This window comes from Cupriavidus sp. 2SB, assembly GCF_005503625.1.
Classification (GTDB): domain Bacteria; phylum Pseudomonadota; class Gammaproteobacteria; order Burkholderiales; family Burkholderiaceae; genus Cupriavidus.
The window spans coordinates 1-45,758 of the sequence record NZ_SCMX01000056.1 but is presented as its reverse complement, the minus strand read 5'-3'; the positions used below and the strand labels follow the sequence as shown (position 1 = coordinate 45,758).

At 63.7% G+C, this 45,758-nt stretch carries 40 protein-coding genes and 1 tRNA gene; 31 read left to right on the top strand and 10 right to left on the bottom strand.

Translation table 11 applies throughout. The features are described 5' to 3' along the window. Positions 1-572, bottom strand: a 572-nt coding sequence (locus FFS21_RS22725; RefSeq protein WP_137926992.1) for a 5-formyltetrahydrofolate cyclo-ligase, incomplete at its 3' end; no start/stop codon positions are given. A 103-nt stretch (positions 573-675) separates the two neighbouring features. On the opposite strand from FFS21_RS22725, the gene FFS21_RS22720 reads away from it, so the two are divergent. The 4 genes from FFS21_RS22720 (at position 676) to FFS21_RS22705 (ending at position 5,907) form a co-directional block, all read left to right on the top strand. Next, positions 676-2,643, top strand: coding sequence for a lytic transglycosylase domain-containing protein (locus FFS21_RS22720; RefSeq protein ID WP_137926991.1), 1,968 nt, complete (start codon positions 676-678; stop codon positions 2,641-2,643). Between the two features lie 155 nt (positions 2,644-2,798). Further along, positions 2,799-3,821 carry a complex I NDUFA9 subunit family protein gene (locus tag FFS21_RS22715; RefSeq protein ID WP_137926990.1) on the top strand — a complete coding sequence of 341 codons (1,023 nt, stop codon included), beginning with the start codon at positions 2,799-2,801 and terminating at the stop codon, positions 3,819-3,821. A 151-nt stretch (positions 3,822-3,972) separates the two neighbouring features. Next, complete coding sequence (locus FFS21_RS22710; protein ID WP_137926989.1) at positions 3,973-4,662, top strand: glutathione S-transferase family protein; 690 nt, start codon at positions 3,973-3,975, stop codon at positions 4,660-4,662. Between the two features lie 3 nt (positions 4,663-4,665). Continuing rightward, positions 4,666-5,907: a multifunctional CCA addition/repair protein gene (locus FFS21_RS22705; protein ID WP_137926988.1), complete on the top strand. Its 1,242-nt coding sequence runs from the start codon at positions 4,666-4,668 to the stop codon at positions 5,905-5,907. A gap of 87 nt (positions 5,908-5,994) precedes the next feature. Here the strand turns inward: FFS21_RS22705 and FFS21_RS22700 are convergent, their stop codons facing one another. Both FFS21_RS22700 and FFS21_RS22695 read right to left on the bottom strand, forming a co-directional pair. Then, complete coding sequence (locus tag FFS21_RS22700; protein WP_137926987.1) at positions 5,995-6,189, bottom strand: DUF2905 domain-containing protein; 195 nt, start codon at positions 6,187-6,189, stop codon at positions 5,995-5,997. A 13-nt stretch (positions 6,190-6,202) separates the two neighbouring features. Beyond that, positions 6,203-7,381, bottom strand: a complete 1,179-nt coding sequence (locus FFS21_RS22695) for a class I SAM-dependent methyltransferase (protein ID WP_137926986.1) — start codon at positions 7,379-7,381, stop codon at positions 6,203-6,205. 16 nt (positions 7,382-7,397) lie between these two features. Between FFS21_RS22695 and FFS21_RS22690 the strand changes: the two genes are divergently transcribed. From FFS21_RS22690 to ttcA, 3 genes are all read left to right on the top strand, one after another. Then, complete coding sequence (locus FFS21_RS22690) at positions 7,398-8,216, top strand: SDR family oxidoreductase (RefSeq protein ID WP_137926985.1); 819 nt, start codon at positions 7,398-7,400, stop codon at positions 8,214-8,216. Positions 8,217-8,237: 21 nt separating this feature from the next. After that, the gene (locus tag FFS21_RS22685; protein ID WP_137926984.1) at positions 8,238-8,636 is read left to right on the top strand and encodes a dihydroneopterin aldolase; all 399 of its coding nucleotides are present in this window, start codon (positions 8,238-8,240) and stop codon (positions 8,634-8,636) included. A 115-nt stretch (positions 8,637-8,751) separates the two neighbouring features. Then, positions 8,752-9,675, top strand: a complete 924-nt coding sequence (gene ttcA, locus FFS21_RS22680; protein WP_137926983.1) for a tRNA 2-thiocytidine(32) synthetase TtcA — start codon at positions 8,752-8,754, stop codon at positions 9,673-9,675. A gap of 44 nt (positions 9,676-9,719) precedes the next feature. On the opposite strand, the gene FFS21_RS22675 is transcribed toward ttcA, so the two are convergent. Next, complete coding sequence (locus FFS21_RS22675) at positions 9,720-10,520, bottom strand: DUF6279 family lipoprotein (RefSeq protein WP_137926982.1); 801 nt, start codon at positions 10,518-10,520, stop codon at positions 9,720-9,722. A 266-nt stretch (positions 10,521-10,786) separates the two neighbouring features. Here FFS21_RS22675 and glmU point away from each other — a divergent pair, with 266 nt between their 5' ends. The 8 genes from glmU to FFS21_RS22635 all read left to right on the top strand — a co-directional run bounded on the left by glmU (position 10,787) and on the right by FFS21_RS22635 (position 18,213). Next, entirely contained in the window at positions 10,787-12,151 is a 1,365-nt protein-coding gene (gene glmU, locus FFS21_RS22670; protein ID WP_137926981.1) for a bifunctional UDP-N-acetylglucosamine diphosphorylase/glucosamine-1-phosphate N-acetyltransferase GlmU, read from the top strand. 11 nt (positions 12,152-12,162) lie between these two features. Continuing rightward, entirely contained in the window at positions 12,163-14,001 is a 1,839-nt protein-coding gene (gene glmS / locus FFS21_RS22665; protein ID WP_137926980.1) for a glutamine--fructose-6-phosphate transaminase (isomerizing), read from the top strand. Between the two features lie 284 nt (positions 14,002-14,285). Continuing rightward, a complete protein-coding gene (gene ribA / locus FFS21_RS22660) occupies positions 14,286-14,882 on the top strand; it encodes a GTP cyclohydrolase II (RefSeq protein ID WP_137926979.1) in 597 nt (198 codons plus the stop codon). 187 nt (positions 14,883-15,069) lie between these two features. Beyond that, positions 15,070-15,525 (top strand): PA2169 family four-helix-bundle protein, encoded by a 456-nt coding sequence (locus tag FFS21_RS22655; RefSeq protein ID WP_137926978.1) that lies wholly within the window; start codon positions 15,070-15,072, stop codon positions 15,523-15,525. A gap of 214 nt (positions 15,526-15,739) precedes the next feature. Beyond that, on the top strand, positions 15,740-16,219 hold the full coding sequence (gene bfr / locus FFS21_RS22650; RefSeq protein ID WP_137926977.1) for a bacterioferritin: 480 nt from the start codon (positions 15,740-15,742) through the stop codon (positions 16,217-16,219). 122 nt (positions 16,220-16,341) lie between these two features. After that, positions 16,342-16,416 (top strand) — tRNA-Cys (locus tag FFS21_RS22645). A gap of 295 nt (positions 16,417-16,711) precedes the next feature. Beyond that, positions 16,712-17,155 carry a GNAT family N-acetyltransferase gene (locus FFS21_RS22640; RefSeq protein WP_137926976.1) on the top strand — a complete coding sequence of 148 codons (444 nt, stop codon included), beginning with the start codon at positions 16,712-16,714 and terminating at the stop codon, positions 17,153-17,155. 74 nt (positions 17,156-17,229) lie between these two features. Next, positions 17,230-18,213 carry a quinone oxidoreductase family protein gene (locus FFS21_RS22635; RefSeq protein WP_137926975.1) on the top strand — a complete coding sequence of 328 codons (984 nt, stop codon included), beginning with the start codon at positions 17,230-17,232 and terminating at the stop codon, positions 18,211-18,213. A gap of 203 nt (positions 18,214-18,416) precedes the next feature. Here FFS21_RS22635 and dmeF read toward each other — a convergent pair whose 3' ends face one another. Then, the gene (gene dmeF / locus FFS21_RS22630) at positions 18,417-19,385 is read right to left on the bottom strand and encodes a CDF family Co(II)/Ni(II) efflux transporter DmeF (protein ID WP_137926974.1); all 969 of its coding nucleotides are present in this window, start codon (positions 19,383-19,385) and stop codon (positions 18,417-18,419) included. 227 nt (positions 19,386-19,612) lie between these two features. On the opposite strand from dmeF, the gene FFS21_RS22625 reads away from it, so the two are divergent. Both FFS21_RS22625 and FFS21_RS22620 read left to right on the top strand, forming a co-directional pair. Next, complete coding sequence (locus FFS21_RS22625; RefSeq protein WP_137926973.1) at positions 19,613-20,500, top strand: alpha/beta fold hydrolase; 888 nt, start codon at positions 19,613-19,615, stop codon at positions 20,498-20,500. A gap of 532 nt (positions 20,501-21,032) precedes the next feature. Beyond that, positions 21,033-21,620: an acyloxyacyl hydrolase gene (locus FFS21_RS22620; protein ID WP_249359564.1), complete on the top strand. Its 588-nt coding sequence runs from the start codon at positions 21,033-21,035 to the stop codon at positions 21,618-21,620. 24 nt (positions 21,621-21,644) lie between these two features. Here the strand turns inward: FFS21_RS22620 and FFS21_RS22615 are convergent, their stop codons facing one another. After that, positions 21,645-23,093 (bottom strand): aminotransferase-like domain-containing protein, encoded by a 1,449-nt coding sequence (locus FFS21_RS22615; RefSeq protein ID WP_137926971.1) that lies wholly within the window; start codon positions 23,091-23,093, stop codon positions 21,645-21,647. A gap of 298 nt (positions 23,094-23,391) precedes the next feature. Between FFS21_RS22615 and aptA the strand changes: the two genes are divergently transcribed. From aptA to FFS21_RS22600, 3 genes are all read left to right on the top strand, one after another. Continuing rightward, positions 23,392-24,723: an omega-aminotransferase AptA gene (gene aptA, locus FFS21_RS22610; protein ID WP_137926970.1), complete on the top strand. Its 1,332-nt coding sequence runs from the start codon at positions 23,392-23,394 to the stop codon at positions 24,721-24,723. A 50-nt stretch (positions 24,724-24,773) separates the two neighbouring features. Next, the gene (locus FFS21_RS22605; protein WP_137926969.1) at positions 24,774-26,291 is read left to right on the top strand and encodes a CoA-acylating methylmalonate-semialdehyde dehydrogenase; all 1,518 of its coding nucleotides are present in this window, start codon (positions 24,774-24,776) and stop codon (positions 26,289-26,291) included. Positions 26,292-26,573: 282 nt separating this feature from the next. After that, positions 26,574-27,416, top strand: a complete 843-nt coding sequence (locus FFS21_RS22600) for a hypothetical protein (protein WP_137926968.1) — start codon at positions 26,574-26,576, stop codon at positions 27,414-27,416. Between the two features lie 41 nt (positions 27,417-27,457). Here FFS21_RS22600 and FFS21_RS22595 read toward each other — a convergent pair whose 3' ends face one another. Next, a complete protein-coding gene (locus FFS21_RS22595; RefSeq protein WP_137926967.1) occupies positions 27,458-28,858 on the bottom strand; it encodes an aminotransferase-like domain-containing protein in 1,401 nt (466 codons plus the stop codon). Positions 28,859-29,043: 185 nt separating this feature from the next. Here FFS21_RS22595 and FFS21_RS22590 point away from each other — a divergent pair, with 185 nt between their 5' ends. The 4 genes from FFS21_RS22590 (at position 29,044) to FFS21_RS22575 (ending at position 34,453) form a co-directional block, all read left to right on the top strand. After that, positions 29,044-29,382, top strand: coding sequence for a DUF2917 domain-containing protein (locus FFS21_RS22590; RefSeq protein WP_137926966.1), 339 nt, complete (start codon positions 29,044-29,046; stop codon positions 29,380-29,382). Positions 29,383-29,721: 339 nt separating this feature from the next. Next, entirely contained in the window at positions 29,722-33,009 is a 3,288-nt protein-coding gene (icmF, locus tag FFS21_RS22585) for a fused isobutyryl-CoA mutase/GTPase IcmF (RefSeq protein ID WP_137926965.1), read from the top strand. Positions 33,010-33,109: 100 nt separating this feature from the next. Further along, a complete protein-coding gene (locus FFS21_RS22580) occupies positions 33,110-33,547 on the top strand; it encodes an HIT family protein (protein WP_137926964.1) in 438 nt (145 codons plus the stop codon). Between the two features lie 51 nt (positions 33,548-33,598). After that, complete coding sequence (locus FFS21_RS22575) at positions 33,599-34,453, top strand: 3-hydroxybutyryl-CoA dehydrogenase (protein ID WP_137926963.1); 855 nt, start codon at positions 33,599-33,601, stop codon at positions 34,451-34,453. Between the two features lie 180 nt (positions 34,454-34,633). Here the strand turns inward: FFS21_RS22575 and FFS21_RS22570 are convergent, their stop codons facing one another. Next, positions 34,634-35,314 (bottom strand): Crp/Fnr family transcriptional regulator, encoded by a 681-nt coding sequence (locus tag FFS21_RS22570; protein WP_137926962.1) that lies wholly within the window; start codon positions 35,312-35,314, stop codon positions 34,634-34,636. A gap of 237 nt (positions 35,315-35,551) precedes the next feature. Here FFS21_RS22570 and FFS21_RS22565 point away from each other — a divergent pair, with 237 nt between their 5' ends. The 7 genes from FFS21_RS22565 (at position 35,552) to FFS21_RS22535 (ending at position 44,168) form a co-directional block, all read left to right on the top strand. Continuing rightward, positions 35,552-37,516: an AMP-dependent synthetase/ligase gene (locus FFS21_RS22565; RefSeq protein WP_137926961.1), complete on the top strand. Its 1,965-nt coding sequence runs from the start codon at positions 35,552-35,554 to the stop codon at positions 37,514-37,516. Positions 37,517-37,532: 16 nt separating this feature from the next. Then, complete coding sequence (locus FFS21_RS22560) at positions 37,533-38,480, top strand: ABC transporter ATP-binding protein (protein ID WP_137926960.1); 948 nt, start codon at positions 37,533-37,535, stop codon at positions 38,478-38,480. Positions 38,481-38,508: 28 nt separating this feature from the next. Next, entirely contained in the window at positions 38,509-39,423 is a 915-nt protein-coding gene (locus tag FFS21_RS22555; protein ID WP_137926959.1) for a branched-chain amino acid ABC transporter permease, read from the top strand. A gap of 12 nt (positions 39,424-39,435) precedes the next feature. Beyond that, the gene (locus FFS21_RS22550) at positions 39,436-40,512 is read left to right on the top strand and encodes a branched-chain amino acid ABC transporter permease (protein WP_137926958.1); all 1,077 of its coding nucleotides are present in this window, start codon (positions 39,436-39,438) and stop codon (positions 40,510-40,512) included. A 52-nt stretch (positions 40,513-40,564) separates the two neighbouring features. Further along, positions 40,565-41,899 (top strand): ABC transporter substrate-binding protein, encoded by a 1,335-nt coding sequence (locus FFS21_RS22545; RefSeq protein ID WP_137926957.1) that lies wholly within the window; start codon positions 40,565-40,567, stop codon positions 41,897-41,899. Positions 41,900-42,054: 155 nt separating this feature from the next. Continuing rightward, positions 42,055-42,870, top strand: a complete 816-nt coding sequence (locus FFS21_RS22540; RefSeq protein ID WP_137926956.1) for an ABC transporter ATP-binding protein — start codon at positions 42,055-42,057, stop codon at positions 42,868-42,870. Positions 42,871-42,917: 47 nt separating this feature from the next. Next, a complete protein-coding gene (locus FFS21_RS22535; RefSeq protein ID WP_171020472.1) occupies positions 42,918-44,168 on the top strand; it encodes a phenylacetate--CoA ligase family protein in 1,251 nt (416 codons plus the stop codon). On the opposite strand, the gene FFS21_RS22530 is transcribed toward FFS21_RS22535, so the two are convergent. Both FFS21_RS22530 and FFS21_RS22525 read right to left on the bottom strand, forming a co-directional pair. Next, positions 44,159-44,653: a YbaN family protein gene (locus FFS21_RS22530; RefSeq protein ID WP_237380011.1), complete on the bottom strand. Its 495-nt coding sequence runs from the start codon at positions 44,651-44,653 to the stop codon at positions 44,159-44,161. The genes FFS21_RS22535 and FFS21_RS22530 overlap by 10 nt on opposite strands. 36 nt (positions 44,654-44,689) lie before the next feature. Next, the gene (locus FFS21_RS22525; protein WP_137926954.1) at positions 44,690-45,667 is read right to left on the bottom strand and encodes an NAD(P)H-dependent flavin oxidoreductase; all 978 of its coding nucleotides are present in this window, start codon (positions 45,665-45,667) and stop codon (positions 44,690-44,692) included. Positions 45,668-45,758: the final 91 nt, after the last annotated feature.

Sequence of the window (45,758 nt, the reverse complement as noted above, 5' to 3'; positions counted from 1 at the left end):
GGCAAATCGTGTGGTTCCGCAGCCAGCGCAACCCGGCACGCTTCATAGCCAATCCCGATCGCCACCGGTGTGGCGCCAGCACCGGCCATTGCGGCCAGCGTGCGATCGTAGAACCCACCGCCGTAACCTAGCCGGAACTTATCGGCGCTGAAACCGACACAGGGTATGAGCAGCGCGTCGGGCGTCACGGCCTCGGTGCCATCGGGCACGGGTATGCCGTAGTGGCCGGCGCGCATTGTCGTGTCTGGCGTCCAGAGATGGAAGTCGAGCGGCGCACCGGGGCGGCTGACCACGGGCAGGGCGGCGGTGCGGCCCGGCATGGCGGCCAGCCAGTGCGCGATAGCGCCGCGTGCGTCGAATTCCTGCTGGATCGGCCAGTAGAAGCCGACCTTTCGTACGCCAAGCCGTTCCAGCAACGTGCCGAGCGCCGCTTCGATGCGGGCATCGGCCTCGGTGCGGCCAGGCAGGTTGGCGCGCAATTCGAGCAGCCGGCGGCGCATGGTGCGCCGGTCTTCCGCGGCGTTGAATTGGCGGTCGTCCGGGCCTCTGTCCGGTACTTGGGTGGGTGACATGGCGTGCAATAATGGCCGGCAATCAGACCGATTCCGTCAAACGAACATTTGCGTGCGTGCCGTCGAAAAAGGGCATGCACGACCACATAAGGGATAGCAAAGAATGCCCAAGGGAGTATATCTGCGCCGCGCAGGCCGCATCGCATGGCTGGCGTTCGCGGGCGCGCTGCTGGCCACGCCGGCTTTTGCCCAGAAGAAACCCGCGCCGCAAGCGCGACCCGCACCTCAGCAACCCGCCGCGCAAACCATCCCGTCCAATCCGGACGATGCGTTCGTTGCCCTGCGCGAAGCCGCACGCAAGAACGACGTCGATCGCGCCGCGGCCATCTCGGCCACGCTGGTCGATTATCCGATTCCCTCGTACGTCGAGTATTTCCGCATCAAGCCGCAGATGTTCGACAGCGGCGGCCAGGCGCGCATCGACACGCCGGACGCCGAAATTGCCGCCTTCCTGCAGCGTTATCAGGGCGAAGCCATTGCCGACCGCATGCGCAATGACTGGCTGCTGGTGCTGGGCAAGAAGCGCGACTGGGCCAATTTCGATATCCAGTATCCGCAGTTCGTGCTGAAGGACGACACGCAGGTGGAGTGCTACGCGCTGCTGTCGAAGGCGCTCAAGGGCCAGAACGTGTCGGCCGATTCGCGTGCGCTGCTTGTGGACCCACGTTACTTTGGCGAAGCGTGCGTGGACCTGATCGGCTACATGGCGCAGGCGCAGCAGATCCAGCGCAGCGATGTGGCGTTCTATGCGCGTCAGGCGCTGGAACAGAACTATACGACGCTGGCCGCGAAGATTGCTGGCACGCTGCCCGATGTGCGCGTGGACAGCGATGCGCTGGCCACCGTGGTCAAGATGGCACGTAGCGATCCCGCGCAGGCCGCAGCGTACCTGAGCACCATCGTCGGCAACCTGTCGCGCGATGAACAAGGCGCGGCGTGGGGCGTGATCGGTCAGTACGCCGCCAAGAAACTGATGCCCGAGGCCGCCGGTTACTATCGCCGCCAGCTCGACATGGGCGGCAACCAGTGGCTGTCCGATGAAACGCAGGAGTGGCGTGTACGCGCCGCGCTGCGCCAGGGCGACTGGAAGCAGGTGCGGCAGTCCATCGAACTGATGCGTCCGGAACTGCGCGGCAAGGACCCGGCATGGACGTATTGGTATGGCCGCGCGCTGAAGGCCGATGGCCGCACCAGCGATGCCGAGCAGCAGTTCCAGTCGATTGCCAGCCAGTTCAACTTCTATGGCCAGCTGGCCAGCGAGGAACTGGGGCGCCGCATCACGGTGCCGCAGCGCACGGCGGTGACCGATGGCGAGGCCATGGCGATGCGTTCGCGTCCGGGCTTTGTCCGCGCGCAGAAGTTCTACAGCCTGAATCTGCGTTTCGAAGGCAACCGCGAGTGGAACTGGGAACTGCGCGGCATGAACGACCGCGAACTGCTGGCTGCGGCCGAGTATGCGCGCAAGATCTCGCTGCTGGATCGCACGGTCAATACGTCGGATCGTACGAAGACCGAACACGATTTCGCACAGCGCTTCCCGATGCCCTACCAGGACATCATGCAGCGGAACACCGAAGCCGTGGGCCTGGACATGGCGTGGGCGTATGGGCTGATCCGACAGGAATCGCGCTTCATCATGGACGCACGCTCATCGGCGGGCGCGCACGGGCTGATGCAGGTCATGCCGGCCACCGCGCGTTTCGTGGCCAAGAAGATCGGCATGACCGACTTCTCGCCGTCGATGATGAGCGACCCGAACATCAACATCATGCTCGGTACAAATTACATGAGCATGGTGCTGACCGACCTCGACAGTTCATGGACGCTGGCTTCCGCTGGCTATAACGCAGGCCCGGGACGCCCCAAGAACTGGCGTTCGAGCCTGTCGCGGCCGGTGGAAGGCGCGATCTTTGCAGAGACCATCCCGTTCACGGAAACGCGCGTCTACGTCAAGAATGTGCTTTCCAACGCCACGTACTATTCTGCATTGATGAGTGGCCGCCCCCAGTCGCTGAAAGACCGGCTGGGTGTGGTCGCGCCGTCCAGCGTCACGACGACCAGCTTGCCCTAAGCCTGGCTGCCCCAAAGCGGGGCAGGGTCTTCGTGATGCCGGCGCACGCATCGATGCGTGTGTAATGGAATCGCAATGCGCGAATCGCAATGCGAAGACCGTGCTGCGGCTACCCTCGCCGGGTAGTGCGCGGCGCGGCCGTCACGGAGCCCACCATGCAGACCAGCAATGTTCTTGTCATCGGGGGTGCCGGCTTCATCGGCAGCCACCTCGTCTCCCGCCTTGCCGGCGCAGCTTCAGCGTCCGGCGCGCCGCTCGATCCGGCCGCCAATCCCGATAGTCCCATCGCACCTGACCGCATCGTGGTCGGCACGCGCCATGTCGAGCATGCGCAGCACCTGCTACTCCTGCCGCGCGTGGAAACGGTGGAGCTTGGGCTGGCCGATACGGCAGTGCTCGACGATGCCATCGGATCGCTCGGCGTGGATGGCATCGTCGTCAACCTCGTTGGTGTGCTGCACGGCGACCGGGCCGATCCGTATGGTCCGCAGTTCGCCTCGGCGCACGTAGACCTGCCGCGCCAGTTGGTCGATGCGTGCCAGCGCACCGGCGTTCGCCGCCTGATCCACATGAGCGCGCTCGGCGCCGATCCGCAGGGGCCGTCGATGTACCTGCGCAGCAAGGGCGAGGGCGAGCGCATCGTGCGCGAAAGCGGTCTCGCCTGGACTGTCCTGCGGCCGTCCGTGGTGTTCGGCCCGGACGATCATTTCCTGAACCTGTTCGCCCAGTTGCAGCAGATGGCACCGGTGGTGCCGCTGGCCTGCGCGCATGCGCGCTTCCAGCCGGTGTTCGTGATGGATGTGGTGCAGGCGTTCGTCAACGCGATGGCGAATCCGTCGACCATCGGCCAGTCGTATGAACTGGGCGGACCCCAGGTCTATACGCTGGAGGAACTGGTCAAGTTCGCGGGCCGCGCGTCGGGGCATCCGCGCCCGGTGATCGCATTGCCCGATGCACTGGCGCGCATGCAGGCGGCGGTGCTCGAACATATGCCCGGCGGTACGGTGTTGTCGCGCGACAATCTCGATTCGATGCGGCTCGACAATGTGCTGGCGCAACCGATGGCCGCAGAACTCGGCGTGCATCCGGTCAGCCTTGAAGCCGTGATGACGGATGTGCTGGCCGGTCGTGGCCGCGATTCGGTGATGCAGGGGCTGCGCGGCAGCGTGCATCGCTGAGCCCGTCCGTTGTGACTGGCGCTCACAGGCTTGCGAGCGTATTTCGTTTGGAGCTGCCGCGTCCGGGTCGATAGAATGTCCGGTCCACGGTGCCCGGCGAAATACGCCGCGCGCCAACGTCTTCCCGATCTTCGCCCCCAAGGAATTTGCGATGAAGCTCGTCATCGGCAACAAGAACTACTCCTCCTGGTCGCTGCGTCCCTGGCTGCTGTTGCGCCACGCCGGCATTGCCTTCGAGGAAATCCCGCTGCGCCTGTTCACGAAGGCATTCGATGAAGAGATCATGCAGTACTCGCCGGCCGGCAAGGTGCCGGCGCTGATCGATGGCGACGTGACCGTATGGGATTCCTTGTCGATCTCCGAGTACGTGGCCGAGAAATTCCCCGAGAAGCAACTCTGGCCGACCGATCCCGCCGCGCGCGCCGTGGCGCGTTCGATCTGCGCGGAGATGCATTCGGGCTTCGGCAACGTGCGTAGCCAGATGCCGATGAACATCACGGCCGTGCTGCCCGGCATCGGGTGGAGCGTGGCCGTGCAACGCGATATCGACCGCATTGCAGCCATCTGGACCGGCCTGCGCGCGCAGCATGGCGAGAAGGGTCCGTTCCTGTTCGGTACGTTCACCGTAGCCGATGCGTTTTACGCGCCCGTGGTGAGCCGCTTCGCCACGTACGGCGTGCATCTGCCGGAGGCTGCCAAGGCTTACGCGGATTTCATCCTGACGGTGCCGGCCATGCAGGAGTGGGTGGCCGCGGCGCGCGAGGAGCGTGATTTCGTCGTGGCCGACGAGCCGTACCGTTTGCAACCCGATCGCCCGGACGCGATCATCGTCACGGGCTGATTCATGCAGGTCTATGCCGTCGGCGGGGCGATCCGCGACCAACTGCTCGGCAAGCCGAGCCAGGACCGCGACTACGTGGTGGTGGGCGCCACGCCGGAGGAAATGGAAGCCGCCGGCTACAAGCCGGTGGGCAAGGATTTTCCGGTCTTCCTGCATCCGGTGACCAAGGCCGAATACGCGCTGGCTCGCACGGAGCGCAAGACGGCGGTGGGCTACAAGGGGTTTGCGTTCTACACCGGACCGGAAGTCACGCTCGAGGAAGACCTCGTGCGTCGGGACCTGACTGTCAACGCCATGGCGCAGGCCGTGGATGCGGACGACAACCTCGTCGGCCCGATCATCGATCCGTACGGCGGCCAGCGGGATCTCGCCGCGCGACAGTTCCGGCATGTGTCCGATGCGTTTGCGGAAGACCCGGTGCGCATCCTGCGCGCGGCGCGCTTTGCCGCGCGCTTCCACGATTTCTCGGTGGCGCCTGAAACCGTCGCGCTGATGCGCCGCATGGTGGAGATGGGCGAGGTCGATGCGCTGGTGCCAGAGCGCGTGTGGCAGGAACTCGCACGTGGCTTGATGGAGGCGCGTCCGTCGCGCATGTTCGACGTGCTGCGTGAATGCGGTGCGTTGGCGCGGCTGATGCCCGAACTCGACCGGCTGTGGGGTGTGCCGCAACGTGCCGATTACCATCCGGAAGTCGATACCGGCATCCACGTGATGATGGTGGTGGACTATGCGGCCAGCGTCGGCGCCTCGCTGCCGGTGCGATTCGCCGCGCTGACGCATGACCTGGGCAAAGGCACCACGCCCCAGGACGTGCTGCCACGCCATATCGGACACGAGCAGCGCAGCGTGGGTCTGCTTGAAGCGGTTTGCAAGCGGCTGCGCGTTCCGAACGATTGTCGCGAACTGGCGGTGCTGGTGGCACGCGAACACGGCAACATCCATCGCTCGATGGAGTTCGGCGCAGCGGCTTTGACACGGCTTGTGGAGCGTTGTGATGCGTTGCGCAAACCGGATCGCTTTGCCGAAGCACTGCAGGCGTGCGAAGCCGATGCACGCGGCCGGCTGGGTTTCGAGGATCGGGAGTATCCGCAGACGACACGCCTGATGGCGGCGCGCGATGCGGCGGCGTCGGTGGATGCGGGTGCGATCGCCAAGGCTTGCGAGGATCGCGTGGACCAGATCAAGGATCGGGTGCACAAGGCAAGGGTGAAGGCGGTGGCGGAGCGGTTGGGGGTTAAGGAATAGCGTTGAGTTTCCTTTCCCGCTTGGTTTTCTCCCCTCTCCCGCTTGCGGGAGAGGGGAGCAAAACCTGGTGGGATGGCATACCCCCCCCTACAACAACCTCCCAATCACCAGTGCCACCAGCGACAGCAATATCGTCGACGCAAACGGCAGCACATACTCCTTCCCGAAAAGCCGAAACCGCAGATCGCCGGGCAAGCGTCCGAGGCCGATCTTCTGCAGCCACGGCAGCGAGGCCGACAGCACGATCACGCAGAGGAAGATGGTGAAAGTCCAACGCAACATGGCGTGATCCGGGTCAGAGAGCGAAGGTACGGTCGCCGCGTGCGAAGCCGGCCAGCGGCAGCGCATCGTCGAGATCGCGGGTCAGGGCGATGACCTTGAACAGCTCGCCCATCTCCGCTTCAGACAGCAGCTTCTGCACGGCGTTGGCCTGCGGCAGGAAGGCGCGGGCATCCGATGGATCGAGCGACATCATCAGTTCGGTAATGCCGGCATTCATCAGGAAGCGTGCCTGCGAGGCGAAGCCCGCCACAGTCAGGCCCGCATCCACCGCGACTTCGGCGATGCCGGTGAAGTTCACGTGTGCGGTGATGTCCTGCAGGCCCGGATACAGGAAAGGATCGGGGTGGGCGTGATGGCGGTAGTGGCACATCAGCGTGCCGCCCACGCGCTGCGGGTGGTAGTACTCGGCGGCCGGAAAACCATAGTCGATGAAAAACGCCGCGCCGCGCGAGAGCATCGTCGCGACGGCACGCGTGAAGCCTTCGGCTTCGGCGTGGGTTTCGGTGACCACGTCGTGATCGCCCGGAAAATCCTTCAACGCGGCGGGCACGGCTGAAGATTCCATCAGCCGATCCTGATAGGCGAAACCATTCCCATCGTGTGACACGCCACGTTCGTGCCACTTGCCGCCGATTCGGGCGAACAGGCTCACAGGCATCGCATCGAGCACTTCATTGCCGACGATCACGCCTTCGAAGCGGTCGGGCAGGGTATCGAGCCACGTCACACGCGACGCCAGATGGGGCGCACGCTCGGCAAGCGTCTGTTGCTGGCGCGCACGCAGTTCGCCGGAAAGCTCGACGATCCGGTACGTATCGGGCAACGCGCCTTCGGTTTCGAGCGCGAGCAGCAGATCCGCTGCCAGCCGGCCCGTACCGGCGCCGAATTCCATCACTTGCGGCAGGTTCATGCCGATCAGCGGTGCGAACTGGCGAGCCAGTGTGCGCGCGAAGAAGGGACTCAGTTCTGGAGCGGTGATGAAGTCGCTGCCGTCGCCGGCGTCGCGCCCGAACTTGGCGGCGCCCCCGCTGTAGTAACCCAGGCGCGGCGCATAGAGCGCCAGCGACATGAAGCGGTCGAAGCCGATCCAGCCGCCCGCAGCCTTGATGGCATCGGCGATGACGGTGGAAAGAGCCGTGGAGGCGCCGAGCGCGTCGGCGGAGGGAAGGGGTAGACTAGCGACTTTCTGCATACCGCGAATTGTAGCAATGCCAGATTTCAATACTGAGGGCGCTGCCGCCGCCCGAACCACACCCTCGCGTGGGGTGGCGCTGGTGACCGGCGGCGCACGCCGCCTGGGCCGCGCCATCGGGCTCGAGCTTGCCGCGCAGGGTTGGGACGTAGCCGTCCACTGCAACCGCTCGCGCGACGAGGCCGAAGCGCTTGCCACGCAGATCCGCAGTCTCGGTCGCCGCGCTGCCGTGCTGCAGGCCGACCTGTCCGACGAAAGTGCCACGAGCAAGCTGATCGCCGCCTGCAAGGATGCGCTCGGCGTGCCGTCGTGCCTGGTCAACAATGCCTCGCTGTTCCAGTACGACGTGGCCACGAGCTTCTCGTACGCTTCGCTCGATACGCATATGCGCACGAACGTGGCCGCACCGCTGCTGCTGGCGCGCGAGATGCACAAGGCGCTGGGTGCCGACGGCAACGAGACCGAACAGCGTGGCGTGGTGATCAACCTGCTCGACCAGAAGCTGAACAACCTGAATCCGGACTTTTTGTCGTACACGCTGTCGAAGTCCGCGCTGCAGACCGCCACGGTGCAACTGGCCCAGGCACTGGCCCCGCGCCTGCGCGTGGTGGGCGTGGCGCCGGGTATCACGCTGGTGTCCGGCGACCAGTCCGATCCGGGCTTCGTGCGTGCACACGGCATGACGCCGCTCGGCAAATCGAGCACGCCGGACGATATTGCGCAGGCCGTGGCCTACCTCGCCATCGCCCGCGCCGTGACCGGTTCCACGCTCTACGTCGATGGCGGCCAGCACCTGATGCCGCTGGCCCGCGACGTGATGTTCCTGACTGAATAAGTTTTAACGATAGTTCCCGCCATGACTTTTGCCGCCCTGTCCCATCCCAGCCTGCAAGACTGCCGCCGCATGTTCCTGCGCAATTACGAAGTGCAGATCAACATTGGCGTGCATGAATTCGAGAAGAAGGGCGAGCAGCGCGTGCTGGTCAATATCGACCTGTTCGTCTCGCTGGCCGAAACCACGCCCCAGGCGGACAAGCTGGACGAAGTGGTGGACTACGATTTCATGCGCAACACCGTGGCCGAGCGCATGGCGCAAGGCCATATCCACCTGCAGGAAACGCTGTGCGACGACGTGGCGCGCGCCATGCTGAAGCACCCCAAGGTGCGGGCCGTGCGTGTCTCCACCGAGAAGCCCGATGTGTATCCGGATTGCGAATCGGTGGGCGTCGAAGTCTTCCACATCAAGCCGGCCTGAGGCACGCAGAGCGGTGGGGCGGCGGGTCCAGTAGAATATCGCCCCGTCAATCCGGCATGTTCTTCGGGGGTGTCAGGCCATTGTTCAGCGCCCGCCCCCGCTTCAGGTACGTCTTATGAGTCACTCCGCTAATTTCTACCGCCTGGAAACCCGTCTGCAGTCGCAGACCGGGAAGGCCATCGGCGACTTCGGCATGATCGAGGACGGCGACACCGTGCTGGTCTGCATGAGCGGCGGCAAGGACTCGTACACGATGTTGTCGGTGCTGATGGCGCTGCAGAAGCGCGCGCCCATCAAGTTCAAGCTCATCGCGATGAACCTGGACCAGAAGCAGCCCGGCTTTCCCGAGGAAATCCTGCCGGCCTACCTGAAATCGGTGGGCGTGGAATACCTGATCGTCGAAGCAGACACGTATTCGATCGTCAAGGAGAAGGTGCCCGAGGGCAAGACCACGTGCTCGCTGTGTTCGCGACTGCGCCGGGGCGTAATCTATCGCACGGCCAAGGAGCTGGGCGCCAACAAGATTGCGCTGGGCCATCACCGCGACGACATCGTCAACACGTTCTTCCTGAACATGTTCTTCGGCGGCAAGATGAAAGCCATGCCGCCGAAGCTGGCCACCGATGACGGCCAGCACATTGTCATTCGTCCGCTGGCGTACTGCGCGGAGAAGGACATCGCGTCCTACGCGCGCGCCATGCAATTCCCGATTATTCCTTGCAATCTCTGCGGCTCGCAGGAAAACCTGCAACGCAAGAAGGTGAGCGAGATGGTGCAGGCATGGGAGCGCGAATTCCCGGGCCGCATCGACAACATCTTCGCGGCACTGCGTAATGTGGTGCCGTCCCACCTGGCGGATACCGAGCTGTTCCCGTTCAACGGGCTGGCGACTGGACTGGCGAAGGTCGACGAGGCATCGCTGTTCGGGGAAACCACGTTCACGCAGCAGGCGCTGACGTTCACGGGCAACGTGGGAGCGAACCGGATGGAGTTTGTGCGGTTCGACAAGATCGAGAAGGCGGAAGAGCCTGCGGCCTGATGGGTTTGCTCCCCTCTCCCACTGCGCGGGAGAGGGGAGTTTCATTACTTCGCTGCCTGCGAAGCCCCCTCCCGCATCAGCGACCTCGTATCGTCGATCCACTTCTGGAACCGATCCACCGCGTGCGCCTTCTGCTCAGGCGTAGTGAGATTGGCGATCTTCACAGACAGATCCACGCCTGCCTCGTTGCTGCGCTGCTGGCCGCTGGCCGGGCGCTGCCAGTGATCGGCGTACTTGCGCAGCATGTCCTCGACCTGCGCCTTCGGCGGATGTGAGGTCGAGACCTCTCGCGCCAGCGTCAGCCATTCCTGTTGCCGCTTCACCCGCTCCGCGTAGCGCGCCTCGGCACCTTCCATATACGGGCCCATCGCGTCACGGATCGTGCGTTCCTGCTCGCCCGAGAAGCCGCCGTAGATCAGCTTTGCGTAGTCCATGATCTTGTCGAAGCGGGCGTCCGTGCGCGCCTTGGGGTCGGATTTGAGAAACTCCTTCCGGTACTTGGCGTTGCTTTCCGCGAACTTGCCTTCCATACGCTTGATCTGTTCGGGCGTCAGCGTCAGCATCAGGTCGGCCACGTCGGGGACGGCGTTCTCGAAGGCGCGGCGGCCCAGGCGGTTCGTGTCCTGCTGCACCTGCCGGACCATCGAGGCTTCGATGGGGCCGGCGACTTCACCCTTCACCCGGGTCAGGACCGTGGCGATTTCGGGAAGCTGCGCCTGCCGGTGCCAGGAGAAGAACCGGGCGATGGCGTCCTTGGTGGGCGGCTCCTGCAGGTCAGAAACGTCCACATACCGATCCACCCACCAGTAGGCCAGACGGTCACCCTGCTGGTAGCCGAGCTTCATGGCGTTGCATCCACCCAACGCCGCCAGGACGGTAAATGCTGCAAACCATGCAAAAACGCGTCGTGTCCAAATGTGAACAACCGTAACGTGAAGTGATCGGCCCGATGTGGTCCGGGGGTGCATGCTAGAATCGGCGCGCATGTTTCCAGGGGCGGTTGATCGCCCGCCAGCCCAGTCGTGGCAACGGTTTTGCCCTACTGACTGCAGTGCTCCACGGCACGGATTCTTCAGAATATTCTCAGACACACTCACTTAGGACCCTCCTTGTGAATATCGTCATTCTTGCCGCCGGCATGGGCAAGCGCATGAATTCCGCGTTGCCCAAGGTGCTGCACCCGGTTGCCGGCCGCCCCATGCTCGCCCACGTACTCGATACCGCCCGCACGCTCTCGCCGTCGCGGCTCGTCGTCGTGGTGGGCCATGGCGCCGAGCACGTGCGCGCAGCGGTTGCCGCAGAAGATGTCGCCTTCGCCGAGCAGGCCCAGCAACTGGGCACTGGCCACGCCGTCATGCAGGCACTGCCGCTGCTCGACGACGGCCAGCCCACGCTGGTCCTGTATGGCGACGTACCGCTGACGTCGGCGTCCACGCTTCAGCACCTCGTACAGGCCGCTGGCGCCGAGCGCCTGGGCGTGCTGACCGTTGAAATGCCCGATCCCACCGGCTATGGCCGCATCGTACGCGACGCTGCCGGCAATATCGTCCGCATCGTCGAGCAGAAGGATGCCAGCGAGGAAATCCGCGCGATCCGCGAGATCAATACCGGCATCCTCGTCTGCCCGACGGGTCACCTGCGCCGCTGGCTCTCCACGCTGCGCAACGACAACGCGCAAGGTGAGTACTACCTTACCGACACCATCGAACGCGCCGCCACTGACGGCGTGGAGATCGTGTCGTCCCAGCCGGCTGCACTGTGGGAGACGCTCGGCGTCAACAGCAAGGTGCAACTGGCCGAGATCGAGCGCATCCATCAGCGCAACATTGCCCAACGTCTGCTTGAAGCGGGCGTCACGTTGCTGGACCCGGCGCGTATCGACGTGCGCGGCGAACTGACCTGCGGACGCGACGTGACCATCGACGTAGGCTGCGTGTTCGAAGGCCGCGTGCATCTGGAGGATGGCGTGCACATCGGTGCGCACTGCGTGATCCGCAACACCTCCGTAGGGGCTGGCGCACGCGTGCAACCGTTCTGCCACTTTGAGGAAGCAAAGATCGGGCCGGACGGGCGCATCGGTCCGTACGCGCGTTTGCGGCCGGGTGCGGAACTGGGCAAGGATGTGCACATCGGCAATTTCGTCGAAGTCAAGAACAGTCAGATTGCCGACCACAGCAAGGCCAACCATCTGGCCTACGTCGGCGACACCACCGTGGGCCAGCGCGTGAACATCGGCGCAGGCACCATCACGTGCAATTACGATGGCGTGAACAAGCATCGCACCATCATCGAGGACGATGTGTTCATCGGCTCCGATACGCAACTGGTGGCGCCGGTAACGGTGCGCCGTGGCGCGACGATTGGCGCTGGCACGACGCTGACCAAGGAAGCACCGGCCGACAAGCTCACGCTGTCGCGTTCCAAGCAGATGACGATCGACGCATGGCAGCGTCCGGTCAAGCAACCGAAAAAATAAGGGGTTAGAGCATGTGTGGCATCGTTGGCGCGGTTTCGCACCGCAATATCGTTCCGGTCCTGGTCGAAGGTCTGCGTCGCCTGGAATATCGCGGCTATGACTCGTGCGGCGTCGCCGTGGTGCGCGACGCCATTCTCGAACGCGCACGCACGGTGTCGCGCGTGGCCGAACTGGACGCGCAGACGCAATCGTCGGGTCTCGGCGGCAATCTGGGCATCGCCCACACGCGCTGGGCCACGCACGGCAAGCCCGACACGGTCAACGCGCACCCGCACTTCTCGGACGAGACCATCGCACTCGTCCACAACGGCATCATCGAGAACTACGAGCCGCTGCGCGAAGAACTGCGCGCCGTGGGCTACGGTTTCGAGTCGCAGACCGATACCGAAGTGGTGGCCCACCTGATCCATCAGGCCTACACGTATCCGAGCAGCGCCACGCGTGGCGACCTGTTTGCGTCGGTGCGTGTGGTGACCAAGCGCCTGCACGGCGCCTACGCCATTGCCGTGGTGGCGCGTGACAATCCTGACGTGGTGGTCGGCGCGCGCGCCGGTTCGCCGCTGGTCGTGGCCCTCGGCAACGACGAAACGTTCCTGGCATCGGACGCGCTGGCCGTGGCCGGCACTGCCAATCGCATCATCTATCTGGAAGAAGGCGATGTGGTGGAACTGACGCGCGCTGGCGTCACGATCCGCGATGTCAACGATATCGAGGTAGTGCGCGAGGATCGCGTGGTGGAGGCACACGCCGCCGCCGTGGAACTGGGTCCGTTCCGCCATTTCATGCAGAAGGAAATCTTCGAGCAGCCGCGCGCCCTGGGCGATACGCTCGAAGGCATCGCCGCCATCACGCCCGACCTGTTCGGCGACAACGCGGAGCAGGTGTTTGCCAACATCGACAGCATCCTGATCCTGGCTTGCGGCACGAGCTACTACTCGGGCTGCACGGCCAAGTACTGGCTGGAATCGATCGCCAAGATCCCGACGCAGGTCGAGGTCGCCAGCGAATACCGCTACCGCGACACCGTGCCGAATCCGCGCGCACTGGTGGTGGTGATTTCGCAATCCGGCGAAACGGCCGACACGATGGCCGCACTGCGCCACGCCCGCTCGCTGGGCCACACGCACACGCTGGCCGTCTGCAACGTGGCCACGAGCGCGATGGTGCGCGAGACCGAACTGCGCTTCCTGACCCGCGCAGGCACCGAGATCGGCGTGGCATCGACCAAGGCGTTCACCACGCAACTGGCCGCGCTGTACATGCTGACGCTGGCGCTGGGCAAGGTGCGCGGCTACCTGAACGACGAACAGGAAGCCGAGGCGCTGACGAACCTGCGCCACCTGCCCGCCGCGCTGCATGGCGTGCTGGCGCTGGAGCCGCAGATCATCGCGTGGTCGGAGGACTTCGCCCGCCGCGAGAACGCGCTGTTCCTGGGTCGTGGCCTGCACTATCCGATCGCTCTGGAAGGCGCGCTCAAGCTCAAGGAAATCTCGTACATCCACGCTGAAGCCTACCCGGCCGGCGAGCTGAAGCACGGCCCGCTGGCACTGGTGACGGAAGCCATGCCCGTGGTGACCGTGGCACCGAACGACGCGCTGCTGGAAAAGCTGAAGTCCAACATCCAGGAAGTGCGCGCACGCGGCGGCCGTCTCTACGTGTTCGCCGATGCCGACACGCACATCCAGTCGTCGGACGGTATCCAGGTGATCCGCATGCCGGAGCACTACGGCGCGCTCTCGCCGATCCTGCACGTGGTACCGCTGCAACTGCTGGCGTACCACACCGCCTGCGCACGCGGCACCGACGTGGACAAGCCACGCAATCTGGCGAAGTCGGTGACGGTGGAGTAAGGCTGTTGCGGACCGGGCAACTGGTTCGCAAGGTGACGTTGTCTCAGCGAGAAGGGCCGCTCATCCGGGTGGCCCTTCTTGCTTTCTGCGCGGGGGAAACGTCTACAACCAGGCATGTGCCTACCGCCCGGTAACCCCACACCCGATAGCAGAATGCATTTCGGGGTATCCTTGCCGGCATGCTGCGTCTGCGCCTCTCCCAATCGGCGCGGCGCGGTGCGCCTGCCCCGCCCCTGCATCATGCCGTGCGGGCACCATGGCGCCTCCAGCCCTTGCACATCAATATGAAAGACCTAGAAAGTGAGCTGATCGGCTCTGCCCGCCTGCCGACCAGTTACGGAGAATTCACCGCTCATGCCTTCCAGGGCATGGATACGGGAACCGAGCACCTGGCCCTGTCGATGGGCGATATTTCGGGCGAGAACGTGCTCGTTCGTTTGCATTCGGAATGCCTGACCGGCGATGTGTTTGGCTCGTGCCGCTGCGATTGCGGCGAGCAGCTCGATCTCGCCATGCGCAAGATTGCGGAGGAAGGGCGTGGCATCCTGCTGTATCTGCGTGGCCATGAAGGCCGTGGCATCGGGCTGTCGAACAAGATTCGTGCGTACGCGCTGCAGGATGGCGGACTCGACACCGTGGATGCCAATCTGGCACTGGGTCAGGCTATCGATTCCCGTACCTATGCCTTCGCGGCGGATTTCCTGCGGCAGTGGGGTGTCACCTCGGTGCGGCTGATGAGCAACAATCCGATCAAGATTCGGGCGCTTGAGGATGCGGGCATCAAGGTGACCGAACAGATGCGTCACATCGTGCCGTCCAACTCCGAAAACGAAAAGTATCTGGCGACCAAGCGGTCGCGCATGGGTCACCTGTTCGACTGACTGGCGGGGGCGACGCAGATGTAGGCGCAGACCGACAGCCGGTTGCGAGGCGCCCCGACAGTCCCCCGCAGGCGGCTCCTCTATCTTGGAACCAAGGGCCGCGCACCCTGGATGGTGTGCGCGGAATGTTCCATGACGCGTTGCGCGCAGGCGTGCGGCGTGTCCGAGAGATAACGAGGAGTTTGCTATGGCTGACAACAATGTGTCTGTACTGAACGACCTGATCGAAGTCTCGCGCGATGGCGAGGAAGGCTTCCGCAAGGCCGCCGAGGATGCGAAGAATCCCGAGTTGAAGACGCTGTTCTCGAGCCGCGCAACAGAGATAGGCGCCGCAGTGCGCGAATTGCAGAGTCAGGTCACGGCGCTCGGCGCCAAGCCCGAGGACCACGGCAGCGTGGCCGGCGCGCTCCATCGCGGCTGGGTGAGCCTGCGTACCGCGGTATCGGATCGTTCGGATCTCGCCATCCTGGAGGAGACCGAGAAGGGCGAGGACGTGGCAAAGAAGAAGTACGCCGATGCGCTGCAGGAGACCGACTTGAGCTTCGACATCCGCGCGCTGATCGAGCGCCAGTACCAGGGTGTGCTGCGCAATCACGACCTGATTCGCGATCTGCGTAATCGCTATCGCGCCAGTGGGGAATAAGGGCACGGGCGATATAACCGCATGCCCCGCAAATAAGGCGCCTCGTTTCGAGGCGCTTTTTTATTGCCATAAATCGGAATCAATATCAGTCTCAGATTCAATGACGAGCCGTAGATGAGGATGCGTGTCGTCCGCAAAGCCGCATGGGGCTTGACCTTCCGGGCTGGCGGATTAACATGAAAATCACCGCATGCCATATTCGGGGATCGACGCCATGAAATCGGACAAGAAGGTAATACAGCTGCTGAATGTCCAACTCCGGCATGAGCTGACGGCGATCAACCAGTATTTTTTACACGCCCGCATGTATGGACATTGGGGGCTCAAGGCGCTGGGCAAGCACGAGTACGAGGAATCGATCGAGGAGATGAAGCACGCGGACAAGATCATCGATCGCATCCTGATGCTCGATGGGCTGCCCAACCTGCAGGACCTCGACAAGCTCATGATCGGCGAGACCACCGAGGAGATGCTCGGCTGCGATCTGAAGCTTGAGCTGGTCTCTCAGACCAGCCTCAAGGAAGCCATCAAGTACTGCGAGTCCGTGAGCGACTACGTCTCCCGCGACGTCCTTTCGCCCATCCTCGACGACACCGAGGACCATATCGAGTGGCTGCAGACGCAACTGGATCTGGTGAATCGCGTCGGCCTGCAGAACTACCAGCAGAGTGCGATGGGCGAGATCGGCGCGTAGCAGCGACAGACAGCACCCGCCTTCGGGTAATAACGGCACGCCCTGCACGTTTTTTCGACTTCGGCTACACTGCGCCCCGCACCACAGACACCGACGACCGGTTCCGGATCGTCTATCCCCGTGGCGGGGTGGCAGAGTGGTTATGCGACGGCCTGCAAAGCCGTTTACGACGGTTCGATTCCGTATCCCCGCCTCCATCGTTTTTCCGTAGTCCGCTTCATCCCCATCTACTCGACACTGTCACACGACATGCAGATACTGCTGCCGCCGTGTGTGGCCTGTTTCGTGCTCATCGATGGAGCGGACAGGCTGATGCGTGGCACCCGTCGCTTTCGGTGGTTTCCCTTCTGGAATCCGGAGGCCGATTGCGATAGTGTGGGGCGCGTGCACCAATCGCGGCATTGCATCGCTCCCCTTGGCGCACCAAGATTCACCATGCAGGGCTTCCATGGCATATCCGTCCCGATGTGATGAGAGATACAGAGGCTCAAGATGATTAAAGATCTGCGAATCCGGCTTGCGCAGCCCGCGGATGTGTCTGCCATTGGCGCCGTGCTCGAGCGGTGCAATTTGCCAGTGGACGAGTTACCGCGCCTTGCCGGCGAGTTTCATGTTGCCGTGCTCGAATCCCAACTTGTCGGTTGCGCCTGTGCCCAGCTTTTCGGGGAGACGGCGATCATCCGGTCCGTTGCCGTACTGCGAGAGTGGCGTGACCAGGGCATTGCGAGCCATCTCGTGAGCGCCGTGATGATGCGGGCGCGCGCCAACGGCAGTCGGCGCGCCGTGCTGCTGACCTCCACGTGCCCCAGCTATTTCTCCCGCTACGGCTTCTCGCTGATCCACGCCTCCAAGCTGCCTGCCGAAGTGCTGGAGAGTGAAGAATTCCAGCGATTGCGCAATACCAGTGCGCTCTGCATGTCTGCCGAACTGGGTTGAGCTTCGGCAGAAAATCGGAATTGCATCAATAATCGGGTCTCACAAATTCTGCCAACGCGCATCGAGGAGACCCCATGCCGACTGCTGTCCGCGCCATCCGCCTTCACGAATTCGGCCAGCCGCAGGTCATGCGGCTCGAATCGGTAGAGTTGCCGGCCCCCGCCCCAGGCGAGGCACGCGTACGGCATACGGCGATCGGTTTCAACTTCATCGATATCTATCAGCGTCGCGGCACCTATCCGCTGCCGGCTGGCACCGGGCTGGGCTTCGAGGCAGCCGGCGTGGTGGAAGCGGTGGGTGAGGGCGTGGCCGATGTCGCCGTGGGAGATCGCGTGGCCTACATGAACGCGGGCCTGGGTGCGTATTCCGAAGGACGCAACGTGCCGGTGGACAAGCTCGTGAAGCTGCCCGACACCATCACCGACGAACAGGCCGCCGCAACGATCTTCAAGGGCATGACGGCGCAGTATCTGGTGCGCCATACCCACGCCGTGAAGCCGGGCGATACCGTGCTGGTGCATGCGGCGGCGGGTGGCGTGGGCCAGATCCTGAGCGGATGGGCGAAGGCGCTGGGCGCGCGCGTGATTGGCACCGCCGGCTCGCCGGCCAAGTGCGAGCGTGCGCGGGCGGCCGGGTGCGATATCGCCATCGACTACAGCCATGGCGACTGGGTCAAGCAGGTTCGCGATGCCACCGATGGGCGCGGCGTGACCGTGGTCTACGACGCCGTGGGCAAGGACACGTTCCTCGGTTCGCTCGATTGCGCGCAGACGTTCGGGATGGTGGTGCTGTACGGCGCGGCATCGGGTCCGGCGCCGGCCATCGAGCCTGAACTATTGAACAAGAAAGGCTGCCTGTTCCTGACGCGGCCATCAGTATTTCCGCACAACGCGGATGCCGCGCGGTTCCGCGCCAACGCGAAGGATCTGTTCGATGCCATCGCGGCAGGTCATGTGAAGGTGGATATCGGTGCGCGCTTTCCGCTGGCCGATGTGGCGCGCGCGCATGAGGCCGCGGAGCGCAGGGAGACGACGGGGGCGATCTTGTTGATGCCTTGAGCGGCTGCGTGTGTCAGTTCGTACCCCTCTCCCGCCTCTGTCTTTCTCCCCTCTCCCGCTTGCGGGAGAGGGGCGGGGGAGAGGGTAAGCGTTTCAAGCTACGAACAAGCATCTCGGTTCGCGAGCGCTCGCCCTCTCCCCCAACCCCTCTCCCGCGCGCGGGAGAGGGGAGAAAGAATGGTGCGGGAAAGGGGAGAAAGCCGCTAGTGCACTGCCCCACAAAAATTAACCTCCACACTCACATGCACCAGTTCCTCATGCACCGATAGCGCCTGCCGCACGCGCTGCGGCGTCAGCGTGGTGTCATGCGTGACCAGGCTGGCGATGCAGGCGAACTGTTCGCGGCCTACGCGCCAGACGTGCAGGTCTGCGATGCGCGTGCCTTCCTCGCCTTCGGCAAACTCCGCCAGAACCTCGCGGACTTCTTCCACAACGGGATGGTCCATTTCGCGGTCGAGCAACACAGTGCCGCTCTGGCGCAGCAGGCCGATGGCCCAGCGTCCCACCAGCACCGCACCCACAAGGCCCATCACCGGATCGAGCCAGCTCCAGCCGAGCCACCAGCCGCCGGCCAGTGCCACGATGGCGAGCAGCGAAGTGGCGGCATCCGCCACGACGTGCAGATAGGCGGCGCGCAGGTTGATGTCGTGATGATGGTGATGGCCGTGGTCATGCGCGTGGCCGTGATGGTCGTGCCCGTGATCGTGTCCATGATGATGAGCCCCGCCAAGGATCATCGCGCAGCCCAGGTTCACCAGCAGGCCAATGGCCGTGACGATCATCGCCTCGCGGTAGTGAATCGGTTCGGGACTCAGCAGCCGCTCCACCGATCCGAAGATCATCAGACCCGCCACGCCCAGCAGGAACACCGCGCTGGCAAACGCGGCGAGCACTTCGATCTTCCACGTGCCGAACGTGAACCGCGCATCGTGCGCGAGCTTGCGTGCGGCCGCATAGGCGAAGGCTGATAGCCCAATGGCCACGGCGTGCGAACTCATGTGCCAGCCGTCGGCCAGCAGCGCCATCGAGTTGAAGCCGAGCCCGGCGGCGATCTCGATCGCCATCATCGCCAGCGTGATCCACATCACCAGGCGCGTGCCGCGTTCGGCAGCCTGGTTGCCGGTGTCGAAGACGTGAGAGTGGGTCCACGCGGACAGGTTGTGCGAGTGCATGAGGAATCTCTTGAGAATCGGGGGTGTCAGTCCGGAGCGTATCAGCCACGGGACGTTTGTTTCTTGACGACCCTGCGGGTGAAAGGGCGTTCCCGTCGCCGCCCGTGCCGGCATTTTCATGAATCGCAGGCTCGAATGACTTGCGTCGCACGAATCAATAGCGGTGGAATTCGCGGATAGACTGCTGCCCAGGCCACAGGCCATCCCCACAATTCCAGGAGACGCCGATGTTTGAAGGATTTGCCACGCATCGTATCGATCATGACGGTGTGCCGATCCACGCCGTGGTGGGCGGAGAAGGGCCGCCGCTGCTGTTGCTGCACGGTCATCCGCAGACTCACGTCATCTGGCACAAGGTAGTGGGCGAACTGGCGCGGCATTTCACCGTGGTGGCCACCGACCTGCGCGGCTACGGGGACAGCGGCAAGCCCGCCGGCGTGGCCGACCACAGCAACTACAGCAAGCGCGTCATGGCGGCCGACCAGTTGGCCGTGATGCGCCAGCTTGGCTTCGAGCGATTCCGCGTGCTCGCGCACGATCGCGGCGCGCGCGTGGCGCATCGGCTGGCCGTGGATCATCCGCAGGCCGTCGAGAAGTTGGTCACGCTCGATATCGCGCCCACGCTGGCGATGTATGCGCAGACCAACGAGGCCTTTGCGCGTGCCTACTATCACTGGTTCTTCCTGATCCGTCCTGCGCCGTTCCCGGAGACTCTGATCGAGGCGGACCCGGCCCAGTACCTGCAGCAGACCATGGGCAGCCGCAGCGCGGGCCTGGCGCCGTTCACCGCAGAGGCGCTGGCCGAGTACGAGCGTTGCCTGCGTCTGCCGGGCGCGGCGCATGGGCTTTGTGAAGACTACCGCGCCAGCGCCGGCATCGATCTGGAGCACGACCGCGCCGATATCGAGGCGGGCCGTGGTGTCGAATGCGAGATGCTGGCGTTGTGGGGACGCGACGGTGCGGTCGGAAAGTGTTTCCAGCCGCTCGAAGAGTGGCGCAAGGTGGCGCGGCAGGTGACCGGCCATGCGCTGCCCTGCGGGCACTACATCGCCGAGGAAATCCCCGAGCAGTTGCTTGCCGAAGTGCTGCCCTTCCTGCGCGGCACGGCATCGTAAATATCTGATACCAAAGTCATTTCGGCGGGTCCCGCATGGGACCGGCTCGCCTCTGGAGCACCGCTCCGGGCCAAAGCGCGCCAGGCGCTGGCCTTTTCACATTTTTTCCATTCGCCGAAATCACGAGAGACGCAGGCGTTTCTTCCGTCTGCAGCATTCCGCGCGGGCTGGCATTATGGCTGGCGGGAGTTTTCTGACGAATCAGATGCATGTGCAATGCGCCGCGGTGAAACGTGCCGCGATCGTTACATACATTCATGGATGCATGTATAATGCGCGGCGAAAATTCGTTCAAAAAATCCCCACCTGCTGTTCATACAAACAATGACGTACCGATTTATTGCAAGCTGCCTCGCTGTCTGGCTCGGCCTTTGTGTTGCCGCAGGCTGGCTGGTGGAGCGGCTCTGGGCCTGACCCGCGTTCCCCGCTGCCGAATGGAAGGGACGGGCGAGGGCGTGTCGAGTGCGTTGTTTTTCCGAGCCCTCTCTCTTCGATGCCTTTCAACATGAAGAAAGCACAACAAGAACGAAACATGTCTACTGCCCCACGTTCCCGCATGAAGCTCCTGGGCCGAACCGTGGCCGCTGCCGCATTGGTGGCGGGTGCCAGTTCGGCGGCCAGCGCCGAGGAGCTGGTGGGCTGGAAACACCCCGCCGTGCATGTGGCCTATGGCCGTGACACGAGCCATGATGTCAACAAGTACGAAGTCGGCATCAACTTCAACACGCCGATTCAGTATGGCAATCCGCAGGGCTGGCTGTTCCGCCTGCAGGCCGAAGTGAACCTGGCTGGCTGGGATACGCGTGGCGGCACCAACCAGCAGAATCTGGTCGAATTCGGTATTTCGCCAATCCTGCGCGTGGAAAAGCGCGGCGGCTACTTCGTGCCGTTCGTCGAGGGATCGGTAGGCCTGCGCGTGCTGAGCCACGCGGGCACGTCCGATGAACATCGGATGGGCAGTGCGTTCCAGTTCTCGGACATGCTCGGCGTAGGTGTGGGCTTCGGCAAGAACGCCGCCACCGAAGTGGGCTTCCGCTTCCAGCACATCTCCAATGCCGGGATCAAGGAACCCAACCCGGGCAGCAACTTCTATACGGGTTACGTGCGCTACCGCTTCTGAGCGCCTGCGCAGGACTGCCAGCCGTCAGGCGGCGCGGACCATCGCGGTCCCGCCGCTGCGGACGGCATCGAAGAACGCCCACAACTCGGGGGCGTCGCTGGTGGCCACGTTGAACCGGATCCACGGCGAGTCTGCTTCCGCTGGATCGAAATACGCGCCCGGCGCCAGCCAGATTCCGTGCTCCAGCGCCAGCGTGGCCAGGTGATTGCCGCTCACGGCGACGCCATCGTGCCCCGGCGCCAGTCGCGCCCATGTGAACATGCCGCCGTCGGGCCGCAGCATGATTTCCAGCCCATGCGCTTCCATTTTTTCCGACACGTGATCCTGTTGCGCGCGTAACCGTTCGGCCAGCGCCGCCACATGCCGCCCATAGTGGCCACTCGTCAGTACCGAATACACAAGCCGCTCGGTCACCTCCGACGAGGTCAGGCCCACCGCCATCTTGGTGCGCGCGAATGCCTTGGCAAGGTCAGGGCTGGCCGCCAGATAGCCCACGCGCAGCGACGGCGCGATCGTCTTCGAAAATCCGTTCACGTAGACCACTTGCGACAAGCCATCCATGGCCGCCAGCATCGGTGAGCCGGCGGGGGCGAGTTCGCGATAGATATCGTCTTCGACCACAAGCAGCCGATGCTGCTCGGCCAGTTGCAGCACGCGGAACGCGTTCATGCTGGTCAGGCTGGCGCCGGTGGGATTCTGCAGCACCGTGTTGACGAACAACGCACGGGGGCTGTGATGGCGAATGGCGTCTTCGAGCGCATCGGTGTCCAGACCCGCCGCGGTGCGCGGCACGCCAATGGCACGCAATCCGGCCAGCCGCAGGATCTGCAGCAGGTTGCAGTAGCAAGGGGCTTCCACGAGCACGGTATCGCCCGGTCGCAATAATGTGCGGACCACGAGGTCCAGTGCCTGCGTTGCGCCCTGCGTCAGCACTACCTGCTGCGACTGCACGGGCATGCCGTACTGGCTCAGATGCGTGGCGATGTGCTCGCGCAACGCGCCGAATCCGTAGGGGTGGCCATAGCCGGACACCTGCGCGGCCGGCACGCGCGATGCACTGCGCATGGCCTGGTGCAAGCCTTCCTCGTTGAGCCAGTCACCCGGCAGCCAGCCCGCGCCCGCCTTGATCGGCACGGAGTGATCGGCGAATACATCGGAGAGCAGCCACGCTGCGTTAAGTCCGGGCACCTCCCAGTGCGGCGCGCGTGCATGACCCGAAGGCGTGTGGCGATGGGCCACCGTGTAGCCCGAGCCGGGGCGCGCCGCCAGATAGCCCAATGCCGTCAGCCGGCCATAGGCTTCGGCCACCGTGAAGGTGCTGACGTTGTGCTGCTGCGCCAGACGCCGCACCGAAGGCAGCGCGGTGCCAGCACGCAGCGCGCGCTGATCGACCATGGCGGCGATGGCTGCCACGATCTGCTCGGTCAGGGTTTCACCGCCACGGCGGCTGCGGACAAGATTCAGGTTGAGCATGCGGCGCTCGGGAAAATCGAAACCTGTACAGTGTAATGGCTTGTGGCAGGCCGGGTGGCGATGGGGGAAATTTGACGCGCCGCAGCGTGAATCGGCTGTTTCATCGATGTAACAGCGGGTGTCGTGCAACTGCGGAGCCGGATTCGCCATGCGTTGCATCTGTACGGTCTGGGCATCTTGACCTGTACGGTCAGGCGGAGCCGTGGAGACCGTATATTCTTGAGTTCGGACCCCGCCGGTAGAGTTGCCCAATCCGTGGCATGCCGCCACGCCCCGCGCATTGCGAACAGGAGAAAGTATGGACGCCGCCAAGACCGTGATTCCCGATCTCGAAGCCTTGTGGATGCCCTTTACGGCCAATCGCCAGTACAAGAGCGCGCCGCGCCTGCTGGCGTCGGCCAACGGCATGTACTACACGACGCACGATGGCCGCGAGATCCTCGATGGCTGCGCCGGTCTGTGGTGCGTGGCGGCTGGTCATGCACGCAAGGAGATCGTGGAAGCCATCGCGCAGCAGGCGGCCACGCTGGACTACGCGCCGCCGTTCCAGATGGGGCATCCGCTTGAATTCGAAGCAGCGACCAAGGTGGCGGCGCTGATGCCGAAGGGGCTGGATCGCATCTTCTTCACGAACTCGGGTTCGGAATCGGTCGATACGGCGCTGAAGATCGCGCTGGCCTATCACCGCGCTCGCGGCGAAGGCACGCGCACGCGCATCATCGGCCGCGAGCGCGGCTATCACGGCGTGGGCTTTGGCGGCCTGGGCGTGGGCGGCATCGGCCCGAACCGCAAGATGTGGTCGGCCAACGTGATGCCCGGCACCGATCACCTGCCGGCCACGCTGAACATCGCCGAGGCGGCGTTCTCGAAGGGCCAGCCGCAATGGGGCGCGCATCTCGCCGATGAACTGGAGCGTCTGGTGGCGCTGCACGATGCATCGAACATTGCCGCCGTGATCGTCGAACCGATGGCAGGTTCCGCTGGCGTGCTGATCCCGCCCGTGGGCTATCTGGAAAAGCTGCGCGAGATCACGAGCAAGCACGGCATCCTGCTGATCTTCGACGAGGTCATCACGGCATTCGGCCGTCTTGGCGCGGCCACCGCTGCCGAGCGCCTGAAGGTCACGCCGGACCTGATCACGATGGCCAAGGCCATCAACAATGCCGCCGTGCCGATGGGTGCCGTGGCCGTGCGCCGCGAGGTGCACGACGCCGTGGTCAATGCCGCGCCGCAGGGTGGCATCGAACTGCCGCACGGCTACACGTACTCGGGCCATCCGCTGGCCATGGCCGCGTGTATCGCCACGCTCGACCTCTACAAGCGCGACAAGCTGTTCGAACGCGCTGCGGAGATGGCACCGAAGTTCGAGGCTGCCGTGCATGGCCTGCGCGATGCGCCGCACGTGAAGGACATTCGCAACCTCGGCATGGTGGCGGGCGTGGAACTGGAATCGCGTCCCGGCGCACCGGGTGCGCGCGCCTACGAGGCGTTCCTGAAGTGCTTCGAACTGGGCGTGCTGGTACGCTACACCGGCGACATCCTGGCGTTCTCGCCGCCGCTGATCATTTCCGAGGCCGAGATCGACAAGTTGTTCGACACCGTGAAGCAGGCGCTGCAGAGCATCCAGTAAGACCTGCCCGCAAGAACGGCACACCCCGAGACACCGAGAGGAAGACCGCAGTGAACATCGCAGAAAACCGGCAGATCGCCGAAATCCACCACTACATCGGCGGCACCGTGCAGCGCGCCGCCACCGATCGCTTTGCCGATGTGTTCAACCCGGCCACCGGCGACGTGGCCGCACGCGTGGCCATGGGCACCGCCGACGATGTGGCGGCAGCCGTGGCCGCAGCCAAGGCCGCCTGGCCTGCCTGGGCAGAAATGCCGCCGCTGCGCCGCGCGCGCATCCTCTTCAAGTTCAAGGAACTGCTGGACCGCCATCACGACGATCTGGCCGCGCTGATCACGCGCGAGCACGGCAAGGTGTTCTCGGATGCCAAGGGCGAAGTCACGCGCGGCATCGAAGTGGTGGAGTTTGCCTGCGGCATTCCCAACCTGCTCAAGACCGACTTCACCGACAACATTGGCGGTGGCATCGACAACTGGAATCTGCGCCAGCCGCTGGGCGTGGTGGCCGGCATCACGCCGTTCAACTTCCCGGTGATGGTGCCGATGTGGATGTTCCCGGTGGCGCTGGCCTGCGGCAACACGTTCGTGCTGAAGCCGTCTGAGCGTGACCCGTCGCCAAGCCTGCTGATCGCCGATCTTCTCAAGCAGGCAGGTCTGCCTGATGGCGTGTTCAACGTCGTGCAGGGCGACAAGACCGCTGTCGATGCGCTGCTAGCGCATCCCGATGTGCAGGCGCTGTCGTTCGTCGGCTCCACGCCGATCGCCGAGTACATCTACACGGAAGGCACAAAGCACGGCAAGCGCGTGCAGGCACTGGGCGGTGCGAAGAACCACCTCGTGGTCATGCCGGATGCGGATCTCGATCAGGCGGTGGATGCACTGATCGGTGCTGCGTACGGCTCCGCAGGTGAGCGCTGCATGGCGATCTCGGTGGCCGTGGCGGTTGGCGATGTGGCCGACAAGCTCGTGCCGCGACTGGCCGAGCGCGCTGCCGCGCTGAAGATCCGCAACGGCATGGAAGACGATGCCGAGATGGGCCCGCTGGTGACGGCCGCGCACAAGGCCAAGGTCGAGGGCTACATCGCCCGCGGCGTGGCCGAGGGCGCCAAGCTGGTGACCGATGGTCGCGGCCACAAGGTGGACGGCCACGACAACGGCTTCTTTGTCGGCGGCACGCTGTTCGACAACGTGAAGCCGGACATGACGATCTACAAGGAAGAGATCTTCGGTCCGGTGCTGTCGGTGGTGCGCGTGCATGACTTTGCCGAAGCCGTATCGCTGATCAACGCGCACGAGTTCGGCAACGGCGTGTCTTGCTACACCAGCGACGGCGGCATCGCCCGCGCCTTCGCGCGCCAGATCCAGGTCGGCATGGTCGGCATCAACGTACCGATTCCGGTGCCGATGGCGTGGCACTCGTTCGGCGGCTGGAAGCGCTCGCTGTTCGGCGATCACCACGCGTACGGCGAAGAAGGCGTGCGCTTCTACACACGCTACAAGAGCGTGATGCAACGCTGGCCGGACAGCATCGCGAAGGGTGCCGAATTTACGATGCCGGTGGCGAAGTAATCCTTCCCCCTCTCGCTGAAAAGGCGCTCCTTGATGGAGCGCTTTTTTTGTTGCCGTCGTTGCCAATTGCCTCAGATTGCAATCCCCGGCGTTGCGTTTGACGCGCCTCAAGCTCCTGCGGTTGCTCCATCGCTACGCTTGCGCGGCCCGTCCATGGCGATCACTGATCGACCCTGGCGGCAAGGGGAATCCTTTCCCATCGTACGGCGCCGGATCTGCCGTAACTCCCCCGGCCACGATGTTCCGCGCCCTGCGTGCGAGGGAAATTATTGGGAATGCAACGTGAAGCTTGAAGCAAAGGTAATGCGCCTGGGCGCGGTGGCGCTGTGCGCAATGGCGCTGGTGGCTTGCGGTGGTGGCGACGACGGTCCGGGAACGACGATTACCAGTGGCCCGTCGGGCGGTACATCGAGCGGTACATCGAGCGGTACATCGGGTGGTACGCAGCCAGCGTCGAGCGTGGTGGTGGGCGCGGTGGAAGCATCGTTCGTGGAAGGCAGCGATGCCCGCTTCGCGGCGGTCGGACTCGATACGCGGGTTGGCGCGCTGGGTGGCGCGAAGCAGGCCGCGAATGGCACATTCCCCGCGCTGAGCACGTACAGCACGAGCAGCGGTGGCGTCGGTGGCATTGCGGGCAACGCGTCCTTTGCGATGGGCAACTGGGTCGGCAAGGTCCAGGATAGCGATGGGAACAGGGAAGTCTCGACGCCGAATGGCGTGTCCTACGCCGTGTTCAACCGCCCGGCGCAGGCCAAGGCCGATGGCACGCTGACGTGCACGCCGCACATCACCTCGCCGCGAACTGCAAGGGGCAAGGGCGAGACGATGGCAGGCACGTCGACGATGACCATCGCCGATGGCGTGATTTCCGTGAGCGCCAACCTGGTCCTGACGCAGGTAGACGGCAATGCGACGCCGGTCACGTTCAACCACACATTCACGATGATCGGGGGCACAACCTTCGTGGGCATGATGACCAGCACGCCCACCAGGCCGATCGAATACACGTTGAGCATCGGCGACGGTGTGGGCGATGGCCATATCGTCGTGATGCCATGGCGCCTGAACGCAGCGGCTGGCGTGCAGCACGGCATGACGGTCCTGGAGTGCAAGCGTCCGACATAAGGGCACAGTCCCTCCTTCCATGAAGAGGGAGGGACGTCAGGTTACCGGTTGCCCGCTTCGTCGAAGAACGCGCGCGAGCGGGCATCGCCGGCATAGGCCGAGTTGATGCGCACCCAGGCCGAAGTCTCGCCACCGGGGCGGAAGAAATGTCCCGGCGCCAGCGAGATGCCATAGCGTTCGGCCATCGTCACGATCTCGCGCGAGTCCTCGATGCCGCGTGGCCGTGCCCACAGGAAGTTGCCACCGGCCGGCTCGCAGAACACTTCCCAGTTGTACTGGTCGAGAATCTTCACCGCATCGGCCGTCACCTCGCGCGTGCGCACGCGCAACCGTTCCACATATTTGCGATAGGCGCCGCGCTCCAGCATCGTCGCGGTCACCGCTTCCGCAAAGTGCGATCCCGCCACGCTCGTCAGCACCTTCACATCGATCAGGTCCTTGATCAGCGTCTTGTCGGCCACGACATAACCCACGCGCAGCGCGGCAGACACCGTCTTCGAGAATCCGCCGATGTAGATCACGTGTTCGAGCTGGTCGAGCGTGGCCAGGCGATCCGTGAAGTTGAGCTGGAAGTCCGAGAAGATATCGTCTTCCACGAATCGGAAGTTGTGCTTGCGCGCGAGTTCGAGCAGGCGGAACGCGACGGGCGGCGCGAGTGTGGAGCCCGTGGGATTCTGCAGGATGCTGTTGGTGAAGAACAGCTTGGGCTTGTGCTCGCGCAGCAGGCGCTCGCACGCTTCCGGGTCGGGACCGTTCGGCGTGTGCGGCACACCAACGAGTTGCACGCCATGCATGCGCAGCAGGCCGAACAGGTTGTAGTAACCGGGATCTTCGACGAAGACCGTATCGCCCGGCTTCAGCAGATGGCGCACGATCAGGTCGAGTGCCTGGCTCGCACCCGAGGTGATCAGCACCTGCGACAGATCGGCCTGCACACCCACCTGACGCACGCGCGTCAGCACGTGCTTGCGTAGTTCCGGATGGCCGAGCGGCGTGGCGTAGTGGATCACGCTGTCGATGTCGTGGCGCGTGATATGGCGGATGGCCTGCGTCAGTCCTTCCACATCGCGCCATTCCTCGGGCACGAAGCCGCCCGCGAGTTTCAGCGTGCCGCTGGGATGGTGGAACTGGTCGATGATGTGCAGCGACAGATCTTCGGCGAGGCTCGGGTCCGACCAGCCGCGTCCGCTGCGACCGGCCAGCGCGCTCTCGGCCACATAGAAGCCCGACCCCTGGCGCGAATCGACCAAGCCTTGCGAGACCAGACGGTCATAGGCTTCGATCACGGGAAAGCGGCTGATGCCGTGTTCGGCAGCCAGTGCGCGAATCGAAGGCAGGCGCGCGCCCGGCGTGGCTTCGCGGGACGAGATCCACGACTTCACGCCGAGCACGATCTGCTCGGTGAGCGGCACGCCGGTGGAGGGGTCGAGAATGAGCTTCATTGGAGCGGGGGCAGGGGGCACTGGCGAGCAACTGTCAGTAAAAACTACTGAACAGTACTTCGAAAACTGTTCGGAACTGTGCATGGGATTGTAGTGCGCGCCGTGGATAAATACAGCCATGGCGCAGCGCCCCCTCGGCTTTCCATGACAGGCCACGCAGCGCCGGGCACCTTAAGGAGACGCCCATGCGTGAACTCAGGACATTCGAACTCGACGATCCCGGCCAGCCAGTGAGCTGGCGCGCCCGCCACGGCCAAAGCGTGACCGCGCTCGAAGGTCGACTCTGGCTGACCGTGGAAGGTCAACTGGCCGATATCTGGCTGAAGCCGGGCGATACCCGCGCGCTGACCGAAGGTGACCGTGTGTGGCTGTCCGCGGAAACCGATGTCGCGCGATTCCTGCTGACCGAAGTGCCGGCGCCATGGTCGATGCGCCGCGCCGTGTTCATTGCTCGCCAACTGGCGCGCCGCTGGAACGCGCGCAAGACCGATGCGTTTGGCGATTGCCCGCAAGCCAGCGCCTGAAACGCTTCTACTTCTACCGTTCTCCTGGGATCCGGAGCCGCACGCATCACCTTCGCCGACCTCCCGCGGCGCGGGCGCGGTCTCCGGGCCCTTCTCCTTTCCTCCTCGTTTCTCGTCGGTCTTTCCTGAATCCCGTCGCCGTGCCACGATGATGTGGAAGCGTTTGACGTCATCCGTAGCATCGATCGGTGCTTACCCGCGCCCCTCGACTTACGTTAACGTAAACGTCATATAATCGTCCGGCCCCAGTGAGTGCGGTCGTCAGAACCGCAGACGTGTCGTGCTACGCACACGTCAGCCGCAAGCGGGCAGCCAGCCACATAACGAGCGGTGGAGACAATGACTGATCTTTCCGATGTGAGCAGGACAGCGGCCGCCCATTCCAAGGCGACCGCAGGCAGCGGCCCGGCCAACAAGGTGCGTTTTGTCACCGCCGCGTCGCTGTTCGACGGCCACGATGCGTCGATCAACATCATGCGGCGCATCCTCCAGTCCCATGGCTGCGAGGTGATTCACCTGGGCCACAACCGGTCTGTGCATGAGGTGGTGACTGCCGCGCTGCAGGAAGACGTGCAGGGGATTGCCATCTCCAGCTACCAGGGCGGCCACGTCGAATACTTCAAGTACATGATCGATCTGCTGCGCGAGCACGGCGGCGAGCACATCCAGGTGTTCGGCGGCGGCGGCGGCGTGATCGTGCCCGAAGAAATCCGCGAGTTGCAGGCGTACGGCGTGGCGCGCATCTACAGCCCCGAGGACGGCCAGCGGATGGGCCTGATGGGCATGATTGCCGATATGGTGCAGCGTTGCGATATCGACCTCACGCGTTACGCGCCGTCCACGCTCGATGCCGTGGCCGCAGGTGATCGTCGCGCACTCGCACAACTGATTACCGCGCTGGAGAACGGACAGGCTGCGCCGGCGCTGGTAAGTGCACTGCACGACCGCGCCAAGACCGCCACCACGCCGGTGCTCGGTATCACGGGCACGGGTGGCGCCGGCAAATCGTCGCTGACCGATGAACTGATCCGTCGCTTCCGGCTCGATCAGCAGGATGCGTTGTCGATTGCCGTGATCTCCATCGATCCGTCGCGCCGCAAGTCGGGTGGCGCGCTGCTCGGCGATCGCATCCGCATGAACGCGATCAACCATTCGCAGATCTTCATGCGCTCGCTCGCCACGCGCGAGGCGGGTTCTGAAATCTCGCAGGCATTGCCTGATGTGATCGCCGCATGCAAGGCCGCATCGTTCGATCTGGTGATCGTGGAAACGTCGGGCATCGGGCAGGGCGATGCCGCCATCGTGCCGCACGTGGACCTGTCGCTGTACGTGATGACGCCGGAGTTTGGCGCGGCGAGCCAGCTGGAGAAGATCGACATGCTCGACTTCGCCGATTTCGTCGCCATCAACAAGTTCGATCGCAAGGGCGCACAAGATGCATGGCGCGACGTGGCCAAGCAGGTGCTGCGCAATCGCGAGCAATGGCATAGCAAGGCCGAGGACATGCCGGTCTACGGCACGCAGGCATCGCGCTTCAACGATGATGGCGTGACCATGCTCTATCAGGGACTGGCCGAGGCACTGGCCGCGCGCGGGCTCGTTTTCAAGACTGGCGTGTTGCCGAAGTTGCCGGGCCGCATCTCCACCGGCCAGAACGTGATCGTGCCGCCCGCGCGTGGCCGCTATCTGGCCGAGCTGGCCGATACCGTGCGTGGCTATCATCGTCGCGTGGCGGCCCAGAGCCGTACGGCGCGCGAACGTCAGCAACTGCGTGCGGCGCACAGCATGCTCAAGGCGTCGAACAATGATGCCGATGGTCAGGCGCTCGAATCGCTCGCCACGGAACGCGATGCCGCGCTCGGTGCCGTAGAGCGCAAGCTGCTGGCGATGTGGCCGCAGATGCAGGATGCGTACAGCGGCGACGAGTACGTGGTCAAAATCCGCGACAAGGAAATCCGCACGGGTTTGATCACCACGACGCTCTCTGGAACGAAGATCCGCAAGGTGGTGCTGCCGCGCTTCGAGGACGATGGTGAAGTGCTGAAGTGGCTGATGCGCGAGAACGTGCCCGGCAGTTTCCCGTACACCGCTGGCGTGTTCGCATTCAAGCGCGAGGGCGAAGACCCCACGCGCATGTTCGCGGGCGAGGGCGATGCGTTCCGCACCAATCGCCGCTTCAAGCTCGTATCGGAAGGCATGGACGCCAAGCGGCTCTCCACCGCATTCGATTCGGTCACGCTCTACGGCGAAGACCCGCACGAGCGCCCGGACATCTACGGCAAGGTGGGCAATTCGGGCGTGTCGATTGCCACGCTCGACGACATGAAGGTGCTCTATGACGGCTTCGACCTGACGAGCCCCAGCACGTCGGTATCGATGACGATCAACGGCCCCGCGCCGACGATCCTCGCGATGTTCATGAACACTGCCATCGATCAGCAACTCGACAAGTTCCGCGCCGATAACAAGCGCGAGCCCACTGCCGACGAGGAAGCGAAAATTCGCGCGTGGGTGCTGCAAAACGTGCGCGGTACGGTGCAGGCGGACATCCTCAAGGAAGATCAGGGCCAGAACACCTGCATCTTCTCGACGGAGTTTTCGCTGAAGGTGATGGGCGATATCCAGGAGTACTTTGTCCACCATCAGGTGCGCAATTTCTACTCGGTGTCGATCTCGGGATATCACATCGCCGAGGCCGGTGCGAACCCGGTATCGCAACTCGCATTCACGCTGGCGAATGGCTTCACGTATGTGGAGGCCTACCTCGCGCGCGGCATGCATATCGATGACTTCGCGCCGAACCTGTCGTTCTTCTTCTCGAACGGCATGGACCCCGAGTACAGCGTGCTGGGCCGCGTGGCACGCCGCATCTGGGCCGTGACGATGCGCGACAAGTACGGTGCCAACGAGCGTAGCCAGAAGCTCAAGTACCACATCCAGACATCGGGCCGTTCGCTGCACGCGCAGGAGATCGACTTCAACGATATCCGCACCACGCTGCAGGCGCTGATCGCGATCTACGACAACTGCAACTCGCTGCACACCAATGCGTATGACGAGGCCATCACCACGCCCACGGCGGAGTCCGTGCGCCGCGCGCTGGCCATCCAGTTGATCATCAATCGTGAATGGGGCGTGGCCAAGTGCGAGAACCCGAACCAGGGCAGCTTCCTGATCGAGGAATTGACGGACTTGGTGGAAGAAGCCGTGCTGCAGGAGTTCGAACGTATCGCCGAACGCGGCGGCGTGCTCGGGGCGATGGAGACGGGCTACCAGCGCGGCAAGATCCAGGAGGAATCGCTGTACTACGAGCAACTCAAGCACGACGGTACGCTGCCGATCATCGGCGTGAACACGTTCCGCAATCCGAATGGAGATCCCACGCCGCAGACGCTGGAGCTTGCGCGATCAAGCGATGAAGAGAAACAGAGTCAGTTGACCCGCCTGGCGGAATTTCAGGGCGGCCATTCGGCAGATGCATCGGCGATGCTCGACCGCCTGCGCCAGACGGTGATCGACAACGGCAATGTATTCGCCGTGCTGATGGACGCTGTGCGCGTGTGCTCGCTGGGGCAGATCACGCATGCGCTGTTCGAGGTTGGCGGTCAGTATCGACGCAATATGTAGGCTTGCCAGAGCATCGGAAGGCTGTGCAGGTGGTTCACGCGGCGGGGCGCTGGGGATACACTCAGCGTTTCCGCAAGCGTGCATCCATTAGACAATCACCATGCAAGCCGAGTACGACAGCAACAACATCTTTGCCCGCATCCTGCGCGGCGAACTTCCCTGCTTCAAGGTCTATGAGGACGCCGATACCATCGCGTTCATGGACATCATGCCGCAATCCGACGGCCACACGCTGGTGGTGCCGAAGGAGCCGGCGGTGGACATCTTCGGTTTGTCCGAAGCCGGTGCAGCGGCCGCCATCCGCGCCACGCAGATCGTGGCCCGCGCGGTGCGCGAAACGTTTGCGCCCGATGGCGTGGTGATCAGCCAGTTCAACGGCGCGGCTGCAGGGCAGACCGTGCCGCATGTGCATTTCCACATCGTGCCGCGCTACGCGGACCAGTCGCTGCGCGGTCACGCGCGCGACCAGCAGAAGATGGAAGTGCTCAAGGCGCATGCCGAACGCGTGGCGGCCACGCTGGCGAAGCAGGGCGCCTGAATCGGCATCGAATGGAATCGATTGATATCTGACAAACAAAGGAAGCGAGACATGGCAATCAGGACAGTGGGTATCGTAGGGGCGGGCACGATGGGCAACGGTATTGCGCAGGCATGCGCGGTGTCCGGCCTCGACGTGGTGATGGTGGATATCAGCGACGCAGCGGTGCAGAAGGGCATCGCGACCGTGGCGGGCAGCCTGGATCGTTTGATCAAGAAGGAAAAGGCCACCGAGGCCGACAAGGCTGCGGCGCTGTCGCGCATCCAGGGCAGCACGGCGTATGAAGATCTGAAGCGCGCCGATATCGTGATCGAGGCCGCTACCGAGAACTACGATCTCAAGGTCAAGATCCTCAAGCAGATCGACAGCATCGTGGGCCCGGACGTAATCATCGCGTCGAACACCTCGTCGATCTCGATCACGAAGCTCGCTGCGGTGACGCAACGCGCGGATCGTTTCATCGGCATGCACTTCTTCAACCCGGTGCCGATGATGGCGCTGGTGGAACTGATCCGCGGCCTGCAAACCAGCGACGCCGCGCACGCCGACGTGGAAGCCCTGTCGAAGCAACTCGGCAAGTACCCGATCACGGTGAAGAACAGCCCTGGCTTCGTGGTCAACCGCATCCTCTGCCCGATGATCAACGAGGCGTTCTGCGTGCTGGGTGAAGGCCTGGCATCGCCCGAGGAAATCGACGAAGGCATGAAGCTCGGCTGCAACCATCCGATCGGTCCGCTGGCGCTTGCCGACATGATTGGTCTGGATACGATGCTGGCGGTGATGGAGGTGCTCTACACCGAGTTTGCCGATCCGAAGTATCGTCCGGCGATGTTGATGCGCGAGATGGTGGCGGCTGGGTATTTGGGTAGGAAGACTGGGCGGGGGGTGTACGTTTATAGCAAGTAAGACCTGACTATCCCACTCGGTTTTCTCCCCTCTCCCGCGAGCGGGAGAGGGGCGGGGGAGAGGGCCAGCAGTTCAAATTGCGACAAGTCGGCAAGCAGAGCCTCTAGCCCTCTCCCCCAACCCCTCTCCCGCAAGGCGGGAGAGGGGAGCTAAGGACCGGAAACCAGCAGGGGAAAATAATCACTCCCCATACTGCCGCAACCCCTCCAGATCCAGCACCACGATCACCCCGTAGTCCACCCGCACCAGCCCCTGCTGCTCCAGCACCTTCAGTGCCTGATTCGCGCGTTGCCGCGAAATCCCCGCGAGCAGTCCAATCTCTTCCTGCGAAATCTCGATCGTATTGCCCAGGCTCGGATACAGGTGTTCGTTGAACAGCGATGACACCGCGCGTGCCACGCGCGAATCGATATCAAGCAGGCGTTCGTATTCCACGGCCGCGATGAATTGTCCGAGCCGCTCGTTGAACTGCATCAGCAGGAAGCGCGTGAAGGGCAGGCTGGTATCCAGCAACCACTGAAAAGTGTCGCGCGGCACAAAGGCGATGCGTGAGCGGCGCAAGGCCATCACGTCGTATTTGCGGATTTCGGATTTCAGGACGGCGCCTTCCCCAAACCAGCCGCCGGTGGGGACGCCCGTGAAGGTGACCGACTTGCCCGAGGGGGACACCGTGGTGATCTTGACGATGCCTTCGACCACGCCGAGCCAGTGCTCGGCCATTTCACCCTTGTGACAGACGTAGTCGCCTTGTGCGTACTCGCGCACCGTAGTCACGCGTTTGACACGCTCGCGTTGCTCGGGGCTGAGGTCGACCGCCCAGGCGCAGCGGTCGATGAAGTCGTGGCTTGAAGCGGCAGGCATCGGGCTCCCGTAGGGATTAACCCGGAATTGTCGCCGGCGCGACAACCCGGTCAGATGGCATCGGCTATCTTACGATCACACGGAACCGGCCCTGCCACCAGATCCTCACCCGACCAGGCAGGCGAGACACGCAGCAGGCGGTGCGGCAACGACGCAAAACGCCCAGTATAGCGACCGGTCAGGCGGCTTGATACCCGGCATGGCACCTACGCCATTCGCAGGGGAGAGGAGACAGCGATGCAGGAATCGTCGGCAACGACCTTCCCGCGATGGCTGCAGGCGCATGCCTCGCAGCGGCCCGACCATCCGGCCCATCGTGAGAAGGATCTCGGCATCTGGCAGACATACAGCTGGTCGCAGGCTGCGCGTGAAGTGCGTGCGCTGGCGTGCGGGCTGGCCGCGCTCGGCTTTCGGCGTGGCATGAACCTGGCCGTGGTGGGTGACAACCGTCCGCGCCTGTATTGGTCGATGACTGCCGCACAGGCGCTAGGCGGCGTGCCCGTGCCGCTCTACCAGGACGCCATCGCCAACGAAATGGTGTACGTGCTCGAAGACGCCGAAATCGAATTCGCCATCGTCGAGGATCAGGAGCAGGTGGACAAGCTGCTCGAAGTGGAACCGCAACTGGCGCAGCACGGCCGCGCGGTGCGCTACGTGATCTACGAAGATCCGCGCGGGCTGCGCGACTACGATCATCCGTCGCTGCTTTCGTACGAACGCGTGCAGGAGATTGGCCGCGAGTACGATCAGGCGAACCCCGGCTTCTACGATGCAGAGATTGCGCAGGGCGCGCCCGATGACACCGCGATCATCCTCTATACATCAGGCACCACGGGCAAGCCCAAGGGCGTGTGCCACTCGCATGCGGGCCTGATCGGCGCGGCGCGCAACGGCTGCCAGTTCGATGGACTCGGTCCGAATGACGATGTGCTGTCCTATCTGCCGATGGCGTGGGTGGGCGACAACCTGTTCTCGTATGCGCAGGCGATGGTGGCCGGTTTCACGGTCAACTGTCCTGAATCGCGCGAGACCGTGATGACCGATCTGCGCGAGATCGGCCCGACCTATTACTTCGCCCCGCCGCGCATCTATGAAGGGTTGCTCACGCAAGTGATGATCCGCATGGAAGACGCGGGATGGATCAAGCGCCGCCTGTTCGGCTGGGCGATGAACGTGGCGCGTCGCTGCGGCGCGGACATCCTCGACAAACGCCCCGTGCCGATGATGGATCGGTTGCGTTATGCGATGGGCGAAGTGCTTGTCTATGGCCCGCTGCGCAACGTGCTCGGCATGAGCCGCATCCGCGTGGGCTACACGGCAGGCGAGGCGATTGGCCCTGACCTGTTCCGCTTCTATCGCTCCATCGGCATCAACCTCAAGCAGTTCTACGGCCAGACCGAGACCTGCGCGTATGTGTGCTTACAGCCCGATGGCAATGTGAAGTTCGATTCCGTAGGTCCGGCCGCGCCGGGCATGGAGATCCGCATTGCCGATAACGGCGAGGTGCTGGTGCGTGGCGTGGGCCTGCTCAAGTCCTACTACAAGCGCGACGACGCCACGCGCGAGGCCATCAACGACGACGGCTATTTCATGACTGGCGACGCTGGCGTGATCGATGCCGATGGGCACCTGAAAATCATCGATCGCGCCAAGGATGTGGGCAAGCTGGCCGATGGCTCGATGTTCGCGCCCAAGTACATCGAGAACAAGCTCAAGTTCTTTCCGTACATCAAGGAGGCCGTGGCCTTCGGTACGGATCGCGATCGTGTGTGCGCGTTCATCAATATCGATTTCGATGCAGTGGGCAACTGGGCCGAGCGCCGGCACCTGGCCTATGCCGGCTATGTCGATCTGGCCAGTCAGCCCGACGTGATTGCGATGATCGCCGAGTGCGTGGAGCAGGTGAATGCCGACCTAGCGAACGATGCGATGCTGGCGGGTTCGCAGGTGGCGCGCTTCCTGATCCTGCACAAGGAACTGGACCCCGATGACGACGAACTGACGCGGACGCGCAAGGTGCGACGCGGCTTTATCGCGGAGAAATACGGCGTGCTGGTGGATGCGCTGTTCGCCGGACGCGCCGAGCAGTTTATCGATACGCGCGTGAAGTTCGAGGATGGCCGCGAAGGCAGTGTGTCGGCCACGCTGAAGCTGATGGATGCCAAGCGTTTCCCGCCAGCCGGCGGCGCGCGTGCGGCGTGATGGACGGAGGCAAAGCATGACCGCAACCCCTACAGCGTGGCAGGGTGGCATGGCGCGCGTGGATGCCACGGGAACGATGGTGGCGCCCGGCGCACTGGCTCATCCCACGCATCCCGAGAGTGGCGCTGCTGCACACGACGCGCCGCGCACCGGCGACTCGCATGGTCCCGAAGGCACCGCGCGTACGCATACACGTGGCGACGTGATCCTCGATCTGCAGAACATCTCGCTGTCGTTTGGCGGTGTGAAGGCGCTGACCGATATCTCGTTCGATGTCTGCGAGCACGAGATCCGCGCCATCATCGGGCCGAACGGTGCGGGCAAGAGTTCGATGCTGAACGTGATCAACGGCGTGTATCACCCGCAACAAGGCCGCATCGTGTTTCGCGGGCAGGAGCGGCGGCAGATGCATCCCACGGCGGCGGCGCGGCAAGGCATTGCGCGCACGTTCCAGAACATCGCGCTGTTCAAGGGCATGACCGTGCTCGACAACATCATGACGGGCCGCAACACGCAGTTCCGCACGGGCGTGTTCGCGCATGCGCTGTGGTGGGGACCGGCGCGCGCAGAGGAAATGCAGCATCGCCGCAAGGTTGAAGAGGTAATCGACTTTCTCGAAATCCAGGCGATCCGCAAGACACCGGTGGGACGTCTGCCGTACGGCTTGCAGAAGCGCGTGGAACTGGCGCGCGCGCTGGCGGCCGAGCCGTCGATGCTGCTCCTGGACGAGCCGATGGCCGGCATGAACGTGGAAGAGAAGCAGGACATGTGCCGCTTCATCCTCGACGTGAACCAGCAGTTCGGCACCACCATCGTGCTGATCGAACACGACATGGGCGTGGTCATGGATATCTCCGATCGCGTGGTCGTGCTCGACTACGGCAAGAAGATCGGCGATGGCACGCCGGAAGAGGTCAAGTCGAATCCCGACGTGATCCGCGCCTACCTCGGCACGTCGCACTGAGCGCGACGCTAACACGCAGGAACTGACGATGACGTTCTTCTTCGAAATCCTGATTGGCGGGCTGCTCTCCGGGCTGATGTACTCGCTCGTGGCGCTGGGCTTCGTGCTGATCTACAAGGCGTCCGGCGTGTTCAACTTCGCGCAGGGCGCGATGGTGTACTTCGCCGCACTGGCCGTGGTGGGCCTCATGGACAAGGGCATGCCGATGTGGGCGGCGGTGATTGGCGCGTTCGTGGTCATGATCATCGTGGGCATGACCACCGAACGCTTCGTGCTGCGCAAGCTGGTCAATCAACCACCGATCACGCTGTTCATGGCGACCATCGGGTTGTCGTTCTTTCTCGAAGGATTGGGACCGCTGCTGTTCGGCAACGAAGTGCGGCCGATCCAGCTCGGCATCGTCGACGAACCCATCGAATCGATCCTGACGAACTTCAACATCGTGCTGTCCAAGTTCGATCTGGCCGCTGCGGGGATTGCCGCTGTGCTGGTGGCCGGGCTCGCACTGTTCTTCCAGTACACCAAGGTGGGCCGCGCGCTGCGCGCCGTGGCCGACGATCACCAGGCCGCGCTGTCGCTGGGCATTCCGCTGCAGAACATCTGGGCGATTGTGTGGGGCGTGGCCGGCTTTGTCGCTTTGGTGGCGGGCATGCTCTGGGGCTCGCGCAACGGCGTGCAGTTTGCGCTGACGCTGACCGCGTTGAAGGCGTTGCCGGTGCTGATCCTCGGTGGCTTCACGTCGGTGCCCGGCGCCATCGTGGGCGGCCTGATCATCGGCGCGTCGGAGAAGCTGGCCGAGATCTACATTCCGCCCGTGTTCCAGTCGATGTTCGGCGGGAACTTCGGTGGGATCGAGGGATGGTTCCCTTATGTGTTTGCGTTGCTGTTTCTGCTCGTCAGGCCCGAGGGGCTTTTCGGGGAGAAGCATATCGATCGCGTCTGACGGAGGCCCATCATGCTCTATCGCGAGTCCGGCCAGTTCAAGACGAGCTACGTTGCCGATAGCCAGATCTTCCCGATCCGGCAGGATCGCATCATCTTCGGATTGCTGATGGTGGTGGCGTTTGTCGTCATCCCGTTCGTCGGCACCGAATACTGGCTCAGTGCCATCCTGATTCCATTCCTGATCTTTTCGCTGGCAGCGCTGGGACTCAACATCCTGACCGGCTACGCCGGGCAACTCTCGCTCGGCACTGCGGCGTTCATGGCTGTGGGTGCGTACGCGGCCTATAACTTTCAGCTACGCATCGAAGGCATTCCGGTGCTGCTGACGTTCATCCTCGCAGGACTCTCTGCAGCTTTGGTGGGTGTGGCCTTCGGGCTACCGTCGCTGCGGATCAAAGGTTTCTATCTCGCCGTGGCCACGCTGGCCGCACAGTTCTTCGTGGTGTGGGCGCTGACCAAGTTTCCCTGGTTCTCGAACAACAGTTCGTCGGGCGTGATCACGGCGCAGCGGCTGGACCTGTTCGGCATGCAGATCGATACGCCGGTGAAGAAGTACCTGTTCGTGCTCGCGCTGGTGACGGTGCTCGCGCTGCTGGCGAAGAACCTCGTGCGCTCGGCAACGGGCCGTGCATGGATGGCCGTGCGCGATATGGATGTGGCGGCGGAAGTCATCGGCATTCCGCTGATGCGCACCAAGCTGCTGGCGTTCGCGGTCAGCTCGTTCTATTGCGGCGTGGCCGGTGCGCTCTATGCGTTCTGCTATCTCGGATCGGTGGAGCCGGATGGCTTCTCGCTGGACCTGTCGTTCCGCATCCTGTTCATGATCATCATCGGCGGCGTGGGCAGCATTCTTGGCTCGTTCCTGGGTGCTGCGTTCATCCTGCTGCTGCCGATCTTTCTCGACAACACGCTCCCCGGGCTGGCGGCGCTGCTGCACCTGCCGTTCACGAATGCCACGGTGTCGCATATCCAGCTCATGGTGTTCGGTGGGTTGATCATCTTCTTCCTGATCGTGGAGCCGCATGGGCTGGCGCGTTTGTGGCAGATCGCGAAGGAGAAACTCAGACTCTGGCCGTTCCCGCACTAGCCCATAACCGTCGTACCGATAACTACACCCGACCGAGGTGAAGGAGACTGTCATGACCGTATTTCAAAACGTGCAGCGCGCCGCCCTGGTGGTCAGCGTCGCGGCTGCCCTGCTGGCGCCTTCGCTGCCGGCACTTGCGCACGCCAACGATCAGTTCGTGGCGCTGCCTAGCTATCGCGTCGGGCCGTATGGTGCCAACGGGCAATCGTTCTACGGCGGCTTTGTGGACTACCTGAACTACGTCAACCTCAAGGACAACGGGGTGAATGGCGTGAAGCTGTCTTGGGAAGAGTGCGAGACCGAGTACAACAACGCCAAGGGCGTGGAGTGCTACGAGCGGCTCAAGGCCAAGAACGCCACGAGCAAGGGCACGGCGTATCACACGATGTCCACGGGCATCTCGTACGCACTGGTCGACAAGACCGCCGCTGACAAGGTGCCGCTGGTGATGATGGGCTACGGCCGCACCGACGCCGTGGATGGCTCGGTCTTCCCGTATGCATTCCCGCTCGTCACCACGTACCAGATGCAGGCATCGGCCATCGTCAAGTTCCTGGCGTCGAAGAGCGGCGGGTCGCTGGCCGGCAAGAAGATCGTCTACCTGTATCACGACTCGGCATATGGCAAGGAACCGATTGTCGCAATGCAGGCCGAAGCCCGCCTGAACAAGTTCAACCTCGTCGAGATTCCGGTGGCGCACCCCGGCAACGAGCAGGGCGCGCAGTGGTTGAAGATCCGTCAGGAGAATCCGGACTACGTGGTGTTCTGGGGCTGGGGTGTGATGAACCAGACCGCGCTGAAGGCCGCGCAGAAGGTGGGTTATCCGCGCGACAAGATGATTGGCTCGTGGTGGGCTGGCTCGGAGGAAGACACCGTGCCGGCGGGTGATGCCGCCAAGGGCTATATGAGCGCGACGTGGAACGTGGCAGGCAAGAACGTGCCGCTGATCGGCGATATCGAGAAGGTCGTGTATGGCGCCGGCAAGGGCAACATGCAGGACAAGAACAAGGTGGGCTCGATCCTCTACAACCGTGGCGTGTCTGCTGCCGTGGTCACCGTGGAAGCCGTACGCGTGGCGCAGGAGAAATTTGGCAAGGGCAAGGTCATGACTGGCGACCAGATGCGCTGGGCGTTCGAGAACCTGAACGTCACGAATGCACGTCTGCAACAACTGGGCGCCACGGGCCTGCTGCCCGAGATCAAGACGAGTTGCGACAACCACGAGGGATCGGGCAAGGTGAAGATCCAGCAGTGGGACGGTGCGAAGTGGGTGGTGGTCTCCGACTGGATCGAAGGCAACAAGAGCCTGATCCACCCGCTGTTCAAGGCCAACGCCGCGCAGTACGCGAAGGAGAAGGGGATCACGCCGGCTTGTGTGAAGTCGTAAGTCAGTTCCCCTCTCCCGCACGCGGGAGAGGGGTTAGGGGAGAGGGCCAGCGGTTCAAATTGCGAACTGTCTGTGATTGCACCGCCCGCCCTCTCCCCCGCCCCTCTCCCGCCTTGCGGGAGAGGGGAGCAAACACACGCATCGGGACAAGGAAAATGACCCTCCTCTCCGTCAACAACATCGAAGTCATCTACGATCACGTGATCCTGGTGCTCAAGGGTGTGTCGCTCGATGTGCCCGAGGGACGCATTGTCGCGCTGCTGGGTGCCAACGGCGCGGGCAAGACCACCACGCTCAAGGCGATCTCGAACCTGCTGCATGCGGAGCGCGGCGACGTCACCAAGGGATCGATCGAGTACAAGGGCCAGCGCGTGGACCAGCTCACGCCGAATGACCTCGTCAAGCGTGGCGTGATCCAGGTGATGGAAGGGCGCCACTGCTTCGCGCACCTCAGCATCGAGGAAAACCTGCTGACGGGTGCCTACACGCGGGGTCTCTCGCGCGGCGAGACGCGCGACGAGCTGGAGAGGATCTACGGCTACTTTCCGCGCCTGAAGACCCGGCGTAAATCGCAGGCGGGCTACACCTCGGGTGGCGAACAGCAGATGTGTGCGATTGGCCGCGCGATGATGGCCAAGCCGTCGATGATCCTGCTCGATGAGCCGTCGATGGGCCTGGCGCCGCAGATCGTCGAGGAGATCTTCGAGATCGTGCGCGACCTGAACACGCGCGAAGGCGTCAGCTTCCTGCTGGCCGAACAGAACACGATGGTGGCGCTGCGCCATGCGGACTACGGCTACATCCTTGAGAACGGCCGCGTGGTGATGGATGGCGATGCCGAATCGCTGCGCACCAACGAGGATGTCAAGGAGTTCTATCTCGGCGTGGCTGCCAACGATGCCGAAGGCAGCGCGCGCAAATCGTTCCGCGACGTCAAGAGCTACCGCCGGCGCAAGCGCTGGCTGGCCTGATACCGCTTACCGCTCCACATCCAATTTCGCCAGGGATGGCTGCCATCATGGGTGACTATTTCGATTCGCTGGAAACGCGTGCGCCTGCGGAGCGCGAGGCATCGCTGCTCGCGGCGGTGTCGCGACAGGTGGCGCATGCACAATCGCACGCGCCGTACTTTGCCGAGATCCTCTGCGATATCGATGCGCGCGAGATCAGCACACGCGCCGCGCTCGCCAGTCTGCCGGTCACGCGCAAATCCGAACTGACTGCGCGGCAACGTGGCGCGCCGCCGCTGGGCGGACTCAATGCCACGCCAATCGGCGCGTTGAAGCATGTGTTCCAGTCGCCGGGGCCGATCCACGAGCCCGATGGTTTCTCCGCCGACTGGTGGCGCACCGCGCGCGCGATGTTCGCAGCAGGATTCCGCGCGGGCGAACTCGTCTACAACACGTTCTCGTATCACTTCACGCCCGCCGGCATGATGATGGAATCGGGTGCGCATCGGCTGGGTTGCTGTGTGTTCCCGGCAGGCGTGGGCCAGACCGAGTCGCAGGTGCAGGCGCTCGCAAGTCTGCAACCCTCGGCTTATGCGGGCACGCCATCGTTCCTGAAGCTGCTGATCGAACGCGGCGAGGAACTGGGGCAACCGTGCGCGAGCCTTTCCAAGGCGCTGGTATCGGGCGAAGCCTGTCCGCCGACCTTGCGTGCATGGTTGCGCGATCACGGCGTCACGGCGCGGCAGATGTACGGCACGGCGGACGTGGGCCTGATCGCGTACGAAACCGAAGGCGGCGATGGCTGGGTAGTCGATGAAGGCGTGCTCGTCGAGATCGTCGAGCCGGGCGGCACGCAGCCGATGCCGGAGGGCGAGGTGGGCGAGGTGGTGGTGACGGTGCTCGGCAACGGCGACTATCCGCTGATTCGCTTTGGCACGGGCGATCTCTCCGCCATCGTCGCCGATTCGTGGGCGCAAGCGAGTCCGTGTGGCCGTACCAATATCCGCCTCAAGGGATGGCTGGGCCGCGCCGACCAGACCACCAAGGTCAAGGGCATGTTCGTGCATCCGGGTCAGGTCGCAGACGTCGTGCGGCGCCATCCCGAGATTCGCGCTGCACGACTCGTCGTCACGGGGACGGTCGGCGCGGACACGATGACACTGCATTGCGATGCCACGCGTCACGACGAAGCCCTCGCACGGGCCGTGGCGGAATCGATACGCGACGTCTTGCGGCTACGCGGCGAGGTGAATTTTGTTGCGGAGGGATCGCTGCCGCAGGACGGCAAGACGATCGAGGATGCGCGCCGCTACGACTGAGAGGACTGATCGCCAACGCTGGCGGGGACATCCGGTTGCGGATACCCGCCGCGTGGCCGTGTGGGCAGGCGGATCATCCAGATCGAGACCGCAGCGCCGATCGCCAGCAGCGTGAGCGATGACACGGGCCGTGCGCGCAGCAGATACGCCGTGGTGCCCATCGACAGCCACATCATCGAGAGTGCCAGGCACTTGGCGCGCAGCGGAATGCTGCGATGGGCCTGCCAGTCGCGCACGAGCGGCCCGAACCGTTCGTGCGTGATCAGCCAGTTGTGGAATTTCTCGGAACCGCGCGCAAAGCACGCGGCGGCCAGCAGCACGAAAGGCGTGGTCGGCAGCAAGGGCAGGAAGATGCCGATGAAGCCGAGCACAAGGCTGATGACGCCGAGCGTGACCCAGAACGCGCGAATCACGCGCTCCCGGTGCGAAAGCGTACCGGGCAGGTCGGCGGGGCCGATCGGTTGGTCTGGGTCGGTGGAAGGCAACGTTGGATGGCGAGGGGCGCAGGGCGCGAAACGCCCTTATGCTACCAGCCCCAGCCGGGCACGTGCCGCATCGTACTCGGCCTTCATGCGCGCCACGATCTCGCCAGCGGTGGGGATATCGCTGATCTGGCCCACGCCCTGGCCGGCGCCCCAGATGTCTTTCCAAGCCTTGGCCTTCGACGCACCGCTCGAAAAATCCATCTTGGTCTTGTCGGCGACGGGCAGGTTTTCTGGATCGAGGCCGGAATTCAGGATGCTCTCGCGGATGTAGTTGCCATGCACGCCCGTGAACAGGTTCGTGTAGACGATGTCCGAGGCGGCGGAGCCGATGATCGACTGCTTGTACTCGGCACTCGCATGGCCTTCCTGCGAGGCGATAAAACGCGTGCCCACGTAGGCGAAATCGGCGCCCATGGCCTGCGCGGCCAGCACGGCGTCACCGGTAGCGATGGAACCCGACAGCGCGATGGGGCCGTCGAAGATCTTGCGCACTTCGCCCACCAGCGCAAACGGCGACAGCGTACCCGCGTGACCCCCGGCACCCGCTGCCACCAGGATCAGCCCATCCACGCCAGCTTCGATGGCCTTCTCGGCATGGCGGATGCTGATCACGTCATGCAGCACGATGCCGCCATAGCTGTGTACCGCGTCGATCATTTCCTTTACCGGCGCACGCAGCGACGTGATGAAAACCGGCACCTTGTGCTCCACGCACAGCCGCACATCCTGCTCCAGCCGCGCGTTCGATGCATGCACGATCTGGTTCACCGCCACCGGCCCCACCGGCTTGCCAGGATTGGCCGCCTTGAATGCGTCCAGTTCTTCCTCGATCTGCGTCAGCCACTCGCCCAGCAACTCGGCCGGCCGCGCATTGAGCGCCGGAAACGAACCGACGATACCGGCCTTGCACTGTGCCAGCACCAGCTCCGGGTAACTGACGATGAACATCGGCGATGCGATGACAGGCAGAGCCAGGTTCTGCAATGCGGCTGGAATATGTTTGGCGCCGGGCATGAAGTCTCCTCGAATGATGGGTACGTTGTCGGTGAACTGAACGATCGTTCGATTATAGGGAGTTTCGGATGGCGTGGCGGCGGGGGCGGGT

Excerpts from the sequence above, each read along its gene's own strand:
- FFS21_RS22720 (WP_137926991.1), top strand. The coding sequence starts at position 676 with ATGCCCAAGGGAGTATATCTGCGCCGCGCAGGCCGCATCGCATGGCTG.
- FFS21_RS22715 (WP_137926990.1), top strand. The coding sequence starts at position 2,799 with ATGCAGACCAGCAATGTTCTTGTCATCGGGGGTGCCGGCTTCATCGGC.
- FFS21_RS22710 (WP_137926989.1), top strand. The coding sequence starts at position 3,973 with ATGAAGCTCGTCATCGGCAACAAGAACTACTCCTCCTGGTCGCTGCGT.
- FFS21_RS22705 (WP_137926988.1), top strand. The coding sequence starts at position 4,666 with ATGCAGGTCTATGCCGTCGGCGGGGCGATCCGCGACCAACTGCTCGGC.
- FFS21_RS22700 (WP_137926987.1), bottom strand. The coding sequence starts at position 6,189 with ATGTTGCGTTGGACTTTCACCATCTTCCTCTGCGTGATCGTGCTGTCG.
- FFS21_RS22695 (WP_137926986.1), bottom strand. The coding sequence starts at position 7,381 with ATGCAGAAAGTCGCTAGTCTACCCCTTCCCTCCGCCGACGCGCTCGGC.
- FFS21_RS22690 (WP_137926985.1), top strand. The coding sequence starts at position 7,398 with ATGCCAGATTTCAATACTGAGGGCGCTGCCGCCGCCCGAACCACACCC.
- FFS21_RS22685 (WP_137926984.1), top strand. The coding sequence starts at position 8,238 with ATGACTTTTGCCGCCCTGTCCCATCCCAGCCTGCAAGACTGCCGCCGC.
- ttcA (WP_137926983.1), top strand. The coding sequence starts at position 8,752 with ATGAGTCACTCCGCTAATTTCTACCGCCTGGAAACCCGTCTGCAGTCG.
- FFS21_RS22675 (WP_137926982.1), bottom strand. The coding sequence starts at position 10,520 with ATGAAGCTCGGCTACCAGCAGGGTGACCGTCTGGCCTACTGGTGGGTG.
- glmS (WP_137926980.1), top strand. The coding sequence starts at position 12,163 with ATGTGTGGCATCGTTGGCGCGGTTTCGCACCGCAATATCGTTCCGGTC.
- ribA (WP_137926979.1), top strand. The coding sequence starts at position 14,286 with ATGAAAGACCTAGAAAGTGAGCTGATCGGCTCTGCCCGCCTGCCGACC.
- FFS21_RS22655 (WP_137926978.1), top strand. The coding sequence starts at position 15,070 with ATGGCTGACAACAATGTGTCTGTACTGAACGACCTGATCGAAGTCTCG.
- bfr (WP_137926977.1), top strand. The coding sequence starts at position 15,740 with ATGAAATCGGACAAGAAGGTAATACAGCTGCTGAATGTCCAACTCCGG.
- FFS21_RS22640 (WP_137926976.1), top strand. The coding sequence starts at position 16,712 with ATGATTAAAGATCTGCGAATCCGGCTTGCGCAGCCCGCGGATGTGTCT.
- FFS21_RS22635 (WP_137926975.1), top strand. The coding sequence starts at position 17,230 with ATGCCGACTGCTGTCCGCGCCATCCGCCTTCACGAATTCGGCCAGCCG.
- dmeF (WP_137926974.1), bottom strand. The coding sequence starts at position 19,385 with ATGCACTCGCACAACCTGTCCGCGTGGACCCACTCTCACGTCTTCGAC.
- FFS21_RS22625 (WP_137926973.1), top strand. The coding sequence starts at position 19,613 with ATGTTTGAAGGATTTGCCACGCATCGTATCGATCATGACGGTGTGCCG.
- FFS21_RS22620 (WP_249359564.1), top strand. The coding sequence starts at position 21,033 with ATGTCTACTGCCCCACGTTCCCGCATGAAGCTCCTGGGCCGAACCGTG.
- FFS21_RS22615 (WP_137926971.1), bottom strand. The coding sequence starts at position 23,093 with ATGCTCAACCTGAATCTTGTCCGCAGCCGCCGTGGCGGTGAAACCCTG.
- aptA (WP_137926970.1), top strand. The coding sequence starts at position 23,392 with ATGGACGCCGCCAAGACCGTGATTCCCGATCTCGAAGCCTTGTGGATG.
- FFS21_RS22595 (WP_137926967.1), bottom strand. The coding sequence starts at position 28,858 with ATGAAGCTCATTCTCGACCCCTCCACCGGCGTGCCGCTCACCGAGCAG.
- FFS21_RS22590 (WP_137926966.1), top strand. The coding sequence starts at position 29,044 with ATGCGTGAACTCAGGACATTCGAACTCGACGATCCCGGCCAGCCAGTG.
- icmF (WP_137926965.1), top strand. The coding sequence starts at position 29,722 with ATGACTGATCTTTCCGATGTGAGCAGGACAGCGGCCGCCCATTCCAAG.
- FFS21_RS22580 (WP_137926964.1), top strand. The coding sequence starts at position 33,110 with ATGCAAGCCGAGTACGACAGCAACAACATCTTTGCCCGCATCCTGCGC.
- FFS21_RS22575 (WP_137926963.1), top strand. The coding sequence starts at position 33,599 with ATGGCAATCAGGACAGTGGGTATCGTAGGGGCGGGCACGATGGGCAAC.
- FFS21_RS22570 (WP_137926962.1), bottom strand. The coding sequence starts at position 35,314 with ATGCCTGCCGCTTCAAGCCACGACTTCATCGACCGCTGCGCCTGGGCG.
- FFS21_RS22565 (WP_137926961.1), top strand. The coding sequence starts at position 35,552 with ATGCAGGAATCGTCGGCAACGACCTTCCCGCGATGGCTGCAGGCGCAT.
- FFS21_RS22560 (WP_137926960.1), top strand. The coding sequence starts at position 37,533 with ATGACCGCAACCCCTACAGCGTGGCAGGGTGGCATGGCGCGCGTGGAT.
- FFS21_RS22555 (WP_137926959.1), top strand. The coding sequence starts at position 38,509 with ATGACGTTCTTCTTCGAAATCCTGATTGGCGGGCTGCTCTCCGGGCTG.
- FFS21_RS22550 (WP_137926958.1), top strand. The coding sequence starts at position 39,436 with ATGCTCTATCGCGAGTCCGGCCAGTTCAAGACGAGCTACGTTGCCGAT.
- FFS21_RS22545 (WP_137926957.1), top strand. The coding sequence starts at position 40,565 with ATGACCGTATTTCAAAACGTGCAGCGCGCCGCCCTGGTGGTCAGCGTC.
- FFS21_RS22540 (WP_137926956.1), top strand. The coding sequence starts at position 42,055 with ATGACCCTCCTCTCCGTCAACAACATCGAAGTCATCTACGATCACGTG.
- FFS21_RS22535 (WP_171020472.1), top strand. The coding sequence starts at position 42,918 with ATGGGTGACTATTTCGATTCGCTGGAAACGCGTGCGCCTGCGGAGCGC.
- FFS21_RS22525 (WP_137926954.1), bottom strand. The coding sequence starts at position 45,667 with ATGCCCGGCGCCAAACATATTCCAGCCGCATTGCAGAACCTGGCTCTG.